Here is a 57,671-nt window from a genome sequence, read left to right as displayed (position 1 = left end):
TACTGAGACAGACTGGCTCAAGCTCATTGACGCTGAAGTGCTTGTGCTTGCTGAGACAGACTGGCTTGCGCTCAATGAAGTTGAGGCACTTGTGCTTGCTGATACAGACTGGCTCAAGCTCATTGACGCTGAAGCACTTGCGCTTACTGAGACAGACTGACTTGTGCTCAATGACGCTGAAGCTGACTCGCTTGTTGAAACTGACTGACTCAAGCTTACTGATGCTGAAGCACTGGCACTTGCTGAGACAGACTGGCTCAAGCTCATTGACGCTGAAGCAGACTCGCTTGCTGAGACAGACTGGCTGGTGCTCAATGACGCTGAAGCAGACTGGCTTGCGCTCATTGAGGTTGAAGCTGATTCACTTGTTGAAACGGACTGGCTCAGGCTTACTGATGCTGAAGCACTGGCACTTACTGAGACAGACTGGCTCAAGCTCAATGACGCTGAAGCAGACTCACTTGCTGAGACAGACTGGCTCAGGCTTACTGATGCTGAAGCTGACTCGCTTGTTGAAACGGATTGACTCAAGCTTACTGATGCTGAGGCACTTGCACTTGTTGAAACGGATTGACTCAAGCTCAATGACGCTGAAGCAGACTCGCTTGTTGAAACTGACTGGCTCAAGCTCAATGACGTTGAAGCTGAAGCACTTGTTGAAACTGACTGGCTCAGGCTTATTGATGCTGAAGCAGACTCGCTTGTTGAAACTGACTGGCTCAAGCTTACTGATGCTGAAGCACTTGCACTTACTGAGACAGACTGGCTGGTGCTCAATGAGGTTGAGGCACTTGCACTTGTTGAAACTGATTGACTCAAGCTCAACGAAGCTGAGGCACTTGTGCTTACTGAGACTGACTGACTGGTGCTCAATGACGTTGAAGCTGATTCACTTGTTGAAACTGACTGACTCAAGCTCATTGACGCTGAAGCTGACTCGCTTGTTGAAACTGATTGACTCAAGCTTACTGATGCTGAAGCACTTGCACTTACTGAGACAGATTGACTACCACTCAACGAAGCTGAAGCACTTGCACTTACTGAGACTGACTGGCTCAAGCTCATTGACGCTGAAGCAGACTCGCTTGTTGAAACTGATTGACTCAAGCTTACTGATGCTGAAGCACTTGCACTTACTGAGACTGACTGGCTCAAGCTCAATGACGCTGAAGCTAACTCGCTTGCTGAAACGGATTGACTCAAGCTTACTGATGCTGAAGCACTGGCACTTACTGAGACAGATTGACTACCACTCAACGAAGCTGAAGCACTGGCACTTACTGAGACTGACTGGCTCAAGCTCATTGACGCTGAAGCACTTGCGCTTGTTGAGACAGATTGGCTGCCACTCAACGAAGCTGAGGCTGATTCACTTGCTGAAACTGATTGGCTCAGGCTCAATGATGCTGAGGCACTTGCACTTGTTGAAACGGATTGGCTCAAGCTTACTGATGCTGAAGCACTATTACTCAATGAGACAGATTGACTACCACTCAGTGAAGCTGAAGCGCTCGTGCTCAATGAAACTGACTGGCTCAAGCTCAGTGACGCTGAAGCGCTTGTGCTTGCTGAAGCTGATTGACTCACGCTCAATGAGCTTGAAGCAGATTCACTTGCTGAGACAGACTGGCTGGTGCTCAATGAGGTTGAAGCAGAGGCACTTGTTGAAACTGACTGGCTCAGGCTTACTGACGCTGAAGCACTGGCACTTACTGAGACAGACTGGCTACCACTCAATGAAGTTGAAGCACTCTTACTTAGTGAGACGGATTGACTACCACTCAGTGAAGCGGAGGCGCTCTTACTTAATGAAACTGACCGACTCAAGCTCAACGATGCTGAAGCACTATTGCTCAATGAGACGGATTGACTACCACTCAATGACGCTGAAGCACTTGCGCTTGTTGAGACAGACTGACTCAAGCTCAGTGACGCTGAGGCACTTGTGCTTACTGAAACAGACTGGCTCAAGCTCAATGAAGCGGTGCTCTGACTCACTGAGACAGACTGACTACCGCTAACCGAGCCAGAAACACTATTGCTCGCTGAAACCGAACGGCTGGCGCTCAATGAAGCGGTGCTCTGACTCACTGAGACAGACTGACTACCGCTAACCGAGCCAGAAACACTATTACTCGCTGAAACCGAACGGCTGGCGCTCATCGATGCCGATTGGCTATTGCGCAAGGAAGTAGACAAGCTCTGGCTAGCAGAAACTGAACGGCTGGCGCTCAATGAAGCAGCGCTCTGACTCACTGAGACAGACTGACTACCGCTCACTGAGGCCGAAACACTATTTCTCGCTGAAACCGAGCGGCTGGCGCTCATCGATGCCGATTGGCTATTGCGCAAGGAAGTAGACAAGCTCTGGCTAGCAGAAACTGAATGGCTGGCGCTCGTTGAAGCCGACGCACTCGCTGATGTACTAGCACTTACTGAGGCACTGGTTGATTGTCTTTGACTTAGACTAATTGAAGTACTGCTACTCTTATACTCACTATCAGAAAGTTTTACAGTGAACGTATCCGTAGTCTTATCTTTATAGATAATGGTAACTGTTCCATTGTTACTAATAGTAAAGGAATCAATACGTTTTTCCTGCTTATTGTTTAGTTTCTCAACAGTCGCCAATATACGAGTTTTTTCTTGAGGTTTTAATTGAGAAACATTCTCTACTTGGAAGGTTTCAGTCGGTGCTACCCCTTCCATAATATCTGTCAGCCTACCTTGCACAATACGGACATTGCCCGGTGAATCATTTCCTGCACTATTTCTATTACCAGCCTTATCCGTTGCTACTGCATTGCGTTGCCAACTATTTCTACCATTTTTATCATACTCTAGATTATCATTCAAATGAGCTCTTACTGTAATGCGAGCTGGACTAGCAGTAGTCGCTGTGATATTCCCCGTTAAATGATCTACTGTTCCCGTCCCATATTTATTATCTTCAAAGAAATTATTTTTAAGGGCTGAACCATTTGCATCTGCATTTGAAACGATCTTAAATTCTGATAATTGCCCGCTATTATCTGTAGCAGTGAAATTAATTTGAATATCATCTCCTGCGTACACAATATAGTTACCATTTACAGGGGTCAGGGTTTGACCGTTACGAGTCACCGTCGCACTTGGAACTGGAACAGCATCCACATTAGCTGGGATAACAGCTGTAGTATTATCACGATAGGTAATGGTAATATTCCCATTTTCAGCTACCGAAATCGTTCCGGTTACGCCATCTTTCGTAAAATCACTACCAGATAAAAGCGACTGGTTTTTTTCTTTAAATTTTTCAAGTACTTGATTGCGTTCACTTACAGTCAAAGAAGATGGATTCTTAACAATAACGGTATCCCCACTAACTGGGTTGTTTCGTTCATTAAATCCCTTAATATGGAAATTCGTACGTGCTGTAGCAGTCTGACCATGAATATCTGTTACTGTATATTCCAGAACATAGGTACCAGGCTTATAGGGTTTCCAAGTTCTGTTTTCACGACCCACTGTCCCTATTATGTCAATGGTGTATGACCTTTGGGCACCTATTTGTCTCCCCGATTGATCATAGATATATAGATCTCCAAATACCCCTTTCTTGTTAGTTGGATAGTTCGGTGCATTTAAACCTGTAATAATAGCATTGGATGGGGAGCCCGTGATTTTAGCCATCCCTTGATCATCATTCAGCCTTATCTGAAAATTATTGACTGCTTCATCATTATAAATTGTGATAGTAGATGGCATAGAAATCGTAGGTGGTTTAGAGGCTGCACGTGAGTGTGCCCCTCTAGCAATTTCTGCCCCATTTCGTGCATCACGCACACCAGAATTAGCCGCCAACACAGCATTGACAATCGAATTACGCGCTGAAGTAGCTTTTTGCACTACTGTTGTTAAATCACTAGTTGGATCAGTCAGGGCTTTTTCAATTTCTGTTACTGCAGCATTGGCCTTAGCAAGAGCTGAATCCGTATTTGGTAAATCAACCGCTTTTGCTAGATAGTCACCTATTTCAGCTGAAAGATTGGTCAACTTCCTACGGTTTTCTTCTTGTTGTTTAGCAGTGACTTCTGAAGATGCTAATGCAACCGCAGCAGCTTCAATTAAGCTAGTTGTGAGAGAAGTTGATTGAACTCCACTAACACTATTCTTACCAGTAATTTCAGTTATTTTTAATTCAGCTGAGTCAATTTCAAGGTTCTTTGCTTCTTTTGAAGTAGAAGGTTGCTGGTCAATTGCTGTCGTCGATCCACTCTGTTCAATAGACAAACTTGACACTACAGAAACATTCGATTCACTTGTTGATTGACTGGCACTGCGGAAGCCTGATCGGCCAGACTCTTTTGGCGAAGTGGTCACAGTCTTATCTACCGTTTGACTCTTCTCAGCTTGTTTGAGCGCATCCTTGCCTTGGGCTTGATTTTTTTTGTCCACCACTACTCCAGCGGCTAGGTTATTGCTGGTTGCGAGGGCTTGACTATTACTCAAACTAGCGCTAGCTAAACCTAGTCCTGCACTAGCTGAGACAAAGCTATCAGCAACATTAACCTTGATATCCAGTGATGCAGAAGTAGAAGCTGAGACAGAGCTATCAGCCGATGCACTAGCCAAGGCTTTATCCTGCTTTAGAGAAGCTGCGCTACTGGCACTTTCTAGCTTAGCTGGTGCTTTGCTTCCTGTTCCTTTTGTAGCAGGCTCAGCACTCACTGACTTGCTAGCCAAGACAGAACTACTAGCAGATACAGACTGGCTGATAGAAACTGAGCTACTAGCCGAAACTGATTGGCTGATCGATTGACTAACAGACTGGCTAGTCGAGATGCTAAGAGAGACTGACTCACTTGTAGAGACAGAAGCGCTGACTGACTGACTAACTGAAACAGAGGCCAACTCAGAAGCCTGTTCTGCTTTTGCTTTTCGCATTTCTGCTTGCGCTTGAGCAATGATCGAATTTGTACTTGCTTCTGTTGCTTCTTCATTGTCCTTGACTTCAGCTGAAATAACTGCTTTATCAGTAGATTCAGATATTTCATCTGCATAGACAGACTGCTCCTGAGTCACCATTAGCCCCGCTGCCCCAGCGGCTAATATCCCTCCCAGACCTGCAAGAGTATTGAGGCTCAGATGGTCGTGATCAAGCTCTTCAGTATCTGACAAGCTGCTTGAGACAACTTCTCCCATTCCACCGATACGAAAAAGATCGAGTTGAGAATTTGAAGCTTTTACCCAATTTTTCCCAGACTTATAGAGCTTATACCGCTTCTTTTCGTCAATAATCTCGAAATCTTTGTTATATTTCTTACTTCGAAACATCCTTTTCCTTTCCTTTTCCAACATGCCAGTTTTTGTTAATCTCATGACCATTAGCAAAGAAGCTGGCTTATTGAATGCTATAGTTTATAAGCAAAAATACACACTTTTTTACATTTTTATTCTAGGCGCCCTAATGCTCCAGATAGTATTTTAACAAAAATAAGACAAGAATTCAATCTATTGAAATCTTTATTTAATGACAATAAGCTTGATAAATCAAGCTATTTTAAACTATCCATATTAACCTAGAGATTTAAACTACAGGTTAATATAGTAATTAACAATAAGTAACTATTTATACAAAAAAGCTAGACGGCTGACCCAAGATACTTGACTCAGAACCGTCTAACTTTTTCTTTATCATATTTTGAATGAGTTAGCGAGAAAGGTGATTAATAATCCAAATCTTCTGCATACCCAGCTCCATTCCCTACAAAGTAGCCTGTCTTACAGTTCATACTAAATAGATAAGTACCATCTGGTTTATAGAGATTGTAGTAGCCATTCCCCTTGACAATGTTAACTTTTTCAAGGATAAACTGATCTCCTGTGATATAGCCACGCTCGCGAGACACCTTGAGGATCGTTTCTAAAACACCTGGATTGAATGTCCAAGCAGGATTGTTCACATCATCGATAGCTGCTTGATTGTAAGGCACACGGCTAAGGTGGCGCTGGAGGTTAACTCCTGCACTTGGCAGTCCGATACCAGTTTCTGCATTTCTAATGCCACTAGGATCACTAGGCGCTGGATTAACAGCTGGCGGCGTTGATGGTGCAGCTGGCACTGTTGGTGTTGTTGATGGCGCTGACGGTTCCACTGTTGGACTAGGCGCCGGTGCTGGTAGCTGCTGACTGCGTCCTTGAGCAATAGCCGCCTTCAAGACCTCATCCAACTTGCTATTACCTGTCGATACATCTGGAAGATTAGCGTTTTCTTTCACTTGGGCATCCGTCTTCAAGAGACCATCAACGATAGCACCCGTATTGAATTGCGAATTCACACTTTGGATAGCAGAAATTTGCTTGACAAGGTCATCATATTTCTTCTTAGCAGCTGTATATTCTGAGCTGCCAGTTAAGACATCTAACTTAGCTTTCAGCTTATCCAAATCGCCAAACTTGTCATTTTTGATAGCTGTCTGACTACTATCCGTAAAGAAGCTGGCATAAAGGTCTTCAAATTCTTTAGCAGCCTCTTTCTTAGCTTCACTGGAACTTGCAGATTTCTTTTTGCTAGAAGAAACGGTCGAACCGGAACCAGTTGTCGACTTGTGGCTCCCCCACCCTTGATGAAAATACCAAGTCGTTCCAGCGGCAAGTGCTACAAGACCTAAGGCCGAGTATAGGAAGCCTTTCTTCTTGTAGAAAGGTTTTGTCTCAGGCTCGTCCTCATCTTCAAATACTGTCGGAACTGGATTTGATACCGGCTTTGTTGCCGGGATGATTGGTGCTTCAGCTGCAACTGTTAGCGCTGGTTGTGCGGCCTTTGTAGCCTCTACATTTGCCGAGTTTGCAGCTTCTGCTTTCACTGGCTGCACCGAAGGTAATGGCACATTGGCAGTATTTTCCTTCGCCTGAGACTGACTCTTAAGCTGTTTGATGGTCTCTTGTATCAAAGCTTCTTTTTGTTGTGCCAGCTCTTCCATGATTCTCAGCTTTTGGGTTTCAAATTTCCCTGCTTCGATTTCATCTCGGTGTTGCTTGATGTATTTATCAAGGATATTGTCTCCTTCAGTCACACCAGCTTCGACTTCCTCGTTTTTCCGAGCAGCCTGACCGACCGTCATCTCTTTCGCATCTTCTAAGTCAAGAACGGTTTCCTTTGATTCTTGCTCTGTTGGCATCTTTTCTTCTTTGCTCACAGCATTTCCTTTCTAATCTAGTTGTCTTTTGACCCTTTGGCCAAAGTATTGATATAAATCAACTTTTAAAGTACCATTGTAAAGTTTTCGCTTTTTATCCGCCTGACTGCCATATTTGGCTTCAAAGGCCTCATCACTGGTCAAGATAAATTTACTCCAGGTCTTCAAAGGAGCAAAGGTTTCTCCCATTTCTTGATAAAGCTTGGTTACCGCATCATCGTCCAACAAACGCTCACCATAAGGCGGATTGGAAATAATGACGCCATTGATCTTGTCCGTATGAAGGTCTTGCAGACGCATTTGCTTAAAGTGAATCTGGTCAGCAACACCCGCTTCTTCCGCATTTTTCTTGGCAATCTCTACCAAACGGGCATCCAAGTCAGAACCTGAAATATCCAGCTGAATATCTTGGTCAATCTGAGCTAGGGCCTCTGCCCGAAGCCAACGTACCAAGTCCTTGTCTACCCAATTCCAGTCTTCAAAAGCAAAGGAACGGTGTAAACCTGGCGCCATCTTCATCCCAATCATAGCCGCTTCGATACAGAAAGTTCCTGATCCGCAAGTCGGGTCAATCAAGGGTTTGTCTGGATACCAGTTTGACAAAAGTAAAATCGCAGCTGCCATATTTTCCTTGATTGGCGCTCCGCCCTTCTCAATCCGATAGCCACGTTTGAACAAGCTAGAACCGCTGGTATCAATCATGACCGTCACAAGGTCTTTTAAAATGGAAACTTCAATCTTAAACTCTGCTCCATTTTCCTGCAAGGGGACACCTTCTGGACGAGCATAATGCTTTTGCAGTTTTTTCACAACTGCTTTTTTTGAAATGGCTTGAACACTAGGTTCATTATGGAGTTTTGACTTGACGCATTTAGCTTTAGAAATGGGAAATTTGGCACCTAAGGGCAGATAATTTTCCCAGTCCAAAGCAAAGACACCTTGAAAAAGTTCTTCAAATGTTTTAGCTGGAAAGGTGCCCACAACAATCTTAATCCGATCCGCTGAGCGCAGCCAGAGATTGGTTTGAATGATAGTAGCCATGTCGCCGTTAAAGCGAACGCGGCCATTTTCAACCTGACAATCTAGACCCAAATCCCGAATCTCACGGCCGACCACAGCTTCCAGACCTGCTGCTGCAGTAGCAATTAAATTAAATCTTTCTTTCATTCTTTCTTACTCTATCAATTTCTGATTGGCCACACCGTTAAAAACTAGCCTCAGCTAGAAAGCAGAATACTCTCGCTTGACGATCCTCTTGAGAAAAGCCTTGCTTTCCTCATTTTATCCCTTCAGCTCACTTCTGTCAAAGGGAATCTATACCTTAATCAAAAAGCTAGCATACGCTAGCTAACCTATGTGCAATTTTCTATAAGCCATGTTTTGTTCCAGAAATGACTAGGTACCATCTCCTTCGATAATCATCTGTCTACTGTTTCCAGTCAGAATGCTATGTTCGTTTCCACGCATTCCGTGCCCCGACCAAAGTTTGGGTTGCTAGCTTGAGGGGTTTACCGCGTTCCACTTCTTCTGTTTCCAGAAGAACTACGTCACTGTGGCACTTTCAGACCTATTCAGACCTATCTAAAGACTTAGCCTTTTCAGTCGCCGTAACGGATTGCTCCGTCCCTAGGCTTATTGTTTCGCCTAGCACAAACACTACCAGCATCACAGCCGGTGCTAGCATGGACTTTCCTCATGAAAATATCACATCTTCACGCGATTATCCAAAAATTGCACTCTGCAACATTATTGCTCTTCGCTGTCCAGAATTTGCTTGCCAAAAACTTCCTTTTCCAAACGGCTTAAGCGTTTCAAAATATCGAAATTAGTCGCTGTTCCCATCTGTGGCATCTCAATTGTTGGTTGAGCTGGCTGACTAGGCGTTGAAGGAGTAGCAGTTTCTTGATTCGATACTTGTTCCTTCAGAAGGGCAATCTCCTCACGTAACTCCTTTACCAAGGCTGCATAAGTTTCATAATCCTTGATTACATCATCTAAAAATTCATCCACTTCAGCCTTGCTATATCCTCGCACTTCACGCTTAAAGTCTTGATCAAAAATATCTTTTGCTGTATAAATAATACTCGCCATGCTCTCACTCCAATCTAGTTTATCATATCCAATTATATACGAAATCACCTATAAAAAGCAAGATTTATACCCTACTTTTCCGAAAAAATTTCTGCAACCTCATTCAAATCATCAAATGTTAATTTTTTGATAAAATACTGTTCTTGATTCTTCATCTCCCTGTAAAGATATTTAAGATTGGTCTCATTTTCTTCATCGTAAAATAGATAAGCTCCATCCGTATTTTGAAGCAAAAATTGATTATACTCACGAAACTGACTCGGATTTTGATAGCTAGGATAAGCATATTTGACAAAATCTACTTGTTTAAAATCCGCTAGTTTAGCCTGATTTGCTTCATTCCAATTCTTTCCTTGATCTTCAAAAAGAAAAATCGTAGCAAGCTTGAAATTATAATCTTCTCTTAATTCCCGAGCAACTTCCAAAACCCAAGTTTCAAAACCTAAATTCCCCGTGAAGATAAGCCACTCCAATCCTTCATCCAGCAGGCGCTGTAAATCCCGTCTGACTGCTTCTTTGATGATATTGATGCGCATGTCTTTCTCATTCGTAATGCCAAGTTCAAAAGCCTTATACCCTACAATTAATAGACTTGTCATTTATTCTCCCTCAAAAAATATTTTTATGATATAATAGAGTGATGTTATTGTACCAATAAGGAGTTTTATGGTCAACTACCCTCACAAGCTAAAGATAAAAAGTAAACTAGCCCATCCAGGTTCAAAGACGGCTGTTAACTTTGCCAATCGCGGGATGTCTTTTGAGAAGATGATCAACGAATCCAACAACTACTATTTGAGTAGGGGGCTCGCTGTCATTCATAAGAAACCGACACCCATTCAAATTGTCAAAGTGGACTATCCCCAACGCAGTCGTGCAAAGATTGTGGAGGCCTACTTCCGACAGGCATCCACGACTGATTATTCTGGTGTCTTTAAGGGACATTATATTGACTTTGAAGCCAAGGAAACACGGCAAAAAACAGCTATGCCTCTGAAGAATTTCCATCTACACCAGATTGAACATATGGAGGCTGTCCTTCAGCAAAAAGGAATCTGCTTTGTCTTACTGCACTTCTCTAGCTTGCGGGAGACTTATCTACTTCCGGCATCTTATCTCATTACATTTTATAAGATGGATAAAGGCGGAAAATCCCTCCCTTTATCTTACATTCAAGAACATGGATTTTTAATCGAAACAAAGCAATTTCCAAGCATCCCTTACCTTGAAATTATCGAACAAAAACTACTAGGTGGTATCACAAATGAATAAACAAACCCTTTTGCAGGCCTTAAAATATCTTGCAAGTGTCCTCTTATCTCTCTTTATCATTGGAGTTGTGGCTGGCGTTCTTGTCTTCACATACTATGCCTCCAAGTCTCCTACCCTCTCTGAGAAGGACCTTGTCGCAACAACTTCAAGTAAGATTTACGATAGCGATAACAATCTGATTGCGGACCTCGGTTCTGAAAAGCGGGTCAATGCATCAACAGACCAGATCCCTACACAGCTAGTAGATGCTATCGTTGCGATTGAGGATCACCGCTTCTTTAATCACCGTGGGGTTGATTTCATTCGAATAGGAGGAGCCTTCCTGAGCAATCTGAAAGGAGGCGGACGTCAAGGGGGATCTACCTTAACCCAGCAGTTGATCAAGTTGACTTATTTCTCCACTTCCTCAGCGGATGCTACCCTTTCTCGGAAAATCCAAGAAGCATGGCTGGCAACTCAACTTGAGCGAAAGGCTACCAAGCAAGAAATCCTGACCTACTATGTCAATAAAGTCTATATGTCCAATGGAAATTACGGGATGCAAACAGCTTCTCAAAGTTACTATGGCAAAGATTTGAAAGATTTGACCCTTCCTCAAATTGCCCTGCTTGCAGGAATGCCTCAGGCTCCTAACCAATATGACCCTTACACAAATCCAGAAGCTGCCACTCAGCGTCGGAATCTCGTATTATCTGAAATGTATGAACTCAAGTACATCTCACCAGAACAATACGAACAAGCTATCAATACACCAGTGACCGACGGCTTACAGAGCTTGAAAAATTCAGCTAGCTATCCTGCCTATATGGATAACTACTTGAAAGAAGTTATTGAGCAAGTCGAAGAAGAAACTGGCTACAATGTCCTTACGACTGGTATGGAAGTTTATACCAACGTTAATACCGAAGCACAGAAAAAATTGTGGGATATTTACAACACGGAAGAATATGTTGCTTATCCAGATGATGAACTGCAAGTGGCATCAACCGTTATGGATGTTACCAACGGGAAAGTCATTGCCCAACTGGGTGCTCGCCATCAGTCTTCCAACGTTTCTTTTGGTACCAACCAAGCAGTCGAAACAAATCGCGACTGGGGTTCTACCATGAAACCAATCACTGATTATGCCCCAGCCTTGGAATACAATGTTTTCACTTCCACTGCTGCCTCAATCCAAGATGCTCCTTACTATTTCCCTGGAACATCTACTCCTGTCTATAACTGGGATAAACGCTATTATGGCTGGATTACTATCCAATACGCTATCCAAGAATCCCGTAACGTACCAGCCGTTAAATCGCTGGAAGCAGTCGGATTAGATAATTCATTGAAGTTCCTCAATGGCCTTGGTATTAATTATCCTGAAATGCATTATTCTAATGCGATTTCAAGTAATACAAGCGAATCTGGTAACCAATATGGAGCAAGCAGTGAAAAAATGGCTGCTGCCTACGCTGCCTTTGCTAATGGCGGTACATATTACAAACCACAATATGTAAACCGAGTTGTCTTTAGCGACGGTACAGAAAAAGTCTTTTCAAATGGCGGATCAAAAGCTATGAAAGAGACGACAGCCTACATGATGACCGACATGATGAAGACCGTTCTTCAGTCTGGAACTGGTACTAATGCTGCAATTCCAGGAGTCTATCAAGCAGGTAAAACTGGTACTTCCAACTATGCAGATGATGAGCTAGAGAAGTTGACAAAACCTTACTACAGTTCTAGCATTGTCACACCAGACGAGCTATTTGTTGGCTACACTCCACAGTACTCTATGGCTGTTTGGACTGGTTACTCAAATCGCCTCACTCCTGTTTTAGATGATGGAGTTAAGGTGGCAACCGATGTTTACCGCTCTATGATGCTCTATCTGACAGGCAATAGCAATGAAGACTGGACACCACCAAGCGGACTTTTCCGTAGCGGATCCTATCTCTATCTCAATGGTACTTCTACTTACAGCCGCGCTTATACCCAATCATCTTCAAGCTCCACTTCTGAGTCAAGCTCAGAATCTTCAAGTCAAAGTACGAGTGAATCTAGCGAAGAACATAGTAGTACCAACTCTAGTTCCCAAACAAGTTCAACAAGTTCTGGAACAACCAACAGCTCAACTAGTTCTAACCAAGGAGCTGAACATCGTTAAACTAAAAAAGCTTGGATTTTAGAAATCCAAGCTTTTTTATGTTTAAATAAATCAATAGCTTTCTGCAATTGCTCATCCTATCAAATCATTTCGCCATTAGCAAGAGCTCCCATTGGATCCCACGGTGCTAGGACAATTGGCTCAGCATTGTAGGCTGCCAACTCCTCTGGAGTCAAGAATTCTTTTCTGACTACGATTTGGTAAGTGTACTCATCCATCCAAGCGTCGCTGGCGACAAAGTATCCCTTATCTCCAACCTTTTCACCCCAAGAATTTTCTACCTTCCATTTTTTAGCTTGGCCATTTTCATCCAAGTCTACTCCAGCCAATACCATAGCATGGGTCATAAGGCTCTCGCTGTAATCAAGACGACCTGCTTTATCTTGAGTCAACTGGATATCCATACTAGAGGTTAAATCATGCATACCTGCTTCCATGATTCCTGCCTTGCGATTGCTGGACTGACCCACATCAGAGCCAAACCAAACAGTCTCGCCAGCCTGCATCTGAGCGATTGCCAATTCCTTGAGACGTTTCATTTCTACATTCAAATAGCGAACAGGCTTACTGCCGACTACGTTGCCCAACATCTCGACTGTGTAAGATTTGCCATAAGGTTTATCGACTGTCGGCGCATTAATGATAGACACATAGTCATCTAGCTTGAGGTCTACATATTTTTGGTAAAAGGACTGCGGAGTCAAATTAGCTTCTCTATGGTAATTACCGTCCTTGTCTCGATATGCAAAGTCAAACTTCCGAGGTGGCAAGCCCAACGACATCGCTAAAAAGTTGAAAATTTCCTGCAGCAAAGCTTCTTTCTTAGCTTGTAGCGTAGCCTCATCTGCACCATTCAGGGCCAATTCACGCAAGATTTGCGCATCCTGACGCAAGAGTTTATTGAGAATTTGATTGAGCTCACGGCTATTGCTGGAAGAAATTGACTCTGGATAGACTGACTTAGGCACGACGCCGTATTTCTCAAAAAGTGCCACGACCATATCCCACTGACCGCCATCCTGCTGAGGCGTATCTAGGAGAAACTTGACCTTGCGACTAGTCAATTCTTGGTCAGACGTTGCCAAAACCTGCTCCAAGAACCAGTTGGACTTTTCATACTTATCCCAAAAGAAGGTATGAGCCTGAGATAGCTCAAAATCCTCCAATTGGAAACCTGCAATCATCTTGTGGCGGAAAGTATTGAGAGCCGCAAACATCCAGCAGCGGCCAGATGCTTTTTGGTCACTGACCTTGTCTTTGGTGAGATCTAGTGAGAAAACAGGGGCATTTTCTACAGCAGCAGTCCGTTTTTCCAAAGAAGTCAATAGACCATTGTGGCTAATAGCATTTTCCATTGCCGCATACTTGGGGTCAGCCTCATAAGCAGCGTATAACTTATCTGTAAAATCTTGTTTTAATGAATTCATAGAATCCTCCTTGTCATTATACATCTATTATAGAACTTTAAAAAAAGAGCGCAAGTAAAAAAGTTAGGCAAGCCTAACTTTTTCATTTTAAATCTGATTTTAGGATCCCATAGACGGAAAAATCTTTGACTTGTCCTTTATGAAATACAGCCTGACGGAAAGTACCTTCGTAGCTCATGCCAGCTTTAGTCATAACACGCCCCGAAGCTGGATTGGCTGTTACAAATCTTGCTGTGACACGATTGAATCCTGCGTCTTGCAAGAGGTAGTTCAAAACAGCTTTCAAAGCTTCTGTCATCAGCCCCTGCCCCCAATAGTCTTTACTTAAAATATAACCGACCTCGCAAGCATTAACTGCCTCATCCATGTCCACCATACTGATGTCCCCAATGACAGAATCAGGATTTTCTTTCAGGCAGATGGCCCACTTGTAAAAATCCATGTTTTGATAATTCTCAACCCAGCGAGCAATAGACTGTTGGGTGACTTCAGGACTCTCGTGAGCATACCAGGTCACATGCAGCAAATTATCCGGACGAGAAGCCCAGTTGTCATACATAGCTTGAGCATCCGATTCCAGAAAAGGTCTTAGTAAAAGACGTTTGGTTTCAATGGACTGTGTACCTATCTTTTTCATAGCTTCCTCATTTCTTGGCTCAGACTAAAAAGTTTCGATCAAGATTCTCACTTCCAAAATTCATCAAAAATCGTAATCGGCAAATGGCGTTTGTGCTGACCTTTGTGCCACCAAGACTCGATCGTTTCTTGAGCTTGGGCTGAAACGGACTTGCCTTCGAGATAGTCGTCAATTTCATTATAGGTCACGCCTAGAGCAACTTCATCGGCAATCCCCGGTTTTTCTTCTTCCAAATCAGCCGTCGGCACCTTTTCATAGAGGGCCGGATCCGCTCCTAAGGCAGCTAAAAGCTGCTTGCCTTGACGCTTATTGAGACGGTAAAGTGGTAAAATATCTGCTCCGCCATCGCCAAATTTGGTGAAAAAGGCCGTGACATTTTCTGCTGCATGATCGGTCCCAATGACAGCCCCACTGTATGAACCAGCCAAAGCATACTGTGCAATCATGCGGCTACGCGCTTTGATATTGCCCTTGTTAAAATCAGAGACTTTGGCACCTGTCGCCTCCACTGCAGCTGTCATGGCATCAGAGGATTCCTTGATATTGACTGTCAGACTGACATCAGGTTGGATGAAAGCCAGAGCCTTTTGGGCATCGTCTTCATCTGCTTGAACGCCGTAAGGCAGGCGAACAGCGATAAAGCGATAGCCATCATCTCCAGTCTCAGCCCGCATTTCTTCTACAGCTATCTGGGCCAAACGTCCTGCCAAGGTTGAGTCCTGACCACCAGAAATGCCTAGAACATAACTTTTCAAAAAAGGGTGCTTTCTCAGATAGGCCTTGAGAAAGTCCACCGATTTGCGGATTTCTTCCTCTGGATCAATGACTGATTTGACGCCTAGTTGGCGGATAATTTCTTCTTGTAGGCTCATTTTTCTGCTCCTGTCTGGTAGGCTTTCTTGCGCATCTGGTCAATCAAGTCCATCTTGTCCTGCCAAATATCACGCGCCAAATCGACCGGATAATCTTGTGGATTGAGGACCCGTTTGTACTCGTCCCAGAGTTTATCAAATTCTTGGCGGGCATAGTCCTGAATTTCAGACAGACTCGGCAACTCGTAAACGAGTCGGCCTTCTTTATAAATATCCACCAAAAGCGGCACCGCATCAAAATTCTTGACTGTTTTATTGATATAAGTATAAGTCGGATGGAACATTTCGAGCTCTTCCTGATGATTGACATCCACACCATCATAAGTGATGTAGTCGCCCTCAGACTTGCCTTTTTCACGGCTGGTAATCCGCCAAACCTGCTTCTTGCCCGGAGTCGAAACTTTTTCAGCATTGTTAGAGAGCTTGATGGTGTTGCGCAAGTGCCCATTCTCATCTTCAATCGCGACAATCTTGTAAACAGCACCCAGAGCTGGCTGGTCATAGGCTGTAATGAGCTTGGTTCCCACACCCCAGACATCAATCTTAGCTTTTTGCATTTTTAAGTTGAGGATGGTATTTTCATCCAAATCATTGGAAGCGTAAATTTTAGCATTTGGGAAGCCCGCTTCATCTAACTGCTGACGAACTTTTTTAGAAATATAGGCCAAGTCTCCAGAGTCGATCCGCACACCTAAGAAATTGATTTTATCCCCAAATTCACGCGCTACACGGATGGCCGTAGGAACCCCGATCCGAAGGGTATCATAGGTGTCTACCAAGAACACACAGTCCCGATGAGTGCTTGCATAAGCCTTGAAAGCCTCGTAATCATTGCCATAAACCTGCACAAGTGCATGGGCATGCGTCCCCAGAACGGGAATATCAAAAAGCTTGCCTGCCCGAACATTGCTGGTACCGTTGGCTCCACCGATAACAGCGGCCCGCGTACCCCAAATCGCCGCATCCATTTCCTGAGCACGACGGGTACCAAACTCCATCAACGGCTCATCTTCGATCACAGAGCGGATACGAGCTGCCTTGGTGGCAATCAAGGTTTGGAAATTCACGATATTTAAAATCGCTGTTTCCACCAACTGACATTGAGCCAGCGGTCCTTCGACCTGAACAATCGGCTCATTGGCAAAAACCAAATCTCCTTCTTTAGCGGAACGCACAGTCAGCTGCATCTTGAAATCGCGTAAATACTCTAAGAAAGCTCCATTATAGCCCAAAGACGCTAAATAGTTTAAATCCGTCTGACTGAATGTCAAATCATTCAGATAAGCCACAATCCTCTCTAAGCCCGCAAAAACGGCATAGCCATTATTAAAAGGATTCTTGCGAAAATAGACTTCAAAAACAGCACGCTTATTATGGATACCCTCGTTGAAATAAACCTGCATCATATTGATTTGATATAAGTCTGTATGTAAAGTCAAACTGTCATCTGGAAACATAATTGAGCTCCTTTAATCATAGTTATTCTATATTATAACATAAATTGTAAAAAAGCCTTGATTCAATAGCAAAATACCTCCAGAATTTCTTCCAGAGGTATCTTCTTTTATCTTTCACTTGGAATTATTAGATTCCATAAGTCTTGTTCACGCGGCGCATCTGTTTAAATTCTTTTTTATAGGTTACTTTAACTGCTACTTTCATTTTTGCCACCTCGTTTCTTTTGATGCTTTTATTATAGGCCTCAAAGCTTAAGGAAGGCTTAGAATTTTCTTGCAGAAAGCTTAAACAAATACATCCAAACTTTATCTTGCTAGTCCAGATAATCGCGTTTTTCGAGATGCAGGGATACAAGGTGCCAATTGGCATCCTGCCGCCAACTAGGATTAGCAACGATTTGACTAGCTACCTTGCGCGCTTCTTCCAAAATGGGATAATCCTCCACGATGTCCGCTACCTGAAACTCTGGGATACCAGACTGACGGGTACCGAAAATTTCACCAGAACCACGCATCTTGAGGTCTTCCTCAGCCAGAACAAAGCCATCTGTCGTCTCAGTCATGATTTTCATGCGTTTCTTCCCAGACTCCGTCTTGGGATTGGCAACTAGAACGGCATAAGACTGCTTATTTCCCCTACCAACTCGGCCCCGTAGCTGATGAAGCTGGCTAAGTCCGAAGCGGTCAGCATCCATGATAACCATGATGGTCGCATTCGGAACATTGACACCGACTTCAATGACTGTGGTTGACACTAGAATATCCGTTTTCCCATCCTTGAAGTCCTGCATAATGGCTTCTTTTTCGTCATTTTTCATGCGGCCGTGAAGGAGAGCCACCTGAGCCTGATTGGCAAAGTAGGCCTTAAGTTCTTCCTCTAGAGCAATCGCATTTTTTAAATCCAAAGCCTCCGATTCCTCAATCAAGGGAGAAATAAAGTAGACTTGGGCGCCCTTGGCCAGCTCTTTTTTCATCCAGTCCAAAACCACTTCTAATTGCTCGTGCTTGACCCAGCGAGTAATGATGGGCTTGCGGCCAGCCGGCATCTGGTCAATGATGGAGACGTCCATATCGCCAAAAGCGGTAATAGCCAAAGTTCGAGGAATCGGCGTGGCTGTCATCATGAGAACGTCTGGATTATTTCCCTTTTCCCGCAAAATCCGACGCTGGTCCACCCCAAAACGATGTTGCTCATCAATAATGACCAGGCCCAGTCGATGATAGACTACCCCTTCCTGAATCAAGGCATGGGTGCCGACCACCATATCTACTTGCCCCGACTCTATGGCAGCTAAAGTCTCTCTGCGTTCAGCAGCTTTCATACCACCAGTCAGGAGGGCCAAATTCAGCTCAGGAAAGAGCTGAGTCAAGCTATCCAAATGCTGCTCAGCCAAAATTTCTGTCGGAACCATCAAAGCCGACTGGTAACCTGCCGTATGGGCGGCATACATGGCCAAGCCAGCCACCACGGTCTTACCACTACCAACATCTCCTTGCAGGAGACGGTTCATATGGGCAGGCGATTGCAAATCACTGAGAATTTCTTCCAGACTCCGCTCCTGAGCTTCCGTCAAAGAAAATGGTAAGGCAGCCTTCTTTTGAGCCAGCATTTTTTCCTGCCAAGGGATAGCCAGTCCCTGACTGACATCCTTGGTCTCATGCTTCAGAACCTGCAGCTGCATCTGAAAATAAAAAAGTTCTTCAAACTTGACCCGACGCAAGGCCTGCTTATATTCTGCCAAATCCCTAGGAAAGTGCATGGCACGCACTGCTTGAGTGCGCCCCAAAAGCTGGTAGCGCTCCAGAAGGACAGGAGGAAGATTTTCCTCCAATAACTGATCCAAACCTTGGTCAAAGGCCACCTTAATCAGCTTGACTAGACTGGCCTGACTAATCCCTTGGGCAACTCGATAAACTGGCTGCAAGTCATCTTCAACCTGAGCTAACACCTTCATCCCCGTCAGACTAGCCTTGGCTTTATCCCATTTACCAAAAATAGCCACCGTCGCTCCCAGTTCGATCTTATCTGCTAGATAAGGCTGATTGAAAAAATTGACTGCAATCGCGACTTCTCCCTGCTTGATTGTGAAACGCAGGCGATTGCGCTTGTAGCCATAATACTGGACATTAGCTGGAGTCGCGACGATCCCAGAAATGACCGCCTTTTCTCCATCTTCTAAATCAAGGACATTCTTACTCTTAAAATCTTCATAGCGAAAAGGAAAATAGAGCAGGAGATCCTGCAGGCTCTCAAGGCCTAGTTTTTTAAATTTTTCAGCCGATTTTGGCCCCACTCCTGGCAGAGCCGTCAAAGCCTGGTGCAGATTCATCCCGTCTCCTTTCCTTCTTCTTGATTGTCTTTTACTTTTTATACTCTCTCGGTACCCTATCGCTGATTAAGCAGACCACTTCATAGTTAATCGTACCACGCTTTTCTGCCACATCCGTTGCTGTGATAAGCTCGGCGCCACTCTGGCCAATCAAGACCACCTGCGTTCCCAAAGGATAGACTCGAGGCAGACGTACCGTGATTTGATCCATAGAAACCCGACCGACAATAGGACAGCGCTGACCATCGATCAAGACATCAAAGCCCTGCATGTCGCGGGTCCAGCCATCGGCATAACCCAGAGGAGTCGTTCCAATGATTTGCTGGCTATCACTGGTATAGGTCGCCCCATAGCCGACATGGGCGCCCGCTTGAATTTCTTTGACGTGAACCAGAGCAGATTCTAAGCTCAGAGCTGGTTTGACCTCATAAGGCAGGTCCAGCACTCGTCCGCTAGGATTCAATCCGTAAATAATATCGCCCAGCCGAACAGCATTCATAATCGTTTCACTATGCCAAAGAGTTGTTGCAGAGTTACTAGCATGCACAACTGGCGGCAAGAAAGCTAACTCACTCAAAATCTCTTTAAAACGATTTAATTGGGCTACAAAATGACTTGTATCTAATTCATCTGCAGTTGCAAAATGAGTAAAAATTCCTTCTACCACAGCTCCTGCTGCTTGCAAGCGGCTAATTGCTTGCTGGGCTTCTTGACTATCACGGAAGCCAATGCGTCCCATGCCTGAATCAATCTTTATATGAACAGTCAAGCCCGTCAGATCAGCTTGCTGGTTCAAGAGCTCCTCCAACCAAGCTAGGCTAGCCACTGTCAGGGTAATCTGCTGCTGGATCGCTAAAGGCACAGCCTCCAATGAAGAAACACCCAAAATAAGAATGGATTTAGCAATGCCAGCTTCTCGTAGTTCGAGGGCTTCGTCAATATTAGATACACAAAAACCATCTACAAGCGGCTGAATATGCTGAGAGACAGGAACCGCACCATGTCCATAAGCATTGGCCTTGACTACTGCCCACTTCTGGACCGACTGGGGAATATGAGCCGCAATTTGCTCAATATTAAATGCAATAGCAGACAGGTCTATGACTGCTTTAGTGGGTCTATGTAGACTAGCTTTCATTGTCTTCCTCCAAAATCACACTGGCGGTCACCAGATTTCCGGCATGACTGATTGATAGCCATACCGAACCAGCAAAGGGGGACTTGCTAAAATAAGGCGCCCCCTTATCATCATTTAAAATTTCCAAATCTTGAAAAGTCACAGGGCCAATACCGGTCCCCCAAGCCTTGGCAAAGGCTTCTTTGGCTGACCAGCGACCTGCCAAATATTCCAGCTTGCGCTTGCCCTTTAAGGAGCCAAACCGAGCCAACTCCTGAGCTGTCAAGATTTTCTCAGCAAACCGCTTATTCTTCTCGTAGGCCCGACCAATGCTGGAAATCTCTTCTATATCTATTCCGTGTCCTCTTATCATACTTCTATTGAGAATACGAGGCAAGGCTCTTCTCCTAAGGAGATTGAAAGAAAATCTAATTTCGACAAGGTAAACCGATGAGAATGACACTAAAATGTATCAAAGAGGTTTAACATCATCAAAATTAGATTTTCGTAGAGTATGAGCTTGCCTATATTCGTTAGCAGACTTCTACCAAAGCCTCCTAATCCTTTCTTTTAAGCTTCTTTTTCTAAGGTATCATAGATTTCCTGAATGAGCTCTTCTGTCTTATCCCAGCCCAAGCAAGGATCGGTAATAGACTTACCAAAGACTTCTGGCTCATTCTGGCGGCCATCCTCCAAATAGGATTCAATCATGAATCCACGCACAGCCTTCTTGATCTGCTCATTCCAAGCACAGTTGATCAGAGTCTGACGGATAATCCGGATCTGCTCCAAATACTGCTTGCCAGAATTATCATGATTGGTATCAATCAGAATGAAAGGATTGGACAGTTTCATTTCTTCATAGCGTTTGATCACATCCAAAAGATTTTCGTAATAGAAGTTAGGCTTGTTCTTACCGTACTCATCTAAAGCACCACGCAAAATCACATGCGCAAGAGGATTTCCTAACGTTTCTACTTCCTGACCATGATAAAGGAAGATTTGCTTATTCTGAGCAGCATAGACGGCATTAAACATGACTCCAAGATTGCCAGATGTTGGATTTTTCATACCGACCGGCGCATCAATTCCAGAAGCTACAAAGCGATGTTCTTGGTCTTCAACCGAGCGAGCACCTACGGCATGGTAACTAACCAAATCATCTACCAACACTAGATTGGAAGGATAGAGCATTTCATCAGCTGTGGTCAAGCCTGTCTCAGTAATAACTCGGTAATGAAGCTGGCGCACTGCCTTCAGTCCATTGATCAAGCTTGGACTTTTTGAAGTGTCTGGCTGGTGAACGAGCCCTTTATAGCCGTCCCCATTGGTCCGAGGCTTGGCAGTATAGACCCGCATAACGATAAAAATCTTATCCGCCACCTTCTGCTGCAGTTCAGCCAATCGACGAGCATACTCCAGCACCGCCTCTTCATTGTCAGATGAACAGGGCCCGATAACCAAGAGCAAGCGTTGATCTTCCCCCTTGATAATGGCGGCCAACTCCTGATCACGCTGATGTTTCTTTTTCAGAGCTTGGTCTGACAAAATCGTTGCAGACTTGATCTGCTCGATGTCAATTTCCTGACCTTTTTCTATAAATGCCATATTATTTACCTAGTGTATCGTATATCTCATGGACGAGTTCGACCGTCTTATCCCAGCCTAGGCATGGATCTGTGATAGATTTGCCAAAGACTTCTGGTTCATTTTGTCGGCCATCCTCCAAGTAAGATTCAATCATAAAGCCACGAACAACCTTCTTGATTTTATCATTCCAGTCGCGGTTGATCAAAGTCTGACGAACAATACGGACTTGCTCCAAATACTGCTTGCCAGAGTTGTCATGGTTGGTATCAATGATGATAAATGGATTTTCTAATCCCATTGCTTCATACTGGGCGATTGTGTCCAGCAGATTATCATAATAGTAGTTTGGAATGTTCTTCCCATATTCATTGATGGCACCGCGCAGAATCGCATGAGCCAAAGGATTTCCACTCGTCTCTACTTCCCGATTGGCAAAGAGGAAGCTCTGTTTGTTTTGAGCTGCATAAATGCCATTAAACATGACATCTAGATTTCCAGATGTTGGATTTTTCAAACCAGTAGGAAAATCCGATCCACTGGCTACAAAGCGGTGCTGCTGATCTTCAACAGAACGAGCACCGATCGCCATATAGGAAATCAAATCATCTACTAGGGGAAGATTTTCTGGATAAAGCATCTCGTCAGCCGTCGTCATTCCAGTTTCTGAAATCACGCGATAATGCAGATTGCGAACCGCCTTAATCCCATTGATTAGGCTAGGCGCCGCTGTCGCATTAGGCTGATGAATCAAGCCCTTGTAGCCATCACCATTGGTCCGTGGCTTAGCTGTATAAACCCGCATCACCATAAAGATCCGATCTTTGACTTCTTCCTGAAGAGCTGCCAAACGCTTAGCGTATTCCAAGACAGCTTCTTCATTGTCTGAGGAGCAAGGACCGATAACCAAAAGGATGCGATCATCCTCACCACGGATAATGGCTTCTATTTGGCGATCTCGCTCTTGCTTATGAGCTAGAATAGAACCTTCTAGCTTAGCAAGCTGACGCACTTCTGCTACATTGATTGGTTGACTAGTTGCTTTAAAGGTCATCTTCTCTCCTTATAAACTACTTCTTGCGGCCATGACAATTTTTAAATTTCTTACCTGAACCACATGGGCATAAATCATTTCTTTTTACAGAGGATAAATCAACATTTTTTGGAAGATTTGGATTTTGGGCAGCAATGTTTCGAGTAGCTGTCGTACTGATACTGTGCTCTGTACGTGGACGTTCTTGCTCATGGATCTGTGCTTTCATCATGAGACGAGTCACATCAAACTCTATAGAACCGATCATATCATTAAACATCCGGAAACCTTCTGCCTGATATTCAACAACTGGGTTGTTCTGAGCATATCCGCGAAGTCCCACAGCCTGACGCAATTGATCCAAGGCGTCGATATGATCTGTCCATTTATTATCTACAACGCGTAGGATCAGCACTTTTTGGAACTCTTGAACTGCTTCCTCATCACGAAGTTTAGAAACCTGATTGGCATAAACTTCAGATGCTCGTTCCATCAAGTAATCTTTGATCTCTTGATTTGATTTACCTTCTAAATCATCAGCTGAGATAGAATCCTCTGCTACAAGGTTATATTTAGCAAAATTCAGAATCGCTTCTATCTTTTCTTCATGATCTGAATGACTGCTTCCATCCACAATCCGATTAATCGTCCGACGGATCATGGCATGGATTTCTGGAGCCAAATCACGGTCTGCTGTGATGACATCATAGCGTTGAGAATAGATAATTTCACGTTGTTCGCGCATGACATCATCATATTGGAGGACTTGCTTCCGAGTATCGTAGTTATTACCTTCAACCCGTTTTTGGGCTGCTTCCACCTGACGCGTTAGCATCCGAGACTTGATGACAGACTCTTCTTCGCTAAGATTCATCCGGTCAAGCAAGGCCTTAATACGCTCTGAACCGAAACGTTTCATCAGATCATCTTCGAGAGATAGGTAGAATTGTGATTCACCTGGATCCCCTTGACGACCTGAACGTCCACGAAGCTGGTTATCAATCCGGCGGCTTTCATGGCGCTCTGTACCGATCACACAAAGTCCGCCCAGTTCACGCACACCTTCACCTAGCTTAATATCGGTACCACGTCCAGCCATGTTGGTCGCGATGGTAATAGCACCACGTTGACCAGCATTCATGATAATCTGTGCCTCTTTATAGTGGTTTTTAGCATTCAGAACTTCATGAGGAATTCCTGCAGCCACTAATTTTTGAGAAAGATAGTCACTCGTGTCAACCGATACTGTACCGACCAAGACAGGTTGACCTGTTTTGTAACGTTCCTTGACGTCTTCTACGACTGCTTTAAATTTCGCTTCCAAGCTAGGATACAGCAAATCTGGATGGTCAATACGTTGGACCGGACGGTTAGTTGGAATTGGAATTACGCGAATATTATAAATTTCACGGAATTCTTCTTCTTCTGTCTTACCAGTCCCTGTCATCCCTGACAGCTTTTTATACATACGGAAAAGGTTCTGGTAAGTAATCGAAGCAGATGTCTTTGATTCTTCTTGGATAGGCACAGCTTCTTTTGCTTCAATCGCTTGGTGGAGTCCATCAGAGAAACGACGACCTTCCATTGTACGTCCAGTAAATTGGTCAACGATGAGGATTTCCTGCTTTTCGCTAACGACATAATCCACATCTAAGGTCATAATATAGTTAGCACGCAAGGCGTTGTCGATAAAGTGCGTTAAAGCAACATTCTCAAGGTCGTATAGATTTTCTAAGTTAAAGTAACTTTCAGCCTTGTCAATACCAGAATCTGACAAACCAATCGTCTTAGATGGGATATCAATGATATAGTCATCTTTTTGAAGTGTTTTCACAAAGCTATCCGCTCTGTAATAAAGCTGATTCGTATCAGAAGCTGTCGGTCCTGACACGATCAATGGTGTACGCGCTTCGTCAATCAAGATAGAATCCACCTCGTCAACCAAGGCATAGTTAAGCGGACGCTGTACCATATTTTCAGCCCGAACCACCATGTTATCGCGCAGGTAGTCAAAACCAATTTCAGAGTTGGTTGAGTAGGTGATATCACAAGCATAAGCTTCTCTTTTTTCCATTGGTGACTTAGATGCTAGGTTGATACCAACAGAAAGTCCCAACCAAGAATAAAGTTCACCCATTTCAGTCGCATCACGCTCGGACAAGTATTCATTGACTGTAACAACGTGAACTCCTTGACCAGATAAGGCATTCAGGTAAACAGGCATAGTCGCTGTCAGGGTTTTCCCTTCCCCCGTACGCATTTCTGGCACATCACCATGGTGAAGGACAATCCCCCCCATAATCTGAACCTTATATGGGAAAAGACCTAAGACACGCTTAGCTCCTTCACGGACAACTGCAAATGCTTCAAACAAAAGTTGATCTAAAGTTTCACCATTAGCATAACGTTCCTTAAATTCAACCGTTTTTGCTTGCAATTCTTCATCGGTCAAGGCTGCCATTTCGTCCTCATAGGACATGACCTTGTCCGCCATCTTTTCTAATTTTCTTATTTCACCTTTATCATTTTCGATGATTTTTTTTAAAATATTAGCCATTTTATTCCTTACTCGCTATGTTCTGTTTATAAATGTTTCCTCTCATTATAGCATGTTTCCCCATATCTTTCAAGAAATAATCCATTTAGCAATTGGCTTGAAAGGCTGGTATTTCTCAATTTACACGCTTAACTGCCTAACTCTTCTTGCACTCAAATTCGCTAAATTATCATGGTTTTCACGAAGTAGTTTCTCGCATAATTCTCATAATTTCGATATAATAATAGCAATGAATATCAAAGAAGAAATTATCAAATTATCAAAAGAAATTGGCATTTCTAAAATTGGCTTTACGACAGCGGATGACTTTGACTATCTGGAAAAGTCGCTGCGCTTGGCCGTAGAAGAAGGCCGAAATTCAGGCTTTGAACACAAGAATATTGAGGAGCGAATTAAGCCCAAGCTGAGTTTGGCCTCGGCCAAGACCATCATCTCTATCGCAGTCGCCTATCCCCACAAGCTCAAGCAACAGCCACAAAAAACAGCTTACAAACGGGGGAAATTCACTCCCAACAGCTGGGGGCTGGATTACCACTATGTCCTACAAGACAAGCTAGATCGGCTTGCAAAGGGAATTGAGGAGTTGACTGCCAACTTTGAATATAAAGGCATGGTGGATACAGGAGCCTTGGTCGACACCGCTGTAGCCCGGCGAGCAGGAATAGGCTTTATCGGCAAGAACGGCTTGGTCATCTCCAAGGAATTTGGTTCCTACATGTTTTTAGGAGAACTCATTACCAATCTGGACATCGAACCTGACCAGCCTGTCGACTACGGCTGCGGAGACTGCAATCGCTGCGTGACAGCCTGTCCTACCTCCTGTCTCATTGGCGATGGGACTATGAACGCCAAGCGCTGCCTATCTTTTCAAACCCAAGATAAGGGCATCATGGATCTAGAATTTCGCAAAAAAATCAAGACAGTCATCTATGGTTGCGATATCTGCCAAATTTGCTGCCCCTATAATAAAGGCTTGGACAATCCGCTCGCAACAGAGATTGACCCCGAACTGGCCCATCCAGAGCTCCTTCCTTTCTTGGAACTTTCTAATGGTCAGTTTAAGGAAAAATTCGGCCATATAGCCGGCAGCTGGCGGGGCAAAAACATCCTGCAGCGCAATGCCATCATTGCTCTAGCCAACGCCAATGACCGCTCTGCCATTCCCAAACTGCTAGAAATTATCGATAAAGGGCAGAATCCTATCCATATCGCTACGGCCATCTGGGCTCTCAGTCAGCTAGTACGCGAAGCCAATCCTGAAATGATTGAGATGATTCTTGCTGTGAAAAATCCCACAGAAGCTATCAAAGAGGAACAGGAACAATTCCTAAAAAAATTTCACCTAACTAACTAAAAATAAATACAGTCTGATTTAGAAACTGCTTCAAGACGCAGCCTCATACTAAATCAAACTGTATTTTTATGTTGTTCAATTAGAAGCCATCTACGTTAGTGTAGACTTTTTGGACATCTTCATCATCTTCCAAAACGCTATAGAGTTTTTCAAAGGTTTCGAGGTCGTCACCAGTCAATTCCACTTCTGACTGCGGAATCATTTCAAGCTCTGTCACTTGGAATTCTTGGATACCAGATTCACGCAAGGCCACGATTGCTTTATGCAGATCAGTTGGTGCTGTATAAACGGTGATGCTTCCATCTTCTGCTTCCACATCATCCACATCTACATCTGCTTCTAAAAGCAATTCAAAGATACTGTCTGCATCATCCCCTGCAAAAACGATGACACCTTTATTATCAAAAAGATAAGACACAGAGCCGCTAGCTCCCATGTTTCCGCCATTTTTCCCAAAGGCTGCACGAACATTGGCTGCAGTCCGGTTGACATTCGAAGTCAAGGTATCAACAATCAGCATAGAACCATTTGGTCCAAAGCCTTCATAACGACCTTCTGTAAAGGTTTCATCCGTATTTCCCTTAGCCTTGTCAATCGCCTTGTCAATAACATGCTTTGGTACTTGCGCTTGCTTAGCACGATCAATAACAAACTTAAGGGCTGTATTTGACTCAGGATCTGGATCGCCTTTTTTCGCTGCTACATAGATTTCTACACCGAATTTAGCATAAACTTTTGAGTTTGCGCCGTCTTTAGCTGTTTTCTTAGCTACAATATTGGCCCACTTACGTCCCATTGGAATTTCTCCTTTAACTATTCTACATTTTTAATCTTCCTTATTATAACACAGGAAAGACGAAAAATCATCCAACAAAAACAGGAAAGTCCCCAATTTCCTAAAATTATCTGCTGAAGTACGAACTAGATATAGAAAAGATTATAGCACTAGTTCCTTATAACTTTTAAAATACCGAGATCAGTCATTACATTCTCTCGATAGTAAAAAGAATGAAGCTAATAAATTTGAGGTGATATCCCTATCATACTCCAGTAAATCTCCTATTTTACTAGAGTCTTCTCTCATTTCTTACCACCAAAGTTTGCTAATCGAATAAATAAAAAATCGATAACTTCGTAAAGAAGTTATCGATTTTTGCGAGCTGTTAACTAATCGTCCACAACTCTTCAGTGATTACTATCCAAGCTAGAAAGAATTAATCTTCTTCTTTCAATCTTGGTTTAATCAAGCTGACACCTGCGAGTGTTGCAACAATTCCTAAACCAAGTACTGCTGCTGAAGATGATTTCTCACCTGTATTTGGCAGAGCAGTAGTTCCAGGAACTTTCGGTTCCACTGGCTTGTTCGGTACTTGTTTATTTGGTACCGGAGCTGGAGTTGGTGGAACAGGTGTCGGTGTAGGTGGAACTTCTACCTTCTTGTAAGTCACGACTTCATCAGCTGGTTTAGCTGAGTCTGCTGTAACTGTCACATCTGCTACGCTAGCTTTATCCGCTACGTAACCCTTGATGTCTGGTGAAGTTTGTCCCTTGATCACGTCATCTTGTGATGTCCATGGGCCTTTTTCTACGATCGCTTTCGTTACGACGTTGATCTTCAGAATACGCGTGAATTTAGCGCTGTCTGTGAAGCTTGGTGCTGCTTCTTTACCATCTTCGTATACGTACTTGATCGTACGGCTCAATTCTTTCACAGCTTCTTGTTGAGCTGACTTGATCTTATCATCTGTCCACTTAGGTCCATCCGGATTGCTTGGATCCATTGGATCGTTTGGTTTCGGTGGATTATTTGGATTGAATGGTACTACGCCTTCTTCCAATTGAACAGTGAAGTTTTGGTCCTTGCTTGCATCATCATCAAAGTTTTGTGGATCCTTGAACTCATCGTTCACAACCTTGTAACCTTGGTTAGTCAATTCTTTCAACTTCGCAAGGTATTGGTCACGGCTAATTGGTTCGCCTGACTTACCGCCTTCTGAGATCTTAGCCAATTCTTTCTTAGCTTGGTCTACGAAGGTGATGGTTGCTTTTTGATCAGCCTTCTTGTAAGTTACGACTTCATCGGCTGGTTTAGCTGAGTCTGCTGTAACCTTCACATCTGCTACGCTTGCTTTATCTGCTACGTAACCCTTGATGTCTGGTGAAGTTTGTCCCTTGATCACGTCGTCTTGTGATGTCCATGGGCCTTTTTCTACGATCGCTTTCGTTACGACGTTGATCTTCAGAATACGCGTGAATTTAGCGCTGTCTGTGAAGCTTGGTGCTGCTTCTTTACCATCTTCGTATACGTACTTGATCGTACGGCTCAATTCTTTCACAGCTTCTTGTTGAGCTGACTTGATCTTATCATCTGTCCACTTAGGTCCATCCGGATTGCTTGGATCCATTGGATCGTTTGGTTTCGGTGGATTATTTGGATTGAATGGTACTACGCCTTCTTCCAATTGAACAGTGAAGTTTTGGTCCTTGCTTGCATCATCATCAAAGTTTTGTGGATCCTTGAACTCATCGTTCACAACCTTGTAACCTTGGTTAGTCAATTCTTTCAACTTCGCAAGGTATTGGTCACGGCTAATTGGTTCGCCTGACTTACCGCCTTCTGAGATCTTAGCCAATTCTTTCTTAGCTTGGTCTACGAAGGTGATGGTTGCTTTTTGATCAGCCTTCTTGTAAGTTACGACTTCATCGGCTGGTTTAGCTGAGTCTGCTGTAACCTTCACATCTGCTACGCTTGCTTTATCTGCTACGTAACCCTTGATGTCTGGTGAAGTTTGTCCCTTGATCACGTCGTCTTGTGATGTCCATGGGCCTTTTTCTACGATCGCTTTCGTTACGACGTTGATCTTCAGAATACGCGTGAATTTAGCGCTGTCTGTGAAGCTTGGTGCTGCTTCTTTACCATCTTCGTATACGTACTTGATCGTACGGCTCAATTCTTTCACAGCTTCTTGTTGAGCTGACTTGATCTTATCATCTGTCCACTTAGGTCCATCCGGATTGCTTGGATCCATTGGATCGTTTGGTTTCGGTGGATTATTTGGATTGAATGGTACTACGCCTTCTTCCAATTGAACAGTGAAGTTTTGGTCCTTGCTTGCATCATCATCAAAGTTTTGTGGATCCTTGAACTCATCGTTCACAACCTTGTAACCTTGGTTAGTCAATTCTTTCAACTTCGCAAGGTATTGGTCACGGCTAATTGGTTCGCCTGACTTACCGCCTTCTGAGATCTTAGCCAATTCTTTCTTAGCTTGGTCTACGAAGGTGATGGTTGCTTTTTGATCAGCCTTCTTGTAAGTTACGACTTCATCGGCTGGTTTAGCTGAGTCTGCTGTAACCTTCACATCTGCTACGCTTGCTTTATCTGCTACGTAACCCTTGATGTCTGGTGAAGTTTGTCCCTTGATCACGTCGTCTTGTGATGTCCATGGGCCTTTTTCTACGATCGCTTTCGTTACGACGTTGATCTTCAGAATACGCGTGAATTTAGCGCTGTCTGTGAAGCTTGGTGCTGCTTCTTTACCATCTTCGTATACGTACTTGATCGTACGGCTCAATTCTTTCACAGCTTCTTGTTGAGCTGACTTGATCTTATCATCTGTCCACTTAGGTCCATCCGGATTGCTTGGATCCATTGGATCGTTTGGTTTCGGTGGATTATTTGGATTGAATGGTACTACGCCTTCTTCCAATTGAACAGTGAAGTTTTGGTCCTTGCTTGCATCATCATCAAAGTTTTGTGGATCCTTGAACTCATCGTTCACAACCTTGTAACCTTGGTTAGTCAATTCTTTCAACTTCGCAAGGTATTGGTCACGGCTAATTGGTTCGCCTGACTTACCGCCTTCTGAGATCTTAGCCAATTCTTTCTTAGCTTGGTCTACGAAGGTGATGGTTGCTTTTTGATCAGCCTTCTTGTAAGTTACGACTTCATCGGCTGGTTTAGCTGAGTCTGCTGTAACCTTCACATCTGCTACGCTTGCTTTATCTGCTACGTAACCCTTGATGTCTGGTGAAGTTTGTCCCTTGATCACGTCATCTTGTGATGTCCATGGGCCTTTTTCTACGATCGCTTTCGTTACGACGTTGATCTTCAGAATACGCGTGAATTTAGCGCTGTCTGTGAAGCTTGGTGCTGCTTCTTTACCATCTTCGTATACGTACTTGATCGTACGGCTCAATTCTTTCACAGCTTCTTGTTGAGCTGACTTGATCTTATCATCTGTCCACTTAGGTCCTTCTGGATTCTTAGGATCCATTGGAGTATCTGGTTTCGGCGGATTATTCGGATTGAATGGTACTACAACCTGACGCATAGTAACGGTGAAGGTTTGATCCTTCTTATCGTCATTATCGAAGGTCTTAGGTCCTGCGAACTCATCTGTTACAACTTCGTAGCCCTTGTCTGTCAATTCTTTCAGACGAGCTGCGTAGTTGGTTGTACCGATTGGCTCACCTGACTTACCGCTTTCGACAACCTTGGTCAATTCCTTATTACCGTCAGTTTGGTCTACGAAGCTGATAATCGCTTTTTGACCATCCTTCACGAAGTTAATTGGTGTATCCTTCGTTGGATCACTTGGAACTGGTGGTGGGTTGTAACCCTTGCTTGGATCGCTCGGATCTTTCGGTGTCAATGGTGTTGTGCCATCTGGGCCTACTGGTGTAGTGCCTGGTACATGTGGAATCACTGGAAGATCAGTACCTGGTTTGCTTGGATCTGTTGGATCGTTTGGATATGGAAGATTTGGAACTTTTGGAAGTCCATCTGGTACATTTGGTACATATGAACCAAGTTTGCTGTACTTAACTGTTTCTTCACTATCCTTATCATCAGGAGTGACTGTCTTCGCTGCTACATTAGCCTTATCTGCCACGAATCCAGTTACGACTGGTGTAGCTTCTTGTGCCAATTCTTTCGTAGCTGGTGTCCATGCAGTGAAGGTTTCCTTACCAGTTACACGGTTACGTTCACCTGTACGTGTGAAGGCTGCTTCTTGAGTCACAGGAGCTTTCAGAGCTGGACGACCCGCTGTTTGACCATCTGCGTATTCGTACTTGATGGTACGTGATACTTTCTTGTTGAGCTTAGCTGGGTCTGTAATCTTCTCTGTACCTTGACGAAGAGTAACGGTGAAGGTTTGATCCTTCTTATCGTCATTATCGAAGGTCTTAGGTCCTGCGAACTCATCCGTTACAACTTCGTAGCCCTTGTCTGTCAATTCTTTCAGACGAGCTGCGTAGTTGGTTGTACCGATTGGCTCACCTGACTTACCGCTTTCGACAACCTTAGTCAATTCCTTGTTACCGTCAGTTTGGTCTACGAAGCTGATAATCGCTTTTTGACCATCCTTCACGAAGTTAATTGGTGTATCCTTCGTTGGATCACTTGGAACTGGTGGTGGGTTGTAACCCTTGCTTGGATCGCTCGGATCTTTCGGTGTCAATGGTGTTGTGCCATCTGGGCCTACTGGTGTAGTGCCTGGTACATGTGGAATCACTGGAAGATCAGTACCTGGTTTGCTTGGATCTGTTGGATCGTTTGGATATGGAAGATTTGGAACTTTTGGAAGTCCGTCTGGTACATTTGGTACATATGAACCAAGTTTGCTGTACTTAACTGTTTCTTCACTATCCTTATCATCAGGAGTGACTGTCTTCGCTGCGACATTGGCTTTATCTGCCACGAATCCAGTTACGACTGGTGTAGCTTCTTGTGCCAATTCTTTCGTAGCTGGTGTCCATGCGCCGAAGGTTTCAACGCCAGTTACACGGTTACGTTCACCTGTACGTGTGAAGGCTGCTTCTTGAGTCACAGGAGCTTTCAGAGCTGGACGACCCGCTGTTTGACCATCTGCGTATTCGTACTTGATCGTACGTGATACTTTCTTGTTGAGCTTAGCTGGGTCTGTAATCTTCTCTGTACCTTGACGAAGAGTAACGGTGAAGGTTTGATCCTTCTTATCGTCATTATCGAAGGTCTTAGGTCCTGCGAACTCATCCGTTACAACTTCGTAACCCTTGTCTGTCAATTCTTTCAGACGAGCTGCGTAGTTGGTTGTACCGATTGGCTCACCTGACTTACCGCTTTCAACGACCTTAGTCAATTCCTTATTACCGTCAGTTTGGTCTACGAAGGTGATAATCGCTTTTTGACCATCTTTAACGTAGTTGATTGGTGTATCCTGAGTTGGATCGTTTGGAATTGGTGGTGGGTTGTAACCCTTGCTTGGATCGCTCGGATCTTTCGGTGTCAATGGTGTTGTACCATCTGGGCCTACTGGTGTAGTTCCTGGTACATCTGGAACTACTGGAAGATCTGTTCCCGGCTTAGTTGGGTTATTTGGATCGTTTGGATATGGAAGGTTTGGTACTTTTGGAAGTCCGTCTGGTACATTTGGTACGTATGAACCAAGTTTGCTGTACTTAACTGTTTCTTCGCTATCCTTATCATCAGGAGTGACTGTCTTCGCTGCGACATTGGCCTTATCTGCCACGAATCCAGTTACGACTGGTGTAGCTTCTTGGGCCAATTCTTTCGTAGCTGGTGTCCATGCGCCGAAGGTTTCAACGCCAGTTACACGGTTACGTTCACCTGTACGTGTGAAAGCTGCTTCTTGAGTCACTGGAGCTTTCAGAGCTGGACGACCCGCTGTTTGACCATCTGCGTATTCGTACTTGATGGTACGTGATACTTTCTTGTTGAGCTTAGCTGGGTCTGTAATCTTCTCTGTACCTTGACGAAGAGTAACGGTGAAGGTTTGATCCTTCTTATCGTCATTATCGAAGGTCTTAGGTCCTGCGAACTCATCCGTTACAACTTCGTAACCCTTGTCTGTCAATTCTTTCAGACGAGCTGCGTAGTTGGTTGTACCGATTGGCTCACCTGACTTACCGCTTTCAACGACCTTAGTCAATTCCTTATTACCGTCAGTTTGGTCTACGAAGCTGATAATCGCTTTTTGACCATCCTTCACGAAGTTGATTGGTGTATCCTTCGTTGGATCACTTGGAACTGGTGGTGGGTTGTAACCCTTGCTTGGATCGCTCGGATCTTTCGGTGTCAATGGTGTTGTGCCATCTGGGCCTACTGGTGTAGTTCCTGGTACGTGTGGAATCACTGGAAGATCAGTACCTGGTTTGCTTGGATCTGTTGGATCGTTTGGATATGGAAGATTTGGTACTTTTGGAAGTCCATCTGGTACATTTGGTACGTATGAACCAAGTTTGCTGTACTTAACTGTTTCTTCGCTATCCTTATCATCAGGAGTTACTGTCTTCGCTGCTACATTGGCCTTATCTGCCACGAATCCAGTTACGACTGGTGTAGCTTCTTGGGCCAATTCTTTCGTAGCTGGTGTCCATGCGCCGAAGGTTTCAACGCCAGTTACACGGTTACGTTCACCTGTACGTGTGAAGGCTGCTTCTTGAGTCACAGGAGCTTTCAGAGCTGGACGACCCGCTGTTTGACCATCTGCGTATTCGTACTTGATCGTACGTGATACTTTCTTGTTGAGCTTAGCTGGGTCTGTAATCTTCTCTGTACCTTGACGAAGAGTAACGGTGAAGGTTTGATCCTTCTTATCGTCATTATCGAAGGTCTTAGGTCCTGCGAACTCATCTGTTACAACTTCGTAGCCCTTGTCTGTCAATTCTTTCAGACGAGCTGCGTAGTTGGTTGTACCGATTGGCTCACCTGACTTACCGCTTTCGACAACCTTGGTCAATTCCTTATTACCGTCAGTTTGGTCTACGAAGCTGATAATCGCTTTTTGACCATCCTTCACGAAGTTAATTGGTGTATCCTTCGTTGGATCACTTGGAACTGGTGGTGGGTTGTAACCCTTGCTTGGATCGCTCGGATCTTTCGGTGTCAATGGTGTTGTGCCATCTGGGCCTACTGGTGTAGTGCCTGGTACATGTGGAATCACTGGAAGATCAGTACCTGGTTTGCTTGGATCTGTTGGATCGTTTGGATATGGAAGATTTGGAACTTTTGGAAGTCCATCTGGTACATTTGGTACATATGAACCAAGTTTGCTGTACTTAACTGTTTCTTCACTATCCTTATCATCAGGAGTGACTGTCTTCGCTGCTACATTAGCCTTATCTGCCACGAATCCAGTTACGACTGGTGTAGCTTCTTGTGCCAATTCTTTCGTAGCTGGTGTCCATGCAGTGAAGGTTTCCTTACCAGTTACACGGTTACGTTCACCTGTACGTGTGAAGGCTGCTTCTTGAGTCACAGGAGCTTTCAGAGCTGGACGACCCGCTGTTTGACCATCTGCGTATTCGTACTTGATGGTACGTGATACTTTCTTGTTGAGCTTAGCTGGGTCTGTAATCTTCTCTGTACCTTGACGAAGAGTAACGGTGAAGGTTTGATCCTTCTTATCGTCATTATCGAAGGTCTTAGGTCCTGCGAACTCATCCGTTACAACTTCGTAGCCCTTGTCTGTCAATTCTTTCAGACGAGCTGCGTAGTTGGTTGTACCGATTGGCTCACCTGACTTACCGCTTTCGACAACCTTAGTCAATTCCTTGTTACCGTCAGTTTGGTCTACGAAGCTGATAATCGCTTTTTGACCATCCTTCACGAAGTTAATTGGTGTATCCTTCGTTGGATCACTTGGAACTGGTGGTGGGTTGTAACCCTTGCTTGGATCGCTCGGATCTTTCGGTGTCAATGGTGTTGTGCCATCTGGGCCTACTGGTGTAGTGCCTGGTACATGTGGAATCACTGGAAGATCAGTACCTGGTTTGCTTGGATCTGTTGGATCGTTTGGATATGGAAGATTTGGAACTTTTGGAAGTCCGTCTGGTACATTTGGTACGTATGAACCAAGTTTGCTGTACTTAACTGTTTCTTCGCTATCCTTATCATCAGGAGTGACTGTCTTCGCTGCGACATTGGCCTTATCTGCCACGAATCCAGTTACGACTGGTGTAGCTTCTTGGGCCAATTCTTTCGTAGCTGGTGTCCATGCGCCGAAGGTTTCAACGCCAGTTACACGGTTACGTTCACCTGTACGTGTGAAAGCTGCTTCTTGAGTCACTGGAGCTTTCAGAGCTGGACGACCCGCTGTTTGACCATCTGCGTATTCGTACTTGATGGTACGTGATACTTTCTTGTTGAGCTTAGCTGGGTCTGTAATCTTCTCTGTACCTTGACGAAGAGTAACGGTGAAGGTTTGATCCTTCTTATCGTCATTATCGAAGGTCTTAGGTCCTGCGAACTCATCCGTTACAACTTCGTAACCCTTGTCTGTCAATTCTTTCAGACGAGCTGCGTAGTTGGTTGTACCGATTGGCTCACCTGACTTACCGCTTTCAACGACCTTAGTCAATTCCTTATTACCGTCAGTTTGGTCTACGAAGGTGATAATCGCTTTTTGACCATCTTTAACGTAGTTGATTGGTGTATCCTGAGTTGGATCGTTTGGAATTGGTGGTGGGTTGTAACCCTTGCTTGGATCGCTCGGATCTTTCGGTGTCAATGGTGTTGTGCCATCTGGGCCTACTGGTGTAGTTCCTGGTACGTGTGGAATCACTGGAAGATCAGTACCTGGTTTGCTTGGATCTGTTGGATCGTTTGGATATGGAAGATTTGGTACTTTTGGAAGTCCATCTGGTACATTTGGTACGTATGAACCAAGTTTGCTGTACTTAACTGTTTCTTCGCTATCCTTATCATCAGGAGTTACTGTCTTCGCTGCTACATTGGCTTTATCTGCCACGAATCCAGTTACGACTGGTGTAGCTTCTTGGGCCAATTCTTTTGTAGCTGGTGTCCATGCGCCGAAGGTTTCAACGCCAGTTACACGGTTGCGTTCACCTGTACGTGTGAAGGCTGCTTCTTGAGTCACAGGAGCTTTCAGAGCTGGACGACCCGCTGTCTCACCATCTGCGTATTGGTACTTGATGGTACGAGTAACCTTGCTATTCAATTTAGCTGGGTCTGTAATCTTCTCTGTACCTTGACGAAGAGTAACGGTGAAGGTTTGATCCTTCTTATCGTCATTATCGAAGGTCTTAGGTCCTGCGAACTCATCCGTTACAACTTCGTAGCCCTTGTCTGTCAATTCTTTCAGACGAGCTGCGTAGTTGGTTGTACCGATTGGCTCACCTGACTTACCGCTTTCGACAACCTTAGTCAATTCCTTGTTACCGTCAGTTTGGTCTACGAAGCTGATAATCGCTTTTTGACCATCCTTCACGAAGTTAATTGGTGTATCCTTCGTTGGATCACTTGGAACTGGTGGTGGGTTGTAACCCTTGCTTGGATCGCTCGGATCTTTCGGTGTCAATGGTGTTGTGCCATCTGGGCCTACTGGTGTAGTGCCTGGTACATGTGGAATCACTGGAAGATCAGTACCTGGTTTGCTTGGATCTGTTGGATCGTTTGGATATGGAAGATTTGGAACTTTTGGAAGTCCATCTGGTACATTTGGTACATATGAACCAAGTTTGCTGTACTTAACTGTTTCTTCACTATCCTTATCATCAGGAGTGACTGTCTTCGCTGCGACATTGGCTTTATCTGCCACGAATCCAGTTACGACTGGTGTAGCTTCTTGTGCCAATTCTTTCGTAGCTGGTGTCCATGCGCCGAAGGTTTCAACGCCAGTTACACGGTTACGTTCACCTGTACGTGTGAAGGCTGCTTCTTGAGTCACAGGAGCTTTCAGAGCTGGACGACCCGCTGTTTGACCATCTGCGTATTCGTACTTGATCGTACGTGATACTTTCTTGTTGAGCTTAGCTGGGTCTGTAATCTTCTCTGTACCTTGACGAAGAGTAACGGTGAAGGTTTGATCCTTCTTATCGTCATTATCGAAGGTCTTAGGTCCTGCGAACTCATCCGTTACAACTTCGTAACCCTTGTCTGTCAATTCTTTCAGACGAGCTGCGTAGTTGGTTGTACCGATTGGCTCACCTGACTTACCGCTTTCAACGACCTTAGTCAATTCCTTATTACCGTCAGTTTGGTCTACGAAGCTGATAATCGCTTTTTGACCATCCTTCACGAAGTTAATTGGTGTATCCTTCGTTGGATCACTTGGAACTGGTGGTGGGTTGTAACCCTTGCTTGGATCGCTCGGATCTTTCGGTGTCAATGGTGTTGTGCCATCTGGGCCTACTGGTGTAGTGCCTGGTACATGTGGAATCACTGGAAGATCAGTACCTGGTTTGCTTGGATCTGTTGGATCGTTTGGATATGGAAGATTTGGAACTTTTGGAAGTCCATCTGGTACATTTGGTACATATGAACCAAGTTTGCTGTACTTAACTGTTTCTTCACTATCCTTATCATCAGGAGTGACTGTCTTCGCTGCTACATTAGCCTTATCTGCCACGAATCCAGTTACGACTGGTGTAGCTTCTTGTGCCAATTCTTTCGTAGCTGGTGTCCATGCAGTGAAAGTCTTCTTGTCAGTTACACGGTCGCGCTCACCTGTACGTGTGAAAGCTGCTTCTTGAGTCACAGGAGCTTTCAGAGCTGGACGACCGGCTGCTTGACCATCTGCGTATTCGTACTTGATTGTACGTGATACTTTCTTGTTGAGTTCTGCTGGATCCTTGATTGCTTCTTTACCATGACGAAGAGTAACAACAAATTGTTGATCTTTCTTATCATCGTTATCGAAGGTCTTAGGTCCCTTGAACTCATCGTTCACAACTTCGTAGCCCTTGTCTGTCAATTCTTTCAGACGAGTTGCGTAGTTAGTTGTTCCGATTGGCTCACCTGACTTACCACTTTCAACGACCTTACCAACTTCCTTGTTGTTATCATCTTGGTCTACGAAGGTGATAATCGCTTTTTGACCATCTTTAACGTAGTTGATTGGTGTATCCTGAGTTGGATCGTTTGGAATTGGTGGTGGGTTGTAACCCTTGCTTGGATCGCTCGGATCTTTCGGTGTCAATGGTGTTGTACCATCTGGGCCTACTGGTGTAGTTCCTGGTACATCTGGAACTACTGGAAGATCTGTTCCCGGCTTAGTTGGGTTATTTGGATCGTTTGGATATGGAAGGTTTGGTACTTTTGGAAGTCCGTCTGGTACATTTGGTACGTATGAACCGAGCTTCTTGTATTGTACAACTTCTTCGCTGTTAGCGTCGCCAGCTTTCACTGTCTTCGCTGCTACATTGGCTTTATCTGCCACGAATCCAGTTACGACTGGTGTAGCTTCTTGGGCCAATTCTTTTGTAGCTGGTGTCCATGCGCCGAAGGTTTCAACGCCAGTTACACGGTTGCGTTCACCTGTACGTGTGAAGGCTGCTTCTTGAGTCACAGGAGCTTTCAGAGCTGGACGACCCGCTGTCTCACCATCTGCGTATTGGTACTTGATGGTACGAGTAACCTTGCTATTCAATTTAGCTGGGTCTGTAATTGGCTCTTTACCTTGACGAAGAGTAACAACAAATTGTTGGTCCTTCTTATCATCGTTATCGAAGGTCTTAGGTCCCTTGAACTCATCGTTCACAACTTCGTAGCCCTTGTCTGTCAATTCTTTCAGACGAGTTGCGTAGTTAGTTGTTCCGATTGGCTCACCTGACTTACCACTTTCAACGACCTTACCAACTTCCTTGTTGTTATCATCTTGGTCTACGAAGGTGATAATCGCTTTTTGACCATCTTTAACGTAGTTGATTGGTGTATCCTGAGTTGGATCGTTTGGAATTGGTGGTGGGTTGTAACCCTTGCTTGGATCGCTCGGATCTTTCGGTGTCAATGGTGTTGTACCATCTGGGCCTACTGGTGTAGTTCCTGGTACATCTGGAACTACTGGAAGATCTGTTCCCGGCTTAGTTGGGTTATTTGGATCGTTTGGATATGGAAGGTTTGGTACTTTTGGAAGTCCGTCTGGTACATTTGGTACGTATGAACCGAGCTTCTTGTATTGTACAACTTCTTCGCTGTTAGCGTCGCCAGCTTTCACTGTCTTCGCTGCTACATTGGCTTTATCTGCCACGAATCCAGTTACGACTGGTGTAGCTTCTTGGGCCAATTCTTTTGTAGCTGGTGTCCATGCGCCGAAGGTTTCAACGCCAGTTACACGGTTGCGTTCACCTGTACGTGTGAAGGCTGCTTCTTGAGTCACAGGAGCTTTCAGAGCTGGACGACCCGCTGTCTCACCATCTGCGTATTGGTACTTGATGGTACGAGTAACCTTGCTATTCAATTTAGCTGGGTCTGTAATTGGCTCTTTACCTTGACGAAGAGTAACAACAAATTGTTGGTCCTTCTTATCATCGTTATCGAAGGTCTTAGGTCCCTTGAACTCATCGTTCACAACTTCGTAGCCCTTGTCTGTCAATTCTTTCAGACGAGTTGCGTAGTTAGTTGTTCCGATTGGCTCACCTGACTTACCACTTTCAACGACCTTACCAACTTCCTTGTTGTTATCATCTTGGTCTACGAAGGTGATAATCGCTTTTTGACCATCTTTAACGTAGTTGATTGGTGTATCCTGAGTTGGATCGTTTGGAATTGGTGGTGGGTTGTAACCCTTGCTTGGATCGCTCGGATCTTTCGGTGTCAATGGTGTTGTACCATCTGGGCCTACTGGTGTAGTTCCTGGTACATCTGGAACTACTGGAAGATCTGTTCCCGGCTTAGTTGGGTTATTTGGATCGTTTGGATATGGAAGGTTTGGTACTTTTGGAAGTCCGTCTGGTACATTTGGTACGTATGAACCGAGCTTCTTGTATTGTACAACTTCTTCGCTGTTAGCGTCGCCAGCTTTCACTGTCTTCGCTGCTACATTGGCTTTATCTGCCACGAATCCAGTTACGACTGGTGTAGCTTCTTGGGCCAATTCTTTTGTAGCTGGTGTCCATGCGCCGAAGGTTTCAACGCCAGTTACACGGTTGCGTTCACCTGTACGTGTGAAGGCTGCTTCTTGAGTCACAGGAGCTTTCAGAGCTGGACGACCCGCTGTCTCACCATCTGCGTATTGGTACTTGATGGTACGAGTAACCTTGCTATTCAATTTAGCTGGGTCTGTAATTGGCTCTTTACCTTGACGAAGAGTAACAACAAATTGTTGGTCCTTCTTATCATCGTTATCGAAGGTCTTAGGTCCCTTGAACTCATCGTTCACAACTTCGTAGCCCTTGTCTGTCAATTCTTTCAGACGAGTTGCGTAGTTAGTTGTTCCGATTGGCTCACCTGACTTACCACTTTCAACGACCTTACCAACTTCCTTGTTGTTATCATCTTGGTCTACGAAGGTGATAATCGCTTTTTGACCATCTTTAACGTAGTTGATTGGTGTATCCTGAGTTGGATCGTTTGGAATTGGTGGTGGGTTGTAACCCTTGCTTGGATCGCTCGGATCTTTCGGTGTCAATGGTGTTGTACCATCTGGGCCTACTGGTGTAGTTCCTGGTACATCTGGAACTACTGGAAGATCTGTTCCCGGCTTAGTTGGGTTATTTGGATCGTTTGGATATGGAAGGTTTGGTACTTTTGGAAGTCCGTCTGGTACATTTGGTACGTATGAACCGAGCTTCTTGTATTGTACAACTTCTTCGCTGTTAGCGTCGCCAGCTTTCACTGTCTTCGCTGCTACATTGGCTTTATCTGCCACGAATCCAGTTACGACTGGTGTAGCTTCTTGGGCCAATTCTTTTGTAGCTGGTGTCCATGCGCCGAAGGTTTCAACGCCAGTTACACGGTTGCGTTCACCTGTACGTGTGAAGGCTGCTTCTTGAGTCACAGGAGCTTTCAGAGCTGGACGACCCGCTGTCTCACCATCTGCGTATTGGTACTTGATGGTACGAGTAACCTTGCTATTCAATTTAGCTGGGTCTGTAATTGGCTCTTTACCTTGACGAAGAGTAACAACAAATTGTTGGTCCTTCTTATCATCGTTATCGAAGGTCTTAGGTCCCTTGAACTCATCGTTCACAACTTCGTAGCCCTTGTCTGTCAATTCTTTCAGACGAGTTGCGTAGTTAGTTGTTCCGATTGGCTCACCTGACTTACCACTTTCAACGACCTTACCAACTTCCTTGTTGTTATCATCTTGGTCTACGAAGGTGATAATCGCTTTTTGACCATCTTTAACGTAGTTGATTGGTGTATCCTGAGTTGGATCGTTTGGAATTGGTGGTGGGTTGTAACCCTTGCTTGGATCGCTCGGATCTTTCGGTGTCAATGGTGTTGTGCCATCTGGGCCTACTGGTGTAGTTCCTGGTACATCTGGAACTACTGGAAGATCTGTTCCCGGCTTAGTTGGGTTATTTGGATCGTTTGGATATGGAAGGTTTGGTACTTTTGGAAGTCCGTCTGGTACATTTGGTACGTATGAACCGAGCTTCTTGTATTGTACAACTTCTTCGCTGTTAGCGTCGCCAGCTTTCACTGTCTTCGCTGCTACATTGGCTTTATCTGCCACGAATCCAGTTACGACTGGTGTAGCTTCTTGGGCCAATTCTTTCGTAGCTGGTGTCCATGCAGTGAAGGTCTTTTCACCAGTTACAGCATTTATTTTACCAGTACGTGTGAAGGCTGCTTCTTGAGTCACAGGAGCTTTCAGAGCTGGACGACCCGCTGTTTGACCATCTGCGTATTGATACTTGATGGTACGTGTAACCTTGCTGTTCAAATCAGCTGGATTCGTATTGTCATCCAAGCGTGGGGTTACGACAACTTTCCAAACTTGGTCTTTTGTCTTATCGTTATCAAACTTCTGACCACTTGGTTGAGTGAAGCCATCACTTACAAGTTTGTAACCTGCTTGTTGAAGTTGAGCGATACGGCTAGCAGTTGAATAAACAACATCTTCACCTGATTTACCTGTAACACCGTCTGTATAAAGAGTCTTAGCTGGAACACCGTTTTGTCCATCTGTTACATACTCAATGATACCGCGTTGATCATCTTGGCTGTAGCTTACTACTTCATCTTCGTTAGGAGATGTAGGAGTAACAGTTGCAGCTGGAACGCTTGGTTTGTCTGGAGTGAAACCAGTAACTGCTGGAGAATCAACTTTTGGAAGTTCTTCACTTGGCTTGTTCCATTGACCAGGAGTTTCAACACCTGTCACCTTGTTCACAGAAACTGGGCGAGTAAATGTTGTTGTTTGAGTAACTGGGCGAGGAAGTGCTGGACGACCTGTGGTCACTCCATCCTTGTATTGGTAACGAACGTTACGAGTAACATCTTTCGTTTCTTGTTTTGTCTCAATACGTGGAGTAAGAACAACTTCCCATTTCTGATCTACATTGTTATTACTGTCAAATCTTTGACCGCCAGCTTTAGTAAAGCCGTCGCTAACAAGATCATAACCTAACTGTTTAAATTCGTTAATTTTCGCAGTTGTTGTGTAGTTGACAGGTGTGTTTGAATTACCTGTTACGTTATCCGTGTGGAGAGTCTTAGCTTCAACACCATTCTTACCATCTGTACGGTAAACGATGCTTCCCTTTTGAGTTGCAGCTGAATAGCTTACAATTTCACGCCAACTTGGATCTGTTGGAGCAACAGAGGCTGAATTTACACGTGGTTTGTTTGGTGTAAAGCCTGCTACTTCTGGGCTATCAACCGCAGCAACATTTTGACGGCTAGGTGTCCAGTTACCGTATGTCTTCTGACCAGTTACTGGATCTTCTGACACTTGACGAGTAAATTGAACTGTTTGTTCAACTGGTTGCGGAAGAGCTGGACGATTTCTAGTCACACCATCTTCATATTCGTAAGCGATTGTACGAGTAACGTCTTTTGTTTCAGTTGTTACTTTTGGATCATTCTTACGGTATGAAACGATTTCACGCCAGCTTGGATCTGTTGGAGCAACAGATGCTGAATTTACACGTGGTTTGTTTGGTGTAAAGCCTTTAATTGCTGGTGTATCAACTGCAGCTACAGTTTGACGAGCTGGTGTCCAATTGCCGTATGTCTTTTGACCAGTCACTGGGTCTTCTGACACTTGACGAGTAAATTGTACATTTTGTTGTACTTCACGTGGAAGGGCTGGACGACCTGAAGTCACGCCATCTTCGTATTCGTAAGCAACTGTACGAGTAACATCCTTAGTTTCAGTTGTTACTCTTGGCGCAATCTTTTCATAGTAAACAATCTCAGTTCCTGGAGTAGAACCTGCGTTCACTGTGATACCATCCACACGAGTTCTATCTGGTGTGAAACCAGTAATGCTTGGTGTATTTACGCCACCAAAGTTTTGGCTCGCTGGACTCCATGGGCCAGGTCTGCCACCTGTAACTGTTCGAGTAAACTCAGCTGTTTGAGTAACTGTTTGCGGAAGTGCTGGACGTCCTGCTGTTTGACCATCTCTATAACGATACTCGATTGTACGAGTAACAGTTTGTTTTTCTGTCTTAACATCGGCAGCACCTCTACGATAAACGTAGGTTACAGTACCGTTTGTTCCCCAGTCAGCAAGAGTTCCTGAAGGTGGCAAGCTACCTCTCTTCATTCCAATGAAACCATAGCCAGGGATCTTCTTCTGTTCAGTGGTATAAGGCTTAGCCTTGAAGGCACCTTGTGGATAAGTTACTGAGCCTTCAGCGATTTCTCGACCTTGCTCATCTTCATAACGTACGTCGACAGAGGCACTTTGATAGAAATCAAAACGTTTGATTTGGAACTGTTGCAAGTTCTTGTAGTTACCAGTCGTCGCCGTAACCACCATGGACATCAGTTGTTCTGGAGTAGAAACCTTCTTCTTCCATTGCTTGATACCAAGATTACTTTCGTAAGAGACAGTTAATTCCTTGGTTACACCGTCATACTGGATAGCAAATCTGTGGAAACGACCATCCAAGTCACTTGAGTCTAGACGTTGAGCACTACCAGCATCTGTCTCAGCCCACCAGCGGTCATAGTCACCACCAGTGAAGATACCTCCACCACGAACTTTTTTATGAGTAGTATTTACCCAGGCACCGAATTGTCCCAGACGAGGGTCTTCCGCCCAACCATATTGGAAGGAGTCCGTGTTGGTGGTGTCAAAACGATTTCCTTTCGGTGGCGTGTGGACGTTCCAGAAAGTATCCAGTTTGAAACCAGTTGCGTTACGCAAACCACCGATACCAAGGTTACCACCATCGGCACCTAGGTCTGTTGTATTCCCTGTGTGGAAGGCAAAACCGATACCATCGGCACCATAGCGTTCTTGCGTCTTATCACCAAGGTTAACTCCACCAGTCAGCTTGAAGCTTTGGTTCATATTGATCTTACTCTTCAGACTGAAGTTACCTGTCTTAGAGGTTTCATCTGGAGTAAGGGTCACGATACCATCGTATGAATTATAGGTAGCTGAACCATTCAATCTGAAGTAGTCAAGGAAGTTTTCTTTTGTTACAGTTGTCTTCCCTGTTTGTGGGTCAAATGAACGGAAGCCACTTTCTCCTGATTTACGGAAATCAGCGTAACCTTTATTTACTTCGCTTTGAGCAGCTGCTAATGTTGAATTAGCTTCACTTTTGGCTACTGCATTTGCTGCTTGGCTAGCTGTTGCCAAACTAGCTGCTTGGCTAGCTGCCTTTTCAACTGATACCTTAGCAGGTTCTACAGCAGCAGTTGATTCTGTAGCTGCTTCAGATGAAACTGCAGTTGACTCTGCAGTAGCTGAAGTAGCTGGGCTAACTCGAGCCTCAGACTGAGTTGCAGCAGTTGATTGGCTAGTCGCTACTGAAGCTTTAGATACTTGTGAAGTAGCTTCCTTCAAAGCTGCTTCACTTTTTGAAGCAACTTCTGATTTAACAGTTTTTTCTTCCACTTTGCTTGATAGGTCTTCAGCAGAGGTAGAAGATGCTGTAGATGCTGCACTTGAAACTGCGTTACTTTCAGCGACAGTTGCTACGGTAGAATTCTTTTCTATGGCCGACTCGGAGTCAGAATCATTCGCTCCCGAATCTTCTCCTGAATCTGGCACAGAGGTCGTTTTCTCCGTAGAGGTGCTTGAAGAATCCGTCTTAGCTAACGTATCGGCTGAAACGACATTCCCCCCAAAGAACATGAAAGCTGCGACTGCTACAGAAGCTACGCCCACATTAAACTTACGGACTGAGTATCGAAGTCGTTTCTCAGCACTCGCACGGTTTAATCTGCGTCTCGCATTTTTATCCATGAACATCTCTCCTTTTTAAAATATAGTTCAACCACCTATTACTCAACACCTTAACGCCTGAGCAGCAAAGTATTTTATAACATATGATTGGTGGTTCTAATGTCAAAGTTTAGACATTAAACCATACCAATAATTATACCGTTTTTTTCCTATTATATCAAGGATTTTGCTGTCTAATTTTTTTCTGTAACAAAAGTGTAATAACATATTGCAGGGATGATAAAAGGCTTTAACCACGCCGTTTCAAGAGGATGAGAACAACAAAAAATGATCTTGATAATTTGATGATCAAAACAAAATAAAAGAGCCCCTGCAGGGCTCTATCCAACAAAAGTCAGTCATAAAATCCGACATTTGAGATAGAAAATCTATTTAGGTCTCTCTTTATTTTTATTGAAATTCTGCTTCGACTCGGTAAATAACCTGACCCTTGCTAGAGAATTTTTGTTCATATTCAGTTAGGACATTGCCTTCAAAGTCACTGGCATGAAGATCCAGCCAAACACCTTTGAGAACCATGCCATACTGCGAAAAGCTGACCAGGCTGTATTCGAACAAGCCACGATTGTCCGTCTTAAAGTGGATTTCACCTTTTTCTGGCAAAATTTGCTTGAAAGTATCCAAGAAGGACTTATAGGTCAAGCGACGTTTTTCATGCCGTTTCTTAGGCCATGGATCAGAGAAATTCAAGTAAAGTCGGTCAATTTCTCCGTCTGCAAAATAGTTGGTCAATTCCGAACCATCCACCCAAAGTAGCTTGATATTGGGTACACCAACTTCCAAAACCTTATCCAAGGCGTAACTGAGGACAGACTTCTGAATGTCAATCCCGATGTAATTGATGTCTGGATTAGCCTTGGCCATCCCTGTGATGAAAGCTCCTTTACCGCTTCCAACTTCAACATGGATCGGATGGTCGTTTCCAAAAATTTCTCGCCACTTTCCCTTGGCATCAACTGGATTTAGAACTACATAGTGGGGGTTAGCCTCTAATAACTCTGTTGCTCCCTTACGATTTCTTACTCTCATCTTATCTTTCCATACTTAGAACGGAAGTTGCGTAGGGCGTAAATCTCCCGGTTCACATTTTCTAAATCATTGTTTTCGTAATATTTAGCAATCTGCATCAGATAAGAGTATTGACCAAACCAATACAGTTTTTTGATAACCTTGTCATTGTACTTATAACCGTAGTAGGTCAACCACTCCTGCCAATTGGTATCTGGGATATAGTGACTCAATATATGAGCAACATCTAACATTCTATCCGTCAAGCGAACCGAATCCCAATCCACCAAATAAATCAAGCCACTGTCCGTCTGGAACCAGTTGCTATGGCGCACATCCCCGTGGACAATCGTCGCGTAGTCCTCACGAAAAGCAGGCACCGTTTGCCGCAAATCACGGATAATAGACTGCAGATACTGATTGTTCCTCAAAACGACCGGCGCTTGATTGAGCCAGCTATTGATTAGATCGATCGGCGTTTCCAAAATATAACCCAATTTAGCCAACTGAGTCATCAGAGGCCGCGACCGATGCAAACGCGTTAAAATATTGATTACTTGCTTTTTCGACATGTCATTTGGCGTTAAAATGACACCTGAAAGCCATTCTTGGCCACTCATAACATTGCCATCCGGCAAGCGTCGGCTCCACAGAAGTTGCGGAGCAATTTGTTCTCTGGCTAAGCCTGCCAGAATCGGGGTCGTATTCATCTTGACGAAAACTCGCCCCCCGTCTGGATAAGTTCCCATATAGGCCTTTCCGCTCTTACCAGCTATTGGTGTCAGGGCTAGCTCGTTATCAACCAAGACCATGATTCCCCTCCTTAAAAAGTTTCCTTACTATTTTACTAATTTTCATTCTTTTAGTCAACCAATCTTTTCAGCTTATATGGCAAATAGACAAGATACAAGAAGGTCGTCACCCCAAGCAATGCTAGCACAGCTATTTTATCTTGAAAACAAAGCGCTGCTACTAGCGTCTCAAACAGTAAGACACTGTATCCAATCCCTGTAATAACCTGTCTTGCTCCCTTAATTTTAGACCTGCTATCCAGCGGGAAAAGCTGGGTTAGATACTGATAATCAAAGGCTTCATACAAGGCTAGCAACTGAAAGAGCAACAGATAGTTGAAGAGGACGACAAAACCTGCAGCAATCCAAGGCTGACTAACAAAAGCAATTGTCAGCAGGGCTAAAAACAGGAGACGCAAGGTCAGAGGGAATAGATCACCATTGCGAAGATAAGAGCGCAGAAACATATTTTGCCAAGCCTTGACATGGATCTTAGGCAAAAGCCTCGTCAGCCCGTCCAAGTAAGCTCTTCTTTTGACACTATTGGAAATGCCTTTTACATTTGTAAAGAGGGCGAAGAAACGAAGAACTTTCTGCTTGCGCCCTTCCTCAGCTGCAATTGCAAACTGCCAATCGAGGCGGTCAACCAAGAAAAAGCGACGCCCCTTGAGTTGAAAGACCAGCCATTTTAGCAAGAGCATAAAGAGACAGTACAGCCCAAAGCCCCAGATTGGTAAACCTAGAGCCAAAAACAGGGGCGCTAACAAAAGCAGCAACAAGGTTTGCAGCAGACCAAAGAGGATATAAGAACGCTGGATTTGTCCCTTGACAAACTCAATGACTACCTGCTCCTGCACCAGCAAGAAGAGCATGTCTGGCTTCTCTAGATAGGTTGCAATACTGCCAAAAGGAAGAATGAGCACGGAAAACAAGACTAATCCTACTACTATCGGCCAAGACTGACTAGGGAAATTCCGCAGCAATTGATTGTACTGAACCGCCAGAAATCCGAGAAAAATCAATAAAAACAGGACAAAGTGATCATTGAGAACATAGCGCAAATACTTCAGGCAGCGCTGACGGAAATCCTGCTTGCGCTTAGCAAATACTTCTTTCATACCGCCGCCTCTTCCGTCAAGGCAAGATAGATGTCATTGAGACTAGCTTCCGGCATCTGAAATTGTCCTCGCAACTCAGCCAGATTGCCCTTAGCGCGCACCTGCCCTTTATGCAAAATCACAAAGCTATCGCACATCTTCTCAGCTGAATCCAGAACGTGGGTACTCATGAGAATGGACTTGCCTTTTTTCTTTTTCTCATCCAAGAGCTGGATAAGGTCTGCAATAGCTACCGGATCTAGCCCCAAAAAGGGCTCATCCACGATAAAAAGACTAGGATCTACCACGAAAGAACAGATAATCATGACCTTCTGCTTCATCCCCTTAGAGAAATGCACTGGAAACCAGTCCAACTTATCCTTGAGTCGGAAGATAGTTAAGAGGCGCTCCACGCGCTCAAAAGCGACTTCCTGCTCTATATCGTAAGCCATGGCCACCGTTTCAATATGCTCACGCAGGGTCAGTTCCTCATAAAGACTCGGTGTCTCTGGGATAAAACCAATCTTCTTACGGTAGGCACTAGGATTTTCTCGCAGCTGCAAACCATCAATCCGAATTTCTCCCTTGTAAGGCGTCAATAAACCGATAATTTCATTGATGGTGGTGGATTTACCAGCACCATTGAGACCAATCAGCCCAACCAGCTGACCATCGCCCACTTCAAAGTTAATATCTTTCAAAACAGGAATGTTAATATAGCCTCCTGTAAGACCTTTGATTTCTAACATATTTTCTCCAAATTCTGGTATAATGTTCTTATATTTTAAATTATAACAAAAATCTAGCGAATAGAGGTATCATTTATGACTGATTGTATTTTTTGTAAGATTATCGCAGGGGAAATCCCGTCTTCTAAAGTTTATGAAGATGACCAGGTAGTAGCCTTTCTAGACATTTCTCAGGTCACTCCAGGCCATACTTTGGTCGTTCCCAAGCAGCATTTCAGAAATCTTTTGGAAATGGATGCAGGCAGTGCTAGTCAACTCTTCGCTCGCGTCCCAGACATCGCCCGCAAGGTCATGAAAGCAACAGGTGCCAAGGGCATGAACATCCTTAATAACAACGAAGAGATTGCCGGCCAGACCGTCTTCCATACCCATGTCCACCTAGCTCCTCGCTACGATGAGACAGACGGCTTACAAATCAGCTTTGAAGCCCACGAACCAGATTTTCCAGCCTTGGCTCAATTGGCTGAAAAAATTGCCCAAGCTTAAGGAGGAACTATGAAATTTTCAAATCTTATGCTGTTCACAGGTGCTGCCTGGACCAGCTACCGATTGGTCAAAAACCGGAAGACAATTAGCCAAGAAGTCGTCGAAACATCTGATATCCTAGATAAAATCCAAGATAATTTAGCTAACATCCAGCACAATCTTGCCATTATCCAAGAACAGCGAGACAATATCAAGGAAATGGCTCAGGACTTGACTTACAAATACAAGATTTTTGAGAAACAAGCCCAAGCTCAAATTTCACAAATACAGGATATCTGGCAATAGAAAACTTTCTCATAACAACAAAAGGTTAGACAATAATTTAAGTAAAGGACTTAGTTCTGCATTGCACAGGGCTGAGTCCTTTCAATTTGACTTTAACTCGTTTGTTATTGTGATAATCAATGTAGTTCACAATAGCTTGTTTCAATTGATTAAGTGACTGAAACGTCTTCTCATAACCATAAAATATCTCAGACTTAAGAATTCCCAAGAAGGACTCCTTCATACCGTTGTCAGGGCTATTTCCCTTGCGTGACATGGATGGCTGAATCCCCTCACTCTCCAAAAATTGATGATAAGAAGCGTGTTGATGTTATCAGACTTGGTCTCTGTAAAGATTGGTATTTCCCTAGTATTTCTCTGTAAATGCTTCCTCCAACATAGTTTTTACTTATTCCAAGTTCGGTGAGCGAGCAATTTCGACAATCTTTAGAAGAAAATCAAAAGAAAACTCAATTAGCAATCCTTGGATAATTTCCGTTTTTCTTCTCTCTTTTCCTCCTTCAATTGAAATTTTATAAACATTTTTAGAACAGCATCCTCCGTTCTTAGGCATTCATTTTCTGCTTGAAGAGCTTTTAGTTATGTCTCATTTCCTCTCAGATTTTCTTTGGTTTACGACCCATTATAACCGAGCTACAGGTATCTTCAACCAAGTCATATATATAGCCAAATCAATCCTTGATTCTACTTGTCAAAGGAAGTAATCTTTTGGGGCAATTCGTCTATTATATAAAAACTATATTAGAGACGATTATAGTCTTGTTTTTCTTTGTGAAACATGGAAAACACCTCGCAACTCTTCTTATATTTTTTATGTAACTTTACACAAAGAAAAGCTCTTAGAAACTGGTGTTCTAAGAACTTTGTCTTCAATCTAAATCGAAGCCTAAGGCTTCTTTCTTAACTTAATTCTGCCAAAATCGCCTGCAGTTGCTCCTTCGTATGAACACCAGCTACTTGCTTAACGACTTGACCGTCTTTCTTGAATAGAAGGGTCGGAATGGACATAATACCAAATTCACGGGCAGTATTTGGATTTTCATCCACATCCATTTTAAGGATTTTCAGTTCGTCTTCATGAACTTCCTCCGCCAACTGCTCCAAGATAGGCGCCTGCATGCGGCATGGGCCACACCAAGTTGCCCAAAAATCAATCAGAACCAGTCCGTCTTTTGTCTCTTCAGCGAATGTTGCATCTGTAACTGCTGCTACCATAAATCTTCTCCTTTGAATAGCTTACTTTTGATAATATTGTACACCAAACCCAGAGGAAAAGAAAATATTTGCTACGGAGTACCCGATGCTTCCCTACTTAAAGATTACAATCGTCGCGCCACTGCCGCCGGCATTTTGCGGTGCATAGCCGAAGGACTTGACCTGCTTGTTGCGGCGGAGGTATTTTGTCACCCCTTCACGGATGACACCCGTTCCGATACCGTGGATAATATCCACCTGAGCCATGTTATTGAGAAGGGCCTGATCGATAAAGGCATCGAGCTCCTCCATGGCCTCTTCATAGCGTTTGCCACGCAGATCCAATCTGGCTCTTGGACCTTTGGTATTGGTTCGCTTGACCACATTGACCTGCTTGCGCTTAGGTTGCTGCTCCTTTTCAGCCTTGAGTAAGTTGAACTCCTGCTCTTCTAGTGTCATCTTGATAAGACCGACCTGAGCTTCCCAGCGTCCGTCCTTGAGCTGCTTGACCAAGGTTCCCCGCTGACCATAGCTGGTCACCAGGATATCATCTCCCACCTTGGGCGCCCGATTTTTCTTGGCCTGCTTGAGCACCTTATTCTTTGATAAATCAACGGTTGCTGGCGCCAACTTTTTAAGCTGAGCCTTGGCTTCAATAATCTCATGCGGTTTAAGACTGGACTTAGCATGGAGATTTTTGAGAATGCTCTCACTCTCTGACAAGGCCATATCCACGATTTCCTGAGCTTCCAAGCGTGCCTTATTGAGCTCGGTTTCCTTTTCTCGGTTAAACTCATTGTAAAGTTTTTTGAGGGCTCGGTTAAATTTGAGATTTTCCTGCTCTACTTCGCGGATATTATCCAAGCGCTTGCGACTTTCCAGCGTCTGCTCCTCTAGTCGCTCAATGATCCGATTGACATCACTATCCGTATTTGTCTGCTCTTGGGCATGGCCAACGATAACTTCCGACAAGCCCAAACGCCGAGCAATTTCAAAGGCATTGGAGCGGCCAGGTACTCCCTGCATAAAGCGATAGGTCGGCCGCAAACTATCTGTATCAAATTCCATGCTGGCATTTTCCACCCAGTCCGTCTCAATCCCATAGGCTTTGAGCTCAGGATAGTGGGTCGTCGCCATGGTTTTAATCTGTCGTAGCCTCAAATCTTCCAAGATAGCAATGGCCAGAGCTGCTCCTTCTTGCGGGTCAGTTCCAGCTCCTAGCTCATCCAGCAGAACCAGACTCTCGCTATCAACCTGCTCTAAAATAGAGACGATATTAGTCATGTGACTGGAGAAAGTCGACAGGCTCTGCTCAATGGACTGCTCATCACCAATGTCTGCAAAAATCTGACTGAAAATCCCGACGCGACTGCCCTTATCCGCCAGAATCGGCAGACCTGACTGGGCCATGATCTGAGCCAGCCCCAAGGTCTTCAGCATGATGGTCTTACCACCCGTATTAGGCCCGGTAATGACAATCTCTGTCAAATCAGGCCCAAAATGCAGGTCATTAGCCACCGCATTTTCAATCAAGGGATGGCGGACACTGAGCAGTTGGATATCCTGCTCTTCCGACAGGTCTGGCACCACCGCTCCCGTCTCCTGCATGAAGCGGACCTTGGCACGCACCAGATCCAGATGCCCGATAATCCAAGCATTATTGGCAATTTCAGCCGCATGTGGCCGTATCATATCCGACATAGCCTGCAAAATCCTCTGAATTTCATAGCGCTCGTCCGCCCGACTGCTAGCAATCTCTTCATTGAGATTGACCACCGCCCGCGGCTCAATGTAAACCGTACTCCCGCTGGCTGAAATATCGTGAACGACACCCGCAATACGGTTACGGTAGGTATTTTTCACAGGTAGTACATTGCGGCCGTTCCGGCTGGCCACCACTTGGTCTGCCAACATATCACCCTTGGTTTTGAGAATTTCTTGCAGAATATCTCGAACCTGAACTTCATTTTCTTGGATTCTCCGGCGAATACGACTCAACTCTTCACTAGCAAAACTTTCGAGAAAGCCCCCATCATTGATAGCTTGCAGGCTTCCCTGAATACTAGGAAACTCTACTAGATTGTTAAAAAGACGATCCAAACGCTCCAATTGGACATTTTCCAAGTCCTCGTAGAAAGATACCAACTCATGTGTCACAGCCAAGACCCGCTTGAGAGCTAAAAACTCCTCGATATTCAAGTCGCTATCCAGCTCTAGGCGCTTGGTCAAGCCCCTAATATCCTGAATGGCTCCCAAACTAAAGTGCGGATGCTGCACAAAAATCTGCCGCATATCGGACATCTCCAAAAAAGCAGCAGCAATTGATTCTTTTTTGCTGTTTGGCTGGAGCTGCTTCAACTCCAACTCTCCCAGCTCAGTCAGCAGATAGGGAGAAAAAAGCTCCTTAATTTTATCAAATTCCAAAGTTTCTAAAATTTTATGATTCATCATGTTCATTCTATTTCTATATGATTTAAACTGAAAAAGAAACTCAGCTACAGGGCAACTGAGTCTTAATTATCCGATAATTTTTGTGACCCAAAGGTCATGTAAAATGGATGAAGTTACAGGCGTGTGATTGATAATAAACCGAATCAGAAAACTCGAATTTAAGCGTTCTTGGATAAAGGACATGGGCACAGTAGCTAAAATAGTCAGTCCCATCTCGATGACAAAGAGTGAGATGAAGACCGCAATAACCCCACTAACCATATTGAAAACTTTGGTATCCCACTTATTCGGATAGGGAATTAAATTTACAAAAATCCCAAAAAAGCGGCCTACTATATAAACAAGACTGAAAACAAGTAGGTAAGCCAGCCCCGCATAAAAAACCTTATCCAAATGGAAAAGTTGGGAATTTGCAAAGAAATAAGTCGAACTGCCTTTAACAGCGCTAGCATAGGGCACCCACAAGCTGATAGACTTAGCCAAGCCCTGATATAGAGCTCCAGCCACAAGCATGGATACAATCGTCATAGCAGCATAATAACCCTGCAGAACAATCCCACGCGAGTAGCCAATATAAAAGCTCCAAGCTAATATTAGTAAAATAATAATCGCAAACACTATCTTTCCCCTGTATTAGCTGACTTTTCTCTTAATTCGCTAAGCATTTTGTGACGAAGACTTTCCAATTCTTTTTCCTTATCATCAAACTCGATCTCGCGACTGAGCTGGGTAGATAAACTATTAATCGCCAACAAAATGGCCAAGACTTCATCATCTGCCGCAGGCATCTGCTCTTTAATGGCCTTATATTTTTCCTTGGCAACCCGCTCCACTTCTTCCATAAAAAGATTATCGTGTTCTGTTGTTAAAGTTAAGGTTTTGTTTCCAAATGTAAACTTATATCTATTCAAATTTGCCATAAAATCACCTCATGATATTATACCAAAAATCGCTACATTTGTCAGGTAGAAATCTGCTATCTATCCTTGGATAAATTATAACTCTTTCGTATAATAATATCGCTCACCTGTATAGGGATATTCTTTTAATCTAAACACTTCCTCATAGCCATGCTTTTTATAAAAATCTGGCGCTTGAAAATGAAAGGTATCCACAAATGAATACTTACACTTCCTGGCACGAGCTTCCTCTTCCGCCCTTTGCAAAATATCCGAGCCGAGTCCTTGCCTTCGTAAATCCTCATGCACATATAAATATTCAATTTCCAGCCAATAGCCAAACGTTTCGGCTACCAGACCTCCCATTAAATTTCCGTCCTCATCTTCGACAAAGATATTGAGAGGCTCACTTGCTGAAGCTTCCCGTTTAGAGCGATTATAAGCTCGGATTAAATTTCCAAGTTCTTGGACACGTTCAGATTCTTTATTTTCCAATCTCAATTTCATTAGGCTCTCCTTCTTACCAAATCTTAAATCTATTCTACCATTTTAGCAAGATAAGTAGCATTTATTCATTGCAAAAATAAAAATTTGAAAGATAGATACCTTAAAATATATTAGAAAAGACAAGGCAGAATACCTTGTCCTTATGCTGTATCTAATTGATCCCTTATTCATAGACTTTCTGAATGAATATCGCCCTTTATTTATACTCACTCTTACGATCCTGCACTTTCGTAGGCGTCCAAACCCCTATCCCAAAGTTTGAGGGAAATGAAAAAGAAAACAAGGGAGATCAAAATCAAACCACCAATGTTAAAGAGCCCATTCTTGTCCTGCAAGAAATAGCTAGCTGGATAGTAGGCCGTAAAGGCGAAAGGCACGATAAAACTGATCAACCAACGAAGAATGGAATTGTAAATGGAAATGGGATATTTAGCAAAATCATTGAACATATAGAAAATGTAAATCATAGCCCCTGACTGCTTGGTCCAAAAAGCGATACTGGCAGTCGCGATTTTCAGGGAAGTATAAATCAAGGTCGCAAAGGGAATACAGACTAGGAAAATCAGGAATTTGGGAAGAGTCCAAGCAATGCTAGACACCGTTGTCGCTAGTAAAATGCCACCAACCAAAAGTTCGCCCAAGGCATCAATTTGAAAGGTCTCAACGAGTATATGAAAGAGAGGGTTGATAGGACGAGTCAGATACTTGTCAAATTCCCCTTTTCGTACTAGTCGTTGACCTAAAGCCCAGAGATTGTCAAAGAAGAGATGGTCCAATCCCTTGGGAATCAGAGAAAAGCCATAGATAAAGGCAATCTCTTGAAAGGTCCAGCCTTCTAGCGAAGGAATATGTTGAAAGATGACATTGAGAAACAAGAGATTCAAGCCTTGGGTCAGGAAAACACCTAAAACACCAACCACAAAATCCACCTTGTATTCCATGATTTGCTTGATGTATTGTCTGATAAAAATCAGATGCATACGTTGATATTTTTTCATACTAACCTCCTTGAATGGTGATAAATGACTGGACTCTTTTCCAAATCAACTGAGACAAGCTCACCATCACTATGAGCCAGAAGAACTGTAGCAAAAGCGCTTGAAGAATCTGACTGGCATCGTATTTCCCAACAATGATCATAACTGGAGTATAAATCAAGGATGAAAAAGGCAAGAAGGACAGAATATCTGAAACAATCTTAGGGAAGAAAGCCAAGGGAATCAAACTCCCCGACATAAAGTCAATCAGAGAATTCTTGAGCAGATTAGAGCCCCATAGATTTTTAAAAACAAAGGCTGAAAACCCAAAGCAGATATTAAAGAAAAAATTGATCAGGTAGGCTAGCGTTAAGCTAAAAAGATAAATGACAGTTAGTCCCAGCACTTCTACAATCCCTTGCCCAGAAAGGATTTTCATCAAGACAATAACACTTAAAAATGGCAGTCCAACAGAGATAAAAATCAACCACTTGGATCCAAGTTCCGTAAAGAGGTAAGAAGCTGCAAAATGCACTGGTCGCAGCAAACGCATGATAATGGAACCATCCTTGACCTCCTCCCCAATCATAAAAGAAGAATCCGACCTAGTCAAAAGATTGGTCACAAAACTCATGATGATGTAGAGGGTGATATCCGCCATACTGAAACCCTGAATCAAAGACTCCTGCGAGGAATCAAAGACTGCCTTCCAGAGATAAAACGCAACAAAGGCCCCCATGACATCGCCAATCCGATAAAGAATAAAGTTGACTCGATAGGTAATCAACTCCTGAACCCCTGCATTGATAAAGGGTTTATAACGTCTCCACAATTTGACCATCTTAGAGCTCCTTTCGGTAGAAGCGACGGATAATATCCTCGATATCCGTATCCAACATCTTCAAATCGCGAATTTCAAAATCAGACAGGGTTTGCTTGATAATATCGGCCGACTGGTAGCGGGAACTATCGAATTCAATATTGAGGCTGTTTCCTTGTCTATCAATGGTCATATCCGAAAAGCCTTCATAGTGAGAAGCGA

Annotated in this window: 36 protein-coding genes, 1 other RNA gene and 3 pseudogenes (2 of these 40 cut by a window edge); 7 read left to right on the top strand and 33 right to left on the bottom strand. The window is 44.0% G+C overall.

The genetic code is table 11. The annotated features are described in order from the left end of the window. A protein-coding gene (locus ACWPVL_RS06185; protein ID WP_454387610.1) for a hypothetical protein crosses the window boundary here: on the top strand, positions 1–2,021 show its 3' end. Its footprint begins 2,182 nt before the window's first position; 2,021 of the gene's 4,203 nt are visible here — the last part of the coding sequence; the start codon falls outside the window, past its left edge; the stop codon is at positions 2,019–2,021. A 505-nt stretch (positions 2,022–2,526) separates the two neighbouring features. Here the strand turns inward: ACWPVL_RS06185 and ACWPVL_RS06180 are convergent. After that, a pseudogene (locus ACWPVL_RS06180) lies at positions 2,527–4,614 on the bottom strand (sialoglycan-binding domain-containing protein); the annotation flags it as partial. Between ACWPVL_RS06180 and ACWPVL_RS06175 the strand changes: the two are divergent. Then, the gene (locus ACWPVL_RS06175) at positions 4,553–4,801 is read left to right on the top strand and encodes a hypothetical protein (protein ID WP_454387608.1); all 249 of its coding nucleotides are present in this window, start codon (positions 4,553–4,555) and stop codon (positions 4,799–4,801) included. The pseudogene ACWPVL_RS06180 and the gene ACWPVL_RS06175 sit on opposite strands and share 62 nt — an antisense overlap. A gap of 377 nt (positions 4,802–5,178) precedes the next feature. On the opposite strand, the pseudogene ACWPVL_RS06170 reads toward ACWPVL_RS06175, so the two are convergent. From ACWPVL_RS06170 to ACWPVL_RS06145, 6 genes and pseudogenes are all read right to left on the bottom strand, one after another. Further along, positions 5,179–5,316, bottom strand: a pseudogene (locus tag ACWPVL_RS06170) (KxYKxGKxW signal peptide domain-containing protein); the annotation flags it as partial. 392 nt (positions 5,317–5,708) lie between these two features. After that, the gene (locus ACWPVL_RS06165; protein ID WP_454387606.1) at positions 5,709–7,181 is read right to left on the bottom strand and encodes a cell division site-positioning protein MapZ family protein; all 1,473 of its coding nucleotides are present in this window, start codon (positions 7,179–7,181) and stop codon (positions 5,709–5,711) included. 12 nt (positions 7,182–7,193) lie between these two features. Further along, positions 7,194–8,348, bottom strand: a complete 1,155-nt coding sequence (locus tag ACWPVL_RS06160; RefSeq protein WP_454387604.1) for a THUMP domain-containing class I SAM-dependent RNA methyltransferase — start codon at positions 8,346–8,348, stop codon at positions 7,194–7,196. A 197-nt stretch (positions 8,349–8,545) separates the two neighbouring features. After that, positions 8,546–8,913: RNase P RNA component class B (rnpB, locus tag ACWPVL_RS06155), an RNA gene on the bottom strand. A 14-nt stretch (positions 8,914–8,927) separates the two neighbouring features. Next, positions 8,928–9,272 carry a cell division regulator GpsB gene (gene gpsB, locus ACWPVL_RS06150; RefSeq protein WP_062005712.1) on the bottom strand — a complete coding sequence of 115 codons (345 nt, stop codon included), beginning with the start codon at positions 9,270–9,272 and terminating at the stop codon, positions 8,928–8,930. 71 nt (positions 9,273–9,343) lie between these two features. Next, positions 9,344–9,871 carry a DUF1273 domain-containing protein gene (locus ACWPVL_RS06145; protein WP_454387602.1) on the bottom strand — a complete coding sequence of 176 codons (528 nt, stop codon included), beginning with the start codon at positions 9,869–9,871 and terminating at the stop codon, positions 9,344–9,346. Between the two features lie 67 nt (positions 9,872–9,938). On the opposite strand from ACWPVL_RS06145, the gene recU reads away from it, so the two are divergent. Continuing rightward, positions 9,939–10,544 (top strand): Holliday junction resolvase RecU, encoded by a 606-nt coding sequence (recU, locus tag ACWPVL_RS06140; RefSeq protein ID WP_048791825.1) that lies wholly within the window; start codon positions 9,939–9,941, stop codon positions 10,542–10,544. Then, positions 10,537–12,693: a penicillin-binding protein PBP1A gene (gene pbp1a / locus ACWPVL_RS06135; RefSeq protein ID WP_454387600.1), complete on the top strand. Its 2,157-nt coding sequence runs from the start codon at positions 10,537–10,539 to the stop codon at positions 12,691–12,693. The genes recU and pbp1a overlap by 8 nt, the downstream gene beginning before the upstream one ends. Before the next feature lie 80 nt (positions 12,694–12,773). On the opposite strand, the gene pepC is transcribed toward pbp1a, so the two are convergent. From pepC to secA, 10 genes are all read right to left on the bottom strand, one after another. Further along, the gene (gene pepC / locus ACWPVL_RS06130; protein ID WP_454387598.1) at positions 12,774–14,120 is read right to left on the bottom strand and encodes an aminopeptidase C; all 1,347 of its coding nucleotides are present in this window, start codon (positions 14,118–14,120) and stop codon (positions 12,774–12,776) included. A gap of 82 nt (positions 14,121–14,202) precedes the next feature. Further along, positions 14,203–14,757, bottom strand: coding sequence for a GNAT family N-acetyltransferase (locus ACWPVL_RS06125; protein WP_454387596.1), 555 nt, complete (start codon positions 14,755–14,757; stop codon positions 14,203–14,205). A 47-nt stretch (positions 14,758–14,804) separates the two neighbouring features. Continuing rightward, positions 14,805–15,629 (bottom strand): ammonia-dependent NAD(+) synthetase, encoded by an 825-nt coding sequence (gene nadE, locus ACWPVL_RS06120; RefSeq protein WP_454387594.1) that lies wholly within the window; start codon positions 15,627–15,629, stop codon positions 14,805–14,807. Then, a complete protein-coding gene (locus ACWPVL_RS06115) occupies positions 15,626–17,086 on the bottom strand; it encodes a nicotinate phosphoribosyltransferase (RefSeq protein ID WP_454387592.1) in 1,461 nt (486 codons plus the stop codon). Before ACWPVL_RS06115 ends, nadE begins: the two co-directional genes overlap by 4 nt. Before the next feature lie 314 nt (positions 17,087–17,400). Next, positions 17,401–19,416 carry an ATP-dependent DNA helicase RecG gene (gene recG, locus ACWPVL_RS06110; protein WP_454387590.1) on the bottom strand — a complete coding sequence of 672 codons (2,016 nt, stop codon included), beginning with the start codon at positions 19,414–19,416 and terminating at the stop codon, positions 17,401–17,403. Between the two features lie 31 nt (positions 19,417–19,447). After that, entirely contained in the window at positions 19,448–20,554 is a 1,107-nt protein-coding gene (gene alr / locus ACWPVL_RS06105) for an alanine racemase (RefSeq protein ID WP_454387588.1), read from the bottom strand. Beyond that, a complete protein-coding gene (gene acpS, locus ACWPVL_RS06100; RefSeq protein ID WP_185761942.1) occupies positions 20,544–20,906 on the bottom strand; it encodes a holo-ACP synthase in 363 nt (120 codons plus the stop codon). Before acpS ends, alr begins: the two co-directional genes overlap by 11 nt. 197 nt (positions 20,907–21,103) lie before the next feature. Beyond that, positions 21,104–22,141 (bottom strand): 3-deoxy-7-phosphoheptulonate synthase, encoded by a 1,038-nt coding sequence (locus ACWPVL_RS06095; RefSeq protein ID WP_454387586.1) that lies wholly within the window; start codon positions 22,139–22,141, stop codon positions 21,104–21,106. 1 nt (position 22,142) lies between these two features. Then, positions 22,143–23,174 carry a 3-deoxy-7-phosphoheptulonate synthase gene (locus tag ACWPVL_RS06090; protein ID WP_454387584.1) on the bottom strand — a complete coding sequence of 344 codons (1,032 nt, stop codon included), beginning with the start codon at positions 23,172–23,174 and terminating at the stop codon, positions 22,143–22,145. Between the two features lie 16 nt (positions 23,175–23,190). After that, entirely contained in the window at positions 23,191–25,710 is a 2,520-nt protein-coding gene (gene secA / locus ACWPVL_RS06085) for a preprotein translocase subunit SecA (protein WP_454387582.1), read from the bottom strand. A 229-nt stretch (positions 25,711–25,939) separates the two neighbouring features. Here secA and queG point away from each other — a divergent pair, with 229 nt between their 5' ends. Next, positions 25,940–27,064 (top strand): tRNA epoxyqueuosine(34) reductase QueG, encoded by a 1,125-nt coding sequence (queG, locus tag ACWPVL_RS06080; protein WP_454387580.1) that lies wholly within the window; start codon positions 25,940–25,942, stop codon positions 27,062–27,064. Positions 27,065–27,143: 79 nt separating this feature from the next. On the opposite strand, the gene ACWPVL_RS06075 is transcribed toward queG, so the two are convergent. The 6 genes from ACWPVL_RS06075 to ACWPVL_RS06050 form a co-directional block, all read right to left on the bottom strand. Beyond that, positions 27,144–27,860, bottom strand: coding sequence for a YebC/PmpR family DNA-binding transcriptional regulator (locus ACWPVL_RS06075; protein WP_454387578.1), 717 nt, complete (start codon positions 27,858–27,860; stop codon positions 27,144–27,146). A gap of 418 nt (positions 27,861–28,278) precedes the next feature. Then, positions 28,279–46,185 carry a mucin-binding protein gene (locus ACWPVL_RS06070; RefSeq protein ID WP_454387576.1) on the bottom strand — a complete coding sequence of 5,969 codons (17,907 nt, stop codon included), beginning with the start codon at positions 46,183–46,185 and terminating at the stop codon, positions 28,279–28,281. A 390-nt stretch (positions 46,186–46,575) separates the two neighbouring features. Further along, on the bottom strand, positions 46,576–47,214 hold the full coding sequence (gene trmB, locus ACWPVL_RS06065; protein ID WP_005591080.1) for a tRNA (guanosine(46)-N7)-methyltransferase TrmB: 639 nt from the start codon (positions 47,212–47,214) through the stop codon (positions 46,576–46,578). Next, on the bottom strand, positions 47,211–48,005 hold the full coding sequence (gene ccrZ, locus ACWPVL_RS06060; protein ID WP_454387574.1) for a cell cycle regulator CcrZ: 795 nt from the start codon (positions 48,003–48,005) through the stop codon (positions 47,211–47,213). Before ccrZ ends, trmB begins: the two co-directional genes overlap by 4 nt. Positions 48,006–48,055: 50 nt before the next feature. Next, positions 48,056–49,102, bottom strand: a complete 1,047-nt coding sequence (locus ACWPVL_RS06055) for an ABC transporter permease (protein WP_454387572.1) — start codon at positions 49,100–49,102, stop codon at positions 48,056–48,058. Continuing rightward, positions 49,099–49,830: an ABC transporter ATP-binding protein gene (locus tag ACWPVL_RS06050; RefSeq protein ID WP_454387570.1), complete on the bottom strand. Its 732-nt coding sequence runs from the start codon at positions 49,828–49,830 to the stop codon at positions 49,099–49,101. The genes ACWPVL_RS06055 and ACWPVL_RS06050 overlap by 4 nt, the downstream gene beginning before the upstream one ends. Positions 49,831–49,905: 75 nt before the next feature. Here ACWPVL_RS06050 and ACWPVL_RS06045 point away from each other — a divergent pair, with 75 nt between their 5' ends. Together ACWPVL_RS06045 and ACWPVL_RS06040 are read left to right on the top strand one after the other, a co-directional pair. Further along, a complete protein-coding gene (locus ACWPVL_RS06045) occupies positions 49,906–50,316 on the top strand; it encodes an HIT family protein (protein WP_454387568.1) in 411 nt (136 codons plus the stop codon). A 9-nt stretch (positions 50,317–50,325) separates the two neighbouring features. Beyond that, the gene (locus tag ACWPVL_RS06040; protein WP_454387566.1) at positions 50,326–50,601 is read left to right on the top strand and encodes a hypothetical protein; all 276 of its coding nucleotides are present in this window, start codon (positions 50,326–50,328) and stop codon (positions 50,599–50,601) included. A gap of 37 nt (positions 50,602–50,638) precedes the next feature. Here the strand turns inward: ACWPVL_RS06040 and ACWPVL_RS06035 are convergent. The 10 genes and pseudogenes from ACWPVL_RS06035 to ACWPVL_RS05990 form a co-directional block, all read right to left on the bottom strand. Further along, a pseudogene (locus ACWPVL_RS06035) lies at positions 50,639–50,911 on the bottom strand (IS3 family transposase); the annotation flags it as partial. A 78-nt stretch (positions 50,912–50,989) separates the two neighbouring features. Further along, on the bottom strand, positions 50,990–51,154 hold the full coding sequence (locus ACWPVL_RS06030; protein ID WP_313963164.1) for a hypothetical protein: 165 nt from the start codon (positions 51,152–51,154) through the stop codon (positions 50,990–50,992). A gap of 347 nt (positions 51,155–51,501) precedes the next feature. Beyond that, on the bottom strand, positions 51,502–51,816 hold the full coding sequence (trxA, locus tag ACWPVL_RS06025; RefSeq protein ID WP_454387563.1) for a thioredoxin: 315 nt from the start codon (positions 51,814–51,816) through the stop codon (positions 51,502–51,504). A gap of 93 nt (positions 51,817–51,909) precedes the next feature. Then, positions 51,910–54,243 carry an endonuclease MutS2 gene (locus ACWPVL_RS06020; RefSeq protein ID WP_454387687.1) on the bottom strand — a complete coding sequence of 778 codons (2,334 nt, stop codon included), beginning with the start codon at positions 54,241–54,243 and terminating at the stop codon, positions 51,910–51,912. A gap of 69 nt (positions 54,244–54,312) precedes the next feature. Next, entirely contained in the window at positions 54,313–54,864 is a 552-nt protein-coding gene (locus ACWPVL_RS06015; RefSeq protein WP_454387561.1) for a CvpA family protein, read from the bottom strand. Beyond that, entirely contained in the window at positions 54,864–55,166 is a 303-nt protein-coding gene (gene zapA, locus ACWPVL_RS06010; protein ID WP_125372347.1) for a cell division protein ZapA, read from the bottom strand. Before zapA ends, ACWPVL_RS06015 begins: the two co-directional genes overlap by 1 nt. A 75-nt stretch (positions 55,167–55,241) precedes the next feature. Beyond that, positions 55,242–55,652: a GNAT family N-acetyltransferase gene (locus ACWPVL_RS06005; RefSeq protein ID WP_454387559.1), complete on the bottom strand. Its 411-nt coding sequence runs from the start codon at positions 55,650–55,652 to the stop codon at positions 55,242–55,244. A 212-nt stretch (positions 55,653–55,864) separates the two neighbouring features. Then, positions 55,865–56,650, bottom strand: coding sequence for an ABC transporter permease (locus tag ACWPVL_RS06000; protein ID WP_454387557.1), 786 nt, complete (start codon positions 56,648–56,650; stop codon positions 55,865–55,867). A 1-nt stretch (position 56,651) separates the two neighbouring features. Continuing rightward, the gene (locus ACWPVL_RS05995) at positions 56,652–57,470 is read right to left on the bottom strand and encodes an ABC transporter permease (RefSeq protein ID WP_454387555.1); all 819 of its coding nucleotides are present in this window, start codon (positions 57,468–57,470) and stop codon (positions 56,652–56,654) included. Position 57,471: 1 nt separating this feature from the next. Next, positions 57,472–57,671, bottom strand: the final stretch of a protein-coding gene (locus tag ACWPVL_RS05990; protein WP_454387553.1) for an ABC transporter ATP-binding protein. Its footprint extends 793 nt past the window's final position; only the last 200 of its 993 coding nucleotides appear in the window; its start codon lies beyond the right edge, outside the window; its stop codon occupies positions 57,472–57,474.

This window comes from Streptococcus sp. Marseille-Q8145 (genome assembly GCF_965112035.1).
The sequence above is the reverse complement of the archived record's forward strand: the minus strand, read 5'-3'. Positions and strand labels throughout refer to the sequence as shown.

Coding starts and splice junctions, on each gene's coding strand:
- ACWPVL_RS06160 (WP_454387604.1), bottom strand. CDS start 8,348: ATGAAAGAAAGATTTAATTTAATTGCTACTGCAGCAGCAGGTCTGGAA.
- gpsB (WP_062005712.1), bottom strand. CDS start 9,272: ATGGCGAGTATTATTTATACAGCAAAAGATATTTTTGATCAAGACTTT.
- ACWPVL_RS06145 (WP_454387602.1), bottom strand. CDS start 9,871: ATGACAAGTCTATTAATTGTAGGGTATAAGGCTTTTGAACTTGGCATT.
- recU (WP_048791825.1), top strand. CDS start 9,939: ATGGTCAACTACCCTCACAAGCTAAAGATAAAAAGTAAACTAGCCCAT.
- pbp1a (WP_454387600.1), top strand. CDS start 10,537: ATGAATAAACAAACCCTTTTGCAGGCCTTAAAATATCTTGCAAGTGTC.
- pepC (WP_454387598.1), bottom strand. CDS start 14,120: ATGAATTCATTAAAACAAGATTTTACAGATAAGTTATACGCTGCTTAT.
- ACWPVL_RS06125 (WP_454387596.1), bottom strand. CDS start 14,757: ATGAAAAAGATAGGTACACAGTCCATTGAAACCAAACGTCTTTTACTA.
- nadE (WP_454387594.1), bottom strand. CDS start 15,629: ATGAGCCTACAAGAAGAAATTATCCGCCAACTAGGCGTCAAATCAGTC.
- ACWPVL_RS06115 (WP_454387592.1), bottom strand. CDS start 17,086: ATGTTTCCAGATGACAGTTTGACTTTACATACAGACTTATATCAAATC.
- recG (WP_454387590.1), bottom strand. CDS start 19,416: ATGAATCTGCACCAGGCTTTGACGGCTCTGCCAGGAGTGGGGCCAAAA.
- alr (WP_454387588.1), bottom strand. CDS start 20,554: ATGAAAGCTAGTCTACATAGACCCACTAAAGCAGTCATAGACCTGTCT.
- acpS (WP_185761942.1), bottom strand. CDS start 20,906: ATGATAAGAGGACACGGAATAGATATAGAAGAGATTTCCAGCATTGGT.
- ACWPVL_RS06095 (WP_454387586.1), bottom strand. CDS start 22,141: ATGGCATTTATAGAAAAAGGTCAGGAAATTGACATCGAGCAGATCAAG.
- ACWPVL_RS06090 (WP_454387584.1), bottom strand. CDS start 23,174: ATGACCTTTAAAGCAACTAGTCAACCAATCAATGTAGCAGAAGTGCGT.
- secA (WP_454387582.1), bottom strand. CDS start 25,710: ATGGCTAATATTTTAAAAAAAATCATCGAAAATGATAAAGGTGAAATA.
- queG (WP_454387580.1), top strand. CDS start 25,940: ATGAATATCAAAGAAGAAATTATCAAATTATCAAAAGAAATTGGCATT.
- ACWPVL_RS06075 (WP_454387578.1), bottom strand. CDS start 27,860: ATGGGACGTAAGTGGGCCAATATTGTAGCTAAGAAAACAGCTAAAGAC.
- ACWPVL_RS06070 (WP_454387576.1), bottom strand. CDS start 46,185: ATGGATAAAAATGCGAGACGCAGATTAAACCGTGCGAGTGCTGAGAAA.
- trmB (WP_005591080.1), bottom strand. CDS start 47,214: ATGAGAGTAAGAAATCGTAAGGGAGCAACAGAGTTATTAGAGGCTAAC.
- ccrZ (WP_454387574.1), bottom strand. CDS start 48,005: ATGGTCTTGGTTGATAACGAGCTAGCCCTGACACCAATAGCTGGTAAG.
- ACWPVL_RS06055 (WP_454387572.1), bottom strand. CDS start 49,102: ATGAAAGAAGTATTTGCTAAGCGCAAGCAGGATTTCCGTCAGCGCTGC.
- ACWPVL_RS06050 (WP_454387570.1), bottom strand. CDS start 49,830: ATGTTAGAAATCAAAGGTCTTACAGGAGGCTATATTAACATTCCTGTT.
- ACWPVL_RS06045 (WP_454387568.1), top strand. CDS start 49,906: ATGACTGATTGTATTTTTTGTAAGATTATCGCAGGGGAAATCCCGTCT.
- ACWPVL_RS06040 (WP_454387566.1), top strand. CDS start 50,326: ATGAAATTTTCAAATCTTATGCTGTTCACAGGTGCTGCCTGGACCAGC.
- ACWPVL_RS06030 (WP_313963164.1), bottom strand. CDS start 51,154: ATGCCTAAGAACGGAGGATGCTGTTCTAAAAATGTTTATAAAATTTCA.
- trxA (WP_454387563.1), bottom strand. CDS start 51,816: ATGGTAGCAGCAGTTACAGATGCAACATTCGCTGAAGAGACAAAAGAC.
- ACWPVL_RS06020 (WP_454387687.1), bottom strand. CDS start 54,243: ATGAATCATAAAATTTTAGAAACTTTGGAATTTGATAAAATTAAGGAG.
- zapA (WP_125372347.1), bottom strand. CDS start 55,166: ATGGCAAATTTGAATAGATATAAGTTTACATTTGGAAACAAAACCTTA.
- ACWPVL_RS06005 (WP_454387559.1), bottom strand. CDS start 55,652: ATGAAATTGAGATTGGAAAATAAAGAATCTGAACGTGTCCAAGAACTT.
- ACWPVL_RS06000 (WP_454387557.1), bottom strand. CDS start 56,650: ATGAAAAAATATCAACGTATGCATCTGATTTTTATCAGACAATACATC.
- ACWPVL_RS05995 (WP_454387555.1), bottom strand. CDS start 57,470: ATGGTCAAATTGTGGAGACGTTATAAACCCTTTATCAATGCAGGGGTT.